Source organism: Variovorax sp. dw_308, assembly GCF_019207085.1.
In the GTDB taxonomy this organism is placed as follows: domain Bacteria; phylum Pseudomonadota; class Gammaproteobacteria; order Burkholderiales; family Burkholderiaceae_C; genus Variovorax.
This window is the reverse complement of record NZ_JAATOM010000004.1, coordinates 337,443-393,215: the sequence shown is the minus strand read 5'-3', so window position 1 is coordinate 393,215 and position 55,773 is coordinate 337,443. Positions and strand designations below refer to the sequence as shown.

Sequence of the window (55,773 nt, the reverse complement as noted above, 5' to 3'; positions counted from 1 at the left end):
CCGAAGCCGCCGACGGCGAGGGTCTGGCCGTCGGCCACGATGCCCTTCAGCGCCGCATCGGCGGAGGGAAAAATCTTGTTCGCCATGGCGTGGAATCCTTGGGTCGAGTGGGTTGAAAAAACACGTTTGGAACTGCGGCAACGATACTACGTAGTCGCATACGTAGTAATTCGTAATGGGCACACCCGATATCGACTACCGCCTGGCCTTCGAGAACGCGCCCGTGGGCATGGTGCTGTCGCGCCACCGGACGATGGTCGACTGCAACGCACGCCTGTGCGAGATGTTCGGGGCCACGCGCGAGGCATTGATCGGCCAGTCGTTTCGCGTGCTGTACCCGAGCGTCGCCGAATTCGAGCGCATCGGCAAGCGCATGGAGCCGATCCTGAACGCCAGCGGGCGCTACGCGGACAACCGGATGATGAAAAGGCTGGACGGCCCGCTGCGCGGCGAGACCTTCTGGTGCCACGTCAGCGGCCATGCACTGAACCGGGCCGCGCCGCACGAAGCCGGCATCTGGACCTTCGAGGACCTCGGCTCGCGCCGCTCCGGCAAGGCGGCGGACCTGACGCCGCGCGAGCGCGAGGTGGCGGCGCATGTGATGCAGGGCATGACTTCGAAGCAGATCGGCAAGGCGCTGGGCATCAGCCACCGCACCGTCGAACTGCACCGCGCGCGGCTGATGCGCAAGTACAGTGCGAGCACCACCGCCGAGTTGGTGCAGAAGTTGTTGGCGGGATAGGAGACGCTGAACAAGTCCGCCACCGAGGGCGGTTGACCCGAGTTTCCCCAACGAATCACACGGAGGCATCCATGTCGAAATTCCCTGCAGCGCGGCGTGGCGCTGCCGCTGCGTTCGCGGCCCTCGCCATCGCGGCCCTCGCCGCCTGCTCGGCCGGCGACCCGGGCATGCAGCGCGTCTCGCGCATGTCGCCGCCGCCCACCGACTGCCGGGCCTGGGTCGGCACCGATCGCGACGCGGAGATCCCTGGCTACCTGCTTCCCCAAGCCAGCGGCGGCACCGTGTGCGTGCCCTTCCTCCAGACCGCGAACAAGCCGCCCGCGAACTACACCGGCAACGACTACAACGTCGACGAATTCACCGACGCCAGGCTCAAGGCCCGCTGGGCTGCCTGCAAGGCCGACGCCGCCTGCTTCAAGCGCATCGATGCGCAGATGCAGCGCTGGCTGCCACCCAACAAGGAGCGCGCGACGCGCTCCACCGGCGTGCTCGACCCTTCCGGCAAGATCGACCCGGATGGCCTGGTCGACCTGAAGCAGATCCGCCGGCCCGCCTTCTTCGCCAAGGCCCCCTACAACGAGGCCATCGCCGCGGACGAGGCCCGCACCTACACCGTCGAGTTCACCGCGCCGCGCGACGCCTTCGAGCGCATCGACCTGAACATGCGCGACCTGATCAAGCTGCGCGGCTGGTACATCGAAGGCGCGGGCGTCGACGATGGCAAGGGTGGCAAGCTGCACGCGCTGGTCGTGATGGCGCCCGGCGGCGGCGGGCAGCTCACGGCAATCCAGCACCCGGACGAGAAGTCCTACCGCATCGACCCGGCGACGGGCAAGACGGTCGCCATCCGCTTCCCCAACGCGACCACCGAGACCATGGGCCAGCGCTGGTGGCGCGACCAGTTGCACGCGCTCAACCAGGCCGGCTTCGACGTGCTGGCCTACGACCGGCGCGGCGAGGGCTTGTCCGGCGGCTTCAGCGACACCAACACGCTCGAACAGGGCGAGGACGTGTTCCGCGTGCTGGCACAGCTCGAGAGCGGCGATGGCATGCGCATGCTGACGCCGACCGGCCAGTTGCTCGAAGGCCCGGCCGCGCGCGGCAGGCTGCTGGCCGGCATGAAGGCCGACACCCTTCCGATCCTGCTCGGCGGCTATTCGCGCGGCTCCATGTCGACGGCATGGGCGATGACCAGGAACTTCTCCGAATCGTGCAGCTACGACATGCAGACGCCCACCTGCACGCCGGCCAAGGGATGGAAGAACATCAAGGGCGCGATCCTGCTGTCGTCCTTCGCGAGCGGCGCAGGTTATGTGGGCGTGTCGCCCGACCTGGCCGATCGCAACCTGTTCCTGGGCGGCATGGCGGCCGATCACCACATCGTCTTCTATCCCAACTCCGCGCCGCTCGCAGGCATGGACAAATGGCCGGCGGCCTTCTTCGGCAAGGGGCTGTGGGACCGCGCCGAAACGGTGGAAGGCACGATCGCGGCCTATGACCGCATCGGCGGGCTGAAGGAGATCGTCGTGGCGCGCGGACCGCATTCGATCGAGACCTGGCCGGTGCAGGATTTGCGCTACCTGCAAGAGCGCATGGTCGCGTTTGCGAAGGGCGCGGTGACGGGCGCCACGCGCATTCCGGGCGCGAAGCCGTGGAACGACCTGAAGCAACTCGTTGCAACCACGCCGGACTCATGGGAACCGTCTTCCGCGCCGCGACCCAAGGGCAGATGATGGAGGATGCAACAGGGCAAATGACCTACAGAAAAGCCCCTTGCACAAGACCAACATCGCTGCCATGACACACACCAAACTCGTTGTTCGGGAGCCTGTCGCAGGCTCGTATTTCTGGGCCTTGATCGAGTCCGACGCCAATGGCGACGCGGTACGCGATGTCGAGACCGCCGAGAAGGATTTCGACTCGTACGAAGCCGCGCTCGCAGCCGGCACGCGCGCGTTGAAACGCCTTGTCGAGCGCGAACACGCGCACTGACTAGGCAGGCGCGGGAATCAACCGGCCTTGCGGAAGGTCAGGTTGATGCGGCAGCGTCCGGTCAAGGGATGCTCGCCCTCCTTGAGCGGCAGGATGCCGTGGTGGTTGAGCCTTGCGGGGCCGCCCCAGACGACCACGTCGCCGTGCGCGAGCGGCAGGCGGCTGGACTTGTCGGCGCGCTGAAGGCCGCCGAAGAGGAACACGGCCGGCAAGCCCAGCGACACCGAGACGATTGGATGGGCGTGGTCGCGCTCGTCGCGGTCCTGGTGCAAGGACAGGCGGGCGCCCGGTTCGTAGCGGTTGACCAGGCAGGCGTCAGGCTCGAAATCCTCGAAACCGGCCGCTGCGCTCGCGCCGCGGGCCAGTGCGCGAAACGATTCGGGCATCGCAGGCCATGGCTTGCCGTTGGCCGGGTCGATGCGGTCATAGCGGTAGCCGGTGCGGTCGCTGACCCAACCGAGCGCGCCGCAGTTGGTCATGGCCACCGACATGAGGAAGCCGCCCGGCGTCGTCATGTGCCGCCATGGCGAGGACGCGAGCACGGCTTCCAGGTCGCCCAGCAGTTGCGGCGCGCGGTCACATGCGAAGGCACGCAGCAGCACGGCGCCCGGCACGATCGGCAGCGACAGGCCCTCCTCGGCTTCGAACAGGTCACGCATCGTCAAGCCGCGTCGTGAAAGATGATGCCCGCCGTGTGCCGGTGGCCCGAGCGCACGCGACTCACGCCATGCCGCAGGTTCACGCGATAAGGTCCGCGCGTGCCCTGCACCGGCCGATGGTGCACCGCGATGATGGCCGCGTCGCCCTGGCGCAAGGGCAGGACGATGGGGCGCGACTGCATGCGCGGGCGTTGCTCGGTCATGACGAATTCTCCACCCGTGAAATCGCGGCCGGGTTCCGAGAGCAGCACCGCCACCTGCAACGGAAACACATGCTCGCCGTACAGGTCCTGGTGCAGGCAGTTGTAGTCGCCCTCCCCGTATTGCAGCAGCAGCGGCGTCGGCCTGACCTGGCCCGCCGCGTGGCAGCGCGCGATGAACTCTTCGTGCGTCGGCGGAAAGCGCACGTCGATGCCCATGGCCTGGTGCCATCGGTTGGCGATCGGCATGAGCCTGGGATAGAAGGCCTCGCGCAGCCGCGCCACCAGCGGCGGCAAGGGATACGCGAGGTACTTGTATTCGCCGCGGCCGAAGCCGTGGCGCGCCATCACGACACGACTTCTGAACAGCTCGTCCCTGGCATAGAGGGCTGCCAGCGAATCGCATTTCGCGGGCGTCAGCAGCCCCTCGATGATGGCGTGGCCTTCCGCGTCGAGCGACTGCCCGACGGCCTCCCAGTCCACCTTCATGCGACGGCCTCGTGCTCGCGGTCCAGCAACGCGCGCTTGCGCTCGACGCCCCAGCGGTAGCCGGACAGCGCGCCGTCACTGCGCACCACGCGGTGGCACGGTATCGCGATCGCCAGCGTGTTGGCTCCGCAGGCCTGCGCCACGGCGCGGTGGGCATTCGGCGCGCCGATGCGGTCGGCGATCTCCGAGTAGCTCACCGTCTCGCCAACGGGCACGGCGCGCAAGGCTTGCCACACGCGTTGCTGGAACGCCGTGCCGCGCACGTCGAGCGGCAGGTCCAGGCCATGGCCGGGCGCTTCGACCAGGCCGACCACCTCCGCCACCAGCCGATCGAATTCCGGGTCATCGCCGGTCAGCCTCGCCTGCGGAAAGCGGTCCTGCAAGGCACGAGCCAGTGCTTCGGGGTCATCACCCAGTTCGATCGCGCACACGCCGCGCCCGCTGCGCGCCACGAGGATCGCGCCGAGCGAACACTGGCCGATGGCGAAGCGGATGTCGGTGTCGGCGCCACCCGCCTTGAAGGCGCTTGGCGTCATGCCCAGCAGGTGGTCCGATTCCTCGTAGAAACGGCTGTTGGCGTTGTAGCCGGCATCGTAGATCGCATCGGTCACGGTGTCGTTGCGGCCCAGGGCCTCGCGCACGCGGCTGGCGCGGTGCGCCATGGCGTAGGCCCTGGGTGTGACACCCGTCGACGACTTGAACACCCTGTGCAAGTGATAGGGGCTCATGCCGGCGCGCTGGGCCAGTTCGTCGAGGGACGGCGCCTGCTCGGCGGTTTCGATGAAGCGGCACAGGTCGGCAATCATCCCGGCCTGCCGTTGCGCACGCGGCGGCTGGTCGGGCTTGCAGCGCTTGCAGGGCCGGAAGCCCGCGCGTTCTGCATCGGCCGTGGACTCGTGGAAGGTGACGTTCTCTGGCCGCGCCAGGCGTGCGCCGCACGAGGGCCGGCAGTACACGCCGGTGGATTTCACCGAATAGAAGAACTGCCCGTCGAAGCGGCCGTCGCGCGCCTGCACCGCGGCCCAGCGTGGGTCGTTGATTGTGGCGGCAGCCTGCAGCTCGGCGGGGGTCATCATCATGTTCATCTTGCCCATCCTTTCGTTCCTGAGTGGGTGGGATTGACTTTAGGCAATGACCTGCGCAGCGCCACTCCGGCGCTTGCTTTTGAATTCAGGCGCCAGTCCGCGCCCTACATCCGCCCCTTCCACGGCACCACGGTCCGCTCCACCCAGCGCATCAGCAGGTCGAACAGGTAGGCCACCACGCCGATCACGATGATGCCCATGATCACGATGTCGGTGCGCAGGAAGTTGGAAGCGTTCAGCACCATCTGGCCCAGCCCCATGTTGGCCGCGACCATCTCGGCGGCCACCAGCGTGGTCCAGCCGAAGCCGATGGCAATGCGCATGCCGATCAGGATGTCGGGCATGGCGGAGGGCAGGATCACGTGGCGGATCACCTGCATGTAGCTCGCGCCCATCGAGTAGGCCGCGTTGATCTGCTCCTGCGAGGCGCTGCGCATGCCAGCACGGGCGGCGAGCGCGAGCGGCGCGAAGCAGCTCAGGAAGATCAGCAGGATCTTGGGCGTCTCGTCGATGCCGAACCAGATGATGATGAGCGGCAGGTAGGCCAGCGGCGGCAGCGGGCGGTAGAACTCCAGCGGCGGGTCGAAGATGCCGCGCACGACACGGCTCATGCCCATCGCGATGCCGACCGGGATGGCCGTCACGCAGGCCAGGATGAAGGCCGAGAACACGCGGAACATGCTGGCCAGGAAGTGCTGCCACAGCGGCTTGTCGTTGGCCTGGCCGGTCAGGTATTCGTAGAACTGCTGGAACACGGCCTGCGGCGTGGGCAGGAACAGCGGCTTGATCCAGCCAATGTTGGTGGCGATGGCCCACAGCGCCACCAGAACGACCACCGTGACCACGCTGATGACCACGCTGGAGCCCTCGCCCGGCACCTTGAAGGCGCTGGTCTTGAGCTTGCCGCCGGCGGTCGCGACGACCGGTGCGGCCGGCGGTGCGGAGGAAGAAGGCGACACCACGACGGGCGAAGCAATGGTCACGTCAGGCATGCGCCACCTCCCGGTGATGGATGATGGCCAGCACCTCCTCGCGCATGCGGATGAATTCCGGCTCCGACTTGACCTTGCGTGCATCACCGTGCGCGAGGAACTGGCGCGAGAACGGCACGTCTTCATACACATGCGAGATGCGCCCAGGACTCGGGCTCATCACGATCAGCCGCGTGCCGAGGAACAGCGCTTCCTCCACCGAGTGCGTGATGAAGAAGACCATCTTCTGCGCCTTGGCCCAGGCCTGCAGCAAGATCTCCTGCACCGTCTCGCGGGTGAAGGCATCGAGTGCGCCCATCGGCTCGTCCATGAGCAGCACGGCCGGGTCGCTGGCCAGCGCGCGGGCGATGCCGACGCGCTGCTGCATGCCGCCCGACAGCTCGTACACCGCACGGTCGGCGTACTTCTCCAGGCTGACAAGGCGCAGCTTGGCCAGCGCGACGGCATCGCGCTCGGCCTTGCCCATGCCGTTGAGGCGCAGGCCCAGCGCCACGTTGTCGCGCACGTTGAGCCAGGGCATCAAGGCATGCTTCTGGAACACCACGCCGCGGTCGGCGCCCGGGCCGGTGACGGGCTGGCCGTCGAGCAGGATCTCGCCGCTCGACGGCGGCAGGAAGCCGGCGATGCAATTCAGCAGCGTGCTCTTGCCGCAGCCCGACGCGCCGAGCGCGACCGTGAAGTCGCCGCCATGCATCGTCAGGTTGACGGGAGCCAGCGCCTGCAGCGTGCCGCCCTTGATGGCGTAGTTGACCGTGAGGTCGCGGATGTCGAGGGTCGGCATGCGGGCTCCTTGCTGTGTGCGAAGGGCTACTTGGACGCCGCCGCCTTCTGCACGTAGGTCGTGGTCACGAAGGCGTTGTAGTCGGGCTTGACTTCCTGCACCCGGCCCTGCTCCTTGAGGAAAGCCGCCGTGCCGGCCATGGCCTTGGCTGCGCCGCCGCCGAGCCACGTCGGCGAGAGTTGCTCGGCATAGGTCGGGAAGGTGTAGAGCGCCATCGCCGGGCCGACGTCGGCCGGGTTGGCCTTGGTCCACTTGGCCATGGCCTTGGTCTGCGCGGAGTCGGCCGTCCAGGTCTTGCCGGTGGCCTTGTACTCCTCGTTCGCGCGGTTGAGCGCCTTCACGAAGGCGACCATGAAGGCCTCGTTGGCCTCGGCCCACTTGGCATTGACGACGATGCCCTCGAAGGTGGGCGCGCCGCGCTTGCCGATGCTGCCCGAGGTGGCGATGACCTTGCCGTTGCTCTTGATCTTCGACAGCACCGGGTCCCAGATGAAGGTGGCGTCGATGTCGCCGCGCTCCCAGGCGGCGGCGATCTCGGGCGGGCGCATGTTCATGACGTTGACGCTCTTGCCGTCGACGCCGTCCATCTTCATGCCGGCCATGAGCTGGTAGTGCGCGGTCGACACGAAGGGCGTGGCCACCTTCTTGCCGGCCAGGTCCTTCATGCTGTTGATGTTGGAGCCGTTGCGGGCGACCAGCGCCTCGGCGTCGGCGATGTCGGCGGAAATCCAGAACAGCTTGATGTCCTGGCCCTGGCTGGCCGCGGCGGTCAGCGGGCTGGAGCCGGTCTCGCCCATCTGCACGTCGCCCGAGGCCATCGCGCGGATCACGTCGCCGCCGCCGTTGAACATCCGCCAGTTGATCTTGTAGCCGGTGGCCTTCTCGACCTCGCCGGATTCCATCACGAGGCGCAGCGGCACCAGCATGTCCTGGTGGGCGAAGGTGACTTCCTTGGCCTGTGCGAAGGCGCCGCCGCTCACGATGCAGGCGGCCGCCAGCGTCGTGAGTTGCAGGGTGAGGCGACGTGACATGTTCATCTGAAACTCCTGTGAATGGATCGAAGCACTTTGCACCCATCGAGTGCCGCCACAAAGTGCCAGCACCGTTTCGGCCATGGAGCCAGCCGATGGGGACTTACCCTTGCGCTTGGTGCAATTCGCACGCAATAGGTGCGAGCCGCACCGCGGGCTGCGCGGGGCGCGTGGAAGCATGACACGTTTTGGCGGTTGCGTTGTCTGGCGTTGCACCGAGGCATGCCTCACGACACCACCTGGTAATAGAGGTTCTGCGGATGTCTCGCCTGCGCAAAGAAGAACCACCTGTCCGCAAGAAGCCCCGGGATCTGCACCAGCAACGCGAGCACGAAGGCGGCCCTTGAGCCTGCCGCGACGCCCCACAGCATGAGCACAGTGGGCACCGCGAACCCCAGCACGATCAAGGCTAGCCTGACCTTCCCCAGCGCGGCTTGCCCGGCCTTGTGGAAAAACTCGCGAGTATTGAAAGAACCCGCCGACATGCCCATCGACTTCTGCACCAGCTTCGCCGCGCGGATGCCGGTGGCGGATTGCAGCGTGGACTTGTGCTTGAGCGCGGCATTGCGGCGCAGCGCCAGCGTGCGGGTGAGCCACGCGGCCAAAGTCACCGTCAGCGCCGCGGGGCCAGTGGCAGCGAGCAAGTGCTGCTGCCCGAGCAAGGCCGCAAGCGCGCTGATGAGGATCAAGCCCGACGACAAGCCCGTGAGCGTGAAGTTGACGAGCGTCAGCGGCTGCGCCCATTCCTGGATGAAGCGCAGGCAGGCGTAGATCATCGCCGTGCAATACCAGAGCAATGCGGCCAGAGCGATGGCGACGAGCGGCAGGAGTAGGCCATCCACGCCCGCGCGCAGCGCCAGCCACCAGAGCGCGACCACGCCGATGAATGCCGGCAGCACGATCACCTCGCGCGACAGCCAGGACGTGCGCCACATCAGCACGGCGCGCCAGGCACGTTCGGGTCGGCCGAGGTGCGCGAAGGAAGCGCCGAGGCCGATCAGCAGCATCGCCTCTGCGACCGTCAGAGCGACGCTCATGAACGATGGCGCCATTGCCAAGCCGGCCGACCTTGCCAGAGCCAGCGCCACCACCAGGCCCTGCGCCGCGCCGGCGATGGTCGTGAAGATGACGACCGAGAACGCCGGGTTCATGGCTGGCCTCCAACGCGCGGCTGAACCCTGGACGCCTCGCCGACCACTTCTGTCACGCGCCGCGGCAGGTACTGGTTGGCCGGACTGGTTTCCCATTCGGGCATCAGCGCGTAGCCGCCGCGTTCGCGGATGGCCTTCGACGCCTCCGAGTTCGGGTCCTTCACATCGCCGAAGATCCGTGCGCCGGTCGGACAGGCCTTCACACACGCCGGCTTGCGGTCCTCCTTGGGCAGCTTCTCGTCGTAGATGCGATCGACGCACAGCGTGCACTTGGTCATCACCTGCCGCTCCTCGTCCAGCTCACGCGCGCCGTAGGGACAGGCCCATGCGCAGTACTTGCAGCCGATGCACTTGTCGTAGTCGACCAGCACGATGCCGTCTTCCTTCCGCTTGTAGCTGGCGCCTGTCGGGCAGACCGGCACGCAGGGCGGGTCTTCGCAGTGCAGGCAGCTCTTGGGGAAGTGGATGGTCTCGGTGAGCGGGTACTCGCCGGCCTCGTAGGTCTGCACGCGATTGAAGAAGGTGCCCGTGGGATCGGCGCCGTAGGGGTTCTGGTCCACGAGCGCGCCCGCGCTGCCCGAGGTGTTCCACTGCTTGCAGGAAGTGACGCAGGCGTGGCAGCCGACGCAGACGTTGAGGTCGATGACCAGCGCCAATTGCTTCGCCAGCGTGTCCCCCGGCTCCCACCTGACTTCACTCCCTCTCCCGCTGGCGGGAGAGGGCTGGGGTGAGGGTGCACCCTCCCTCATCGCCACCGCGCCCGCCCCGCCACCACCCTCACCCCTGCCCTCTCCCGCCAGCGGGAGAGGGGGAGGAGACAGCAAGTCCTTCAGCCACTGGATCATTTGCGCCTCCCGGCAAAGTAGGTCAACACGCTCACGGCCTTGCCGATCACGCCCGGTGTGGCGGGCATCGTTCTCATCTGCGGAAAGCTCTCCTTTGGTTCCTCAGGGTGCGCCGGCCGTATGCGTACGCGCACGTCGTACCAGCCCGCCTGCCCGGTGACCGGATCGGAATTGCTGATGGTCTTCCCGCCATGCGCATTGGCAAACGGCAACTCCTCCGTGATCAGGTGGTTCAGCAGGAAGCCCTTGCGCGCTTCGTCCGCACCGGGTGCCAGTTGCCAGGCGCCGTCCGCCTTGCCGATCGCATTCCAGGTCCACACGGTGCCGGGCTCCACGGTCTCGCTGTAGCGCAGCATGCAGCGCACCTTGCCCCATTGGCTTTCCACCCAGCACCAGCCGCCATCCTCGATGCCGGCCGCCTTCGCGGTCACCGGATTCACATGCAGGTAGTTGTGGCTGTGGATCTGCCGCAGCCAGGCATTCTGCGAATCCCAGGAGTGGTACATCGCCATCGGCCGCTGCGTGATGGCGTTGAGCGGGAAGGCCTCGCGGTCGGTCACCGCGTCCTCGAGCGGCGGGTACCAGAAGGGCAATGGATCGAAGTACCTGGCGATGCGCTCGCGCAACTCGTCGGGCGGCTGGCGGCCTGGGGTCTTGCCCTGCGCAGCCAGGCGGAAGGATTGCAGCGTGTCCGAATACAGGGCGAGCTGCACCGGATCGTTGCGCTGGCGCCAACCCTTGTCCTTGGCGAAGTCGAGGTACTCGCGGTTCCAGTTGCGCATGTAGTGCATGGACTCGGGCATGTGGTACTGGAACACGCAGTTGTTCTGCGCGTAGGCTTCCCATTGCTTCGGATTGGGCTCGCCCTTCAGGTGCTCGCTGCCGTCCTTGCCGCGCCATCCCATCAGGAAGCCGATGCCCGGCTGCGGCTGGAAGTTGACGACGAAATCGGGGTAGCCGGTGAACTTGCGCCCACCTTCCGGCGTGGTGAACGCCGGGAACTTGAGGCGCGACGCCAGCTCGATCAGCACCTCCTGGAAGGGCCTGCATTCCCCCGTCGGAGGCACGACGGGAACGCGCACCGAATCCACCGGCCCGTCGAACTCGCTGATGGGCCGGTCGAGCATGCCCATCACGTCGTGCCGCTCGAGATAGGTGGTGTCGGGCAGCACCAGGTCGGCAAAGGCCACCGTCTCGCTCTGGAAGGCATCGCACACCACCAGGAAGGGGATCATGTGCTCGCCCTTCTCGTCCTTTCGGTTGAGCATCTCTCGCACGCCCATCGTGTTCATGCTCGAGTTCCATGCCATGTTGGCCATGAAGATCATGAGCGTGTCGATGCGGTACGGGTCGCCCCGCACCGCGTTGGTGATGACGTTGTGCATGAGCCCGTGGGCCGACAGCGGATGCTCCCATGAGAAGGCATGGTCGATGCGGATCGGCGAACCGTCGGCATTGATCGCCAGCTCGTCCGGACTCGCCGGAAACCCGAGCGGCGCCGCGTTGAGCGGCGTGTTCGGCTGGATCATCTCGGGCGAGTTGAACGCACGGTAGTTCGGCACGATGTGCCGTGGATACGGCGCCTTGTGGCGGAAGCCGCCCGGCGCATCGATCGTGCCGAGCACGCTCATCAGCACCGCCAGCGCACGCACGGTCTGGAAGCCATTCGAATGCGCCGCCAGCCCGCGCATCGCATGGAAGGCGACCGGCCGCGCCTGCGTGGTCGGATGCACCTTGCCCCAGGCGTCGGTCCACGGTATCGGAAGCTCGAAGGCCTGCTGCAGCGCGGTCTCGCCCATCTCGCGCGCCAGCTTGCGGATGCGGTCGGCATCGATTCCGGTGATGAGGGACGCCCACTCCGGCGTGCAGCTCGCCACGCGGTCGCGCAGCAGCTGGAACGATGGCGCGACGTGCGTGCCGTCGGCCAGGGTGTAGCGGCCTTCGAGGGCCGGGTCGCAGCCCTCGCCGATGCCTTCGGGGTAGGCGGGCTTCACCGTGTTGTCGGCGCGGTCCCAGATCAGCTTGTTGTGCGGATTGCGGCCATCGCCGGGCGGGCCGCGATCGGGGTCGAAGGCGAACAGGCCTTCGCGCTCACCGTCGTCCAGCACCGCGAGTTGCGGCGCGTTGGTGAAGCGCTTGAGGAAGGCATGGTCGATGAGGTTGCTGGCGATCAGTTCGTGCAGCAGCGCCATGAACAGGGCGCCGTCGGTGCCGGGCTTGATCGGAATCCACTCGTCGGCGATGGCCGAGTAGCCGGTGCGCACCGGATTGATCGAGATGAAGCGACCACCCTCGCGCTTGAACTTTGACAACGCGATCTTCATCGGGTTGCTGTGATGGTCCTCCGCGGTGCCGATCATCACGAACAGCTTGGCGCGGTCGAGGTCCGGCCCGCCGAATTCCCAGAAGCTGCCGCCCACGGTGTAGATCATCCCGGCGGCCATGTTGACCGAGCAGAAGCCGCCATGCGCCGCATAGTTGGGCGTGCCGAACTGGCGCGCGAACAGGCCGGTGAGCGCCTGCATCTGGTCACGGCCGGTGAAGAGCGCGAACTTCTTCGGGTCGGTCGCGCGGATCCTGCCGAGGCGCTCGGTGAGGATCTCGTAGGCGCGCTCCCAGCTGATCGGCTCGAACTCCCCTGCCCCGCGCTCGCTGCCGGGCTTGCGCAGCAGCGGCCGGGTGAGCCGCGCCGGGGACACCTGCTTCATGATCCCCGACGAGCCCTTGGCGCAGATCACGCCCTTGTTGAGCGGATGCGCCGGGTTGCCGTCGATGTAGCGAACCTCCGGGCCGTGCTCGCCTTCGCGCAGGTGCACGCGGATGCCGCAGCGGCAGGCGCACATGTAGCAGGTGGTGGTCTTGACCTCGCATTCCGCGGCGGGGGTTGGGGAGGCAAGCGGATCGTGAAGCGGTTCGCGCGAGAGAAAGTTGAACACCGTGGGCCTTTTGTCGTGTGCATGTGTGGACACGTGTGCGCACGATCGTAGGCAAAGGCGCTCAAGGGAAAAAGCGGAGAATATTGTTCAGAATGATCGAAAAATCGAATCAGCAGGATTTCCGCCGGCTGCGGCTGAACCTGCGGCAGGTCGAGGTGTTCGTCGCCACGGCGCGTGGCGGCAGCACGCGCGCGGCGGCCGACCGCGTGTCACGCTCGCAATCCGCCGCGAGCACCGCGCTGGCAGAGCTGGAAGCCGCCTTGGGCGCCGAGTTGTTCGACCGCATCGGCCGCCGCCTGGTGCTCAACGAGAACGGCCGCGCCCTGCTCCCCAAGGCCCAAGCGCTGGTCGAACAGGCGGCCGAACTGCAATCGCTTTTCAGCGCCGAACACGCGGCGCCGTTGCGCGTCGCGGCGAGCTTCACCATCGGCGAATACCTGCTGCCCGATCTGGTCGCGCAATGGACGCGCCTGCATCCCAGGAGCCACGTGCACCTGCGCATCATGAATACTTTCCAGGTCTCGGAGGCGGTGGCCGGCTTCGATGTGGACGTGGGTTTCATCGAGGGTCCGCAGACGCATTCCGACCTGGTGGTGCACCCCTGGCTCAACGACGAACTGGTGATCTTCGCGGCGCCCAACCATCCGCTGGCACGCCGCATTGCCACGCCGGCGCAACTGTCGCAGGCCACCTGGGCAGTGCGCGAGCACGGCTCCGGCACGCGGCTGGCCACCGACCACTGGCTGATGCAGAACCTCGAGCAGGTGCGCGTGGGCTTCGAACTCGGCAGCAGCGAGGCGATCAAGCGCGTGGTCGCAGCGGGCGACGGCCTAGGCTGCCTGTCGCGCTTCGCGGTGGCGCAGAGCCTGGGCGATGGACGGCTGGTCGAGCTGCGCACCAGGCTGCCCAAGGCGGCGCGCAAGCTGTCGATCGTGCTGCATCGGGAGAAGCGGCTCGGGCGCGCGACGACGGAGTTCCTGGCGCATTGCAGCGCGACAGCGCCGCGCGGGGCACAGGTGAAAACTCGACGCTGACCTGCCCGTTCCGTGGGCGCCCACAAACGCTTGCCAGCTACACCGCGCAGTACCGCTCCTGGATCGCGGCGTCCGCGAGCATGGCTTGCGCTGTGCCGGTGAACACGATCTCGCCCTGGTCGAGGATGTAGGCCCTGTCGGCGATGCCCAGCGCCAGCTCGACGTTCTGCTCGATCAGCAGGATCGTGACGCCGCGCTTCTTGAGCGTATTGAAGTACTCGAACATCTCGTCCACCAGCAGCGGCATGATGCCCTCGGACGGTTCATCAAGAAGCACGAACTTCGGCTGGGATGCCACGGCACGGGCGATGGCAAGCATCTGCTGCTCGCCCCCGGACATGGTGATGGCCTGCTGGTCGAGCCGCTCCTTGAGGCGCGGAAAGGTTTCCGCGATCTCCTCGATGACATCCGATTCGCGCCTGCGCAACGGCGACGCGAGCAGGCCCAGCCGGATGTTCTCCCGAACCGAGAGGCCGGGCACGATGCGCCGCTCTTCGGGCACGTAGGCCAGGCCGCGTGCAAAGCGGGCATGCGCCGGCAGGCCGAGGATCTCCTCGCCTTCGAAGCGTACCGAGCCGCGCGTCCTGGCGATCAGCCCGGCCACGCTTTTCACGGTCGTCGTCTTGCCCGCGCCGTTGCGTCCGATGAGGCAGACCAGTTCGCCCTTGTTCACCTTCAGGCTGATGGATTGCAGCACGTGGCTGGTGCCGTACCAGGCGTGCAGGTCGTTGATTTCGAGCATGGTGTTGTTCTTCCGATTTCAATGTTCGCGTTGACCAAGGTACACGCGCTTGACCATGTCGTTGGCGCGGATGTCGTCTGGCGTGCCTTCGGCGATCAACTCGCCGTGATGCAGCACGACGATTCGCTCGCTGATGCCCATCACCATCTTCATCTTGTGCTCGACCAGCACCACGGTGCGTTCCCCCACCAGCTTGCGGATCAGGGTCATCATGGTCTTCGTTTCCTCGGGGCTCATGCCGGCCGTGGGCTCATCCATCAGCAGCAGTTTCGGATGCGCTGCCAGCGCGACGGCGATCTCCAGCGCGCGCTGCTGCCCGTGTGCCAATTCACGCGCCAGGCGGCCTGCACGATCGGCCAGGCCGACGGTGTCGAGCAAGGTCGCGGCTTCGTCAGCCAGCGCGGTCAATGCCGAACGCCGGCGCCACAGGCCGTAGCGCGACACCTGTGCCTGCAACGCGATGCGCACGTTCTGCAGCGCCGTGAAGTTCGGGAACAGGTTGGTGATCTGGAACGACTTGGCGATGCCGATGTGCGCAAACTCGTGCGGCTTCAGGCCGGTGATGTCGCGGCCTTCGAAGAAGAGGCGGCCATGGCTTGGCGAGAACGCACCCGACAGCAGGTTGAAGTAAGTGCTCTTGCCGGCGCCGTTGGGTCCGATGATGGATGTCAGTACGCGCGGCCGGATGGCGACGCTGACGTCCTTCAGTGCGGTGAAGCCACCGAACTGCTTGGAGACGCCGCGCGTCTCGATGATGGCTTCAGCGTGCGTCATGTTGAATCCTTTGCAGCAGCGTGCCCCACACACCCTTGGGGAAGAACAGCACGAACAGCACGAACACCGCCCCCACATAGAGCTGCCAGTGCTCGGTCCATGCCGAGGCGACGTCCTGGATCGCCAGGAACAGCGCTGCACCGACGAATGGGCCAAAGTAGGTGCCCATGCCGCCGAGCAGGCACAGCATCACGACCATGCCGGAGGTCGCGTAGTCGAGCGTCTCGATCGGCACGCTCGAAAGGTGGATCGCGTTCAGCGCGCCGGCCAGCCCGCAGAAGCCCGCCGACAACACGAACGCGAGCAGCTTGGTGCGATCGATGTCGAAGCCGCAGGCGCGAGCACGGGCTTCGTTTTCGCGCACCGCCTCGACCGCGCCTCCGAAAGGCGATGCGAGGATTCGTGACAGCAGCACCATCGCGAGCGCCACGAAGGCCAGGATGAAGTAGTACTTCGGCATCGGATCGAGCAGATTCAGGTGCAGGCCGAATGCGCTGATCTCGCCGACGTTCACGCCGCGCAGGCCGTTCTCGCCGCCTGAAGCCGGCAACTGGTAGACCAGGAAGTAGACGCACTGCGAAAGCGCCAGCGTCACCATCGCGAAGTAGATGCCACGCGTCCGGATGGCCAGCAAGCCCATCGCCAGCGCCACCACGCACGCCATCGCAACGGCGGCCGGAATGGCCCACCACCAGGCGGCACCGTGTTGCGCGATCAGGATGCCGGCCGTGTAGGCGCCCACGCCGAGGAAGGCGGCATGGCCAAAGGACAACAGGCCGGTGTAGCCGAACAGCAGGTTGAAGCCGACGGCATACAACCCATAGATGAGGATGTTGATGGCCAGCGACTGGTAGGGCATCAGCCACGGGAAGACTGCGAAGAAAGTGAGGGTGGCCAGCACGCGATGGCGAGCGATGAGGGCCGATGCCGACCGCACTCGCGTGGCGGCGTCGGAAGCTGCACTGGCCTTGAGGGCAAGCGCCGGCTCAGCGGTCGCGGCAAGGATGTCTTTCATGTCGGTACCTCTCAAGCCATCAAGCCCGCGCGACCGAACAGGCCCTGCGGACGCACCAGCAACACGCCGGCCATGATCACGAACATCGACACCTTGGCCGCTTCCGGAACGAACAGCACCGCCAGGCTCTCGACGACGCCGACCAGCAGGCCGGCGACCACTGCCCCCATCAACGAGCCCATGCCTCCGACAACCGTGACGACGAACGCCACCGTGAGCACGGACGACCCCATCTCGGGCGATACACCCTGCAGCGGTGCGGCCAGCACGCCGGCCAGCGCCGCAATGCCGGTGCCTGCGCCGAACACGATCAGCCAGACGCGCGACACGTCCACCCCCAGCACCCGCACGATCACCGGGTCGCGTGCTCCGGCCCGCACGATCAATCCGAACGAGGTTCGCTCGATGAGCAGCCACAGCGCGAAAAGCAGGACGGCAACCACCCCGATGACGAACAGGCGGTAGGTCGGGAAGTCCGCAAAGCCCAGGCTGGTCGCGCCCTGCAGGATGTCGGGCGTATCGAATGGCACGCCAGACTTGCCGAACACGATACGAACGCCCTCGACCATGATGTAGGCCAGGCCGAAGGTCAGCAGCAGCGGGTAATCGATCCCGCGACCGTACAGCGGTCGGATCAGCCAGCGTTCGCACAGCATGCCGATGGCGGCCACGACCAGCGGCGCGATCACCAGCGCCGCCCAGAAGCTGCCGGTCTGCTCGGCGGCGAACAGGCCGACGTAGGCGCCCAGCATGAAGAAGGCGCCGTGCGCGAAGTTGACGACCGTCAGCATGCCGAAGATCAGCGACAGGCCGACGGCCAGCAGCACGTAGATCGCGCCCAGTGCCAGCCCGGTGAAGAGCTGCAGCGCCAGCAGTTGGGGAGTGATGCCATCCATGGCGCGCACCTAGCCCTTCAGGCCCAGTTCGGCGCAGGAGCGCAGCAGCTTCTCGCTGGCGGGCTCGGTGTGCACCAGCCTGAAGACATTGTCCGGGTCGCTCGCGTCCTTCGGGTTCGACTCGATCACCAGCACCGATTGCACCGATTGCTGGTCACAGGCGCGGTAGTACTGCGGGCCTTTGTAGGTGTCGTACTTCAGCGAGCGCAGCGCGCTGGCCACCTTCTCGGTATCGCTGCTGCCGGCTGCCTGCACGGCGAGCAGCAATGACTTGACGGCCGAGTACGCCATCGCGCCATAGTCCGACGGCAGCCGGCCCGCATTGGCCGCCTTGAAGGCCGCGTTGAAGCTGCGTGCGGAGGGCGTGGCGTCCTGGATCGTCCACAGGTATTGGGTGCCTCCGACCACGCCGTCATAGGTTGCTGCGCCGCCCGCCACGCGCGAGGTGTAGGTCATGATGGGCGTGGCGAACTTGATCGATTTCTTCATGCCGAAGTCGGCGGCTTGCTTGATCGAGATCTGGTTGTCGCGTCCGAAATTGTTGAAGACCAGGATGTCGGGCTTCATCGCCTGGATCCGGGGCAGGAAGGTGGAGTAGTCCTGTTGTCCGAGCGGGTGCTTCACTTCGCCGACCACCTCCGCACCCATTTCCTTCGCGACCCGCGTGAAGCCGCGTGTCATCTCCTGGCCGTAGGCGTAGTCGGCCGTCAGGAACGCGATCCGGCTGCCCTTCCTGAACAGGTAGCGGCCCACCGCCTGCGAGGTCATGTGTGGATTGAGTGCTTCGTGGAAGGTGTACGGACCGGCGTCGCTCGCCTCGTTGATCACGTCCGACTGGCTTATCGAGATGTAGATCACCTTCCGCTGCCGCGTCACATTGTTGATCGACAGCTGCGTTGCAGCCGACAGGCCACCGACGATGAAGTTGGCGTGGTCCTTCTCGAGCAGTTCGAGCGTGCGCGTTGCGGCCTCACCGGGATTGAGCTTGTCGTCGCGCACCAGCAGTTCAGCCTTGCGCCCGGCAAGGCCACCGGCATCGTTGAATTCCTTCACCGCGAGCTCGGCATTGCGTGCCTGGTCCTTGGCCTCGGCGCCGTAGGGGCCGGTCAGTGGAACGGGCAGGCCGATGCGGATCGGCGGTTGTTGCTGTGCGTACGCGACGCCGCCGGCCAGCGCAAGGGCCATGGGGAAGAGGCGGCGGGCGATCGAAAGCGAGGTCCTGGTCATGAAAGCTCCTGTCTTGTTTATCGTTCGATAACTTTGATGCGTCGAATATAATTTGTCAATCGATAAACAAACCGGGAAAACCCTGAAGGAACCTCACATGGCGCTGGCTCGCATCCCTGGCTCGACCTCCAAAAAGCAGCGCGCGCCGAACTCGTCGGACGCCCCGACGGCGCCGCGGCGCCGGCTGGCACCGGAAGACCGGGAACACCAGATCCTGCAGGCAGCCATCGCCTTCTTCTCGCGCCACGGCTTCGATGCCAGCACCCGTGACCTGGCACGCGAACTGGGCGTGACGCAACCGCTGCTCTATCGCTATTTCCCGACCAAGGAGGCGCTGATCGACCGGGTGTACGAAGAGGTCTTCGTGCGGCGCTGGAACCCGGAGTGGGAAGAGTGGCTGGCCGATCGCTCGGTGCCACTGGCCGACCGGCTGAAGCGTTACCTCGAGGACTACGCCCGCTTCATACTTCGAGGGGAATGGGTACGCATCTTCATCTATGCGGGGCTCAGCCGCGGCGGCATCAACCAGCGGTACATGGCGCGCTTGCGCGAGCGGCATTTCCTGCTGATCGCGCGCGAGCTTCGCCACGACTACGACATCCCCGAGCCCGGCGATGCCGAGGCCGAGGACGACGAGGTCGAACTGGTCTGGGCCATGCATTCGAGCGTTTTCTACATCGGCGTGCGCAAGTGGGTCTACGAGATGCCGACCCCGAAGGACCTGAACCGCGTCATCGGCCTCCGGGTCGATGCCTTCCTGTCGGGCGTGCCGCAGGTGCTGAAGTCCCGGCGCGATTGAGCCCGTTCGTCTAGCAACGACAAGAGGCGGTGGAAAAAGCGCTTGCAGCCGACTCTGGAACGTCTTACTATTTATCTATTGATTACTTAATAGCAAAGGATGCACATGTCGATCGCCAAGCTCGCCCACTATTCGATCCGCAGCACCCGGCTCGAAGCCTCGCGCAAGTTCTATGTCGAGGTCCTCGGACTGCGCGAAGGTTTCCGGCCACCCTTCGACTTTCCCGGCCACTGGCTCTACCGCGGAGGCGACGAGGCCGAGTTCGGCGTCGTTCACCTGATCGGGATCGACAAGGACGATCCGCAGGGACTGGACGACTACCTGGGTGCCAAAGGCGAAGAAACCCTTTACGGCAGCGCCGCAGTCGACCACCTGGCTTTCCTCGCGACGAACCTGCCCGACATGCATCGCCGCCTCGACCAGGCCGGTTGCGTCTTCCGCGAACGCACCGTGCCGAGCCTGGGCCTGCACCAGGTGTTCGTGGAAGACCCGTCGGGAGTCACCATCGAGCTCAACTATCCCTCCCATGAAGCGACTCGCGCCTGAGGGCGCAGAACAGCAAGGAGACAAGATGATTTCTTCCAGAAAAGCCATCGTGATCGGGGGCTCCCTCGGCGGCCTGTTCGCCGCCAACATGCTGCTGCGCGCCGGCTGGGATGTGCACGTCTACGAGCGCGTCGCCGACGAACTGCAGGGTCGCGGCGCCGGCATCGTGACGCATCCCGAACTCATGGCGGCCCTCGCGACCGCCGGCATCGCGGTCGACGACGATTTCGGCGTCGAGGTCAGGCAGCGCATCACACTGGCGCAGGACGGCAGCGTGCGTGGCGCGCGCGACATGCCGCAGAAGCTGACGGCGTGGGGCCACATGTACCACGTGCTGCGCTCGGGCATCCCGGACGCCCGCTATCACAACGGCAAGCAATTCGTGTCGTTCACGCAGGACGAGACGTCGATCACCGCCACCTTCAAGGACGGCGAGCAGGTGCGCGGCGACCTGCTGCTGGCGGCGGACGGCCTGCGTTCCGCGGTCCGACAGTCATTGCTGCCTGGTGCGACGCCGGCCTACGCGGGCTACATTGCATGGCGCGGGCTGGTGGAGGAGTCGAGCCTGTCGCCACGCGCGCGCCAGGAACTCTTTCCGTACTTCGCGTTCGGCCTGCCACCGCGCGAGCAGATGATTGCCTATCCGGTGGCCGGCAAGGGCAACGCGGTCGAACCCGGAAAGCGCCGCTACAACTTCGTCTGGTACCGGCCTGCGGACGAAGCAACGACCCTGCGGGACATGATGACCGACGCGTCCGGCAAGACCTGGCCGGACGGCATCCCGCCGCCGCTGATCCGGCCGGAGGTGCTGGCCGAGGCACGCCGATCCGCCGACGAGGTACTGGCGCCCCAGTTCGCCGAGGTGGTGCACAAGACCGAGAGCCTTTTCTTCCAGCCGATCTTCGACCTGGAGAGTCCGCGACTCGCGTTCGATCGAGTCGCGTTGCTCGGCGACGCGGCGTTCGTCGCGCGTCCCCATTGCGGCATGGGCGTGACCAAGGCCGCTGGCGACGCCGTCGCGCTGGTAGACGCGCTTCAGGGCAACGACGACATCGCCACCGCCCTGCGCGTCTACGAGAAGGGCCGGCTCGCGTTCGGCCGTTTCATCGTGAGCCATGCGCGCGCGCTCGGCGCCTACATGCAGGCGCAGATCCGCACGCCCGAAGAGCAAGCCATGGCCGAGCGCTATCGAACGCACGACGCCGTGATGGACGAAACAGCGGTTGCACCTGCGATGCACCTGGTGACCGAAGGCGCGTGAGTCATGCACGCGGACATGCCGAATGCCACAAACGATGATCGGGAGCCAGGGCTGCGCACGGCAACCCTGAAGGATGTCGCGGCGCGGCCCCTGCCGCGAGGCGAGAGCATCACTGCCGTGATCAGGCACAGCTTGCGTCCGGACGCGATCCCGGCCTATGAGGCGTGGTTGAAGCAGATCGTGCCAATCGCGAAGCGATTCCCGGGCCACCGCGGCGTGCATGTGATCCATCCCGCACCTGGCAGCATGCTCTACACGATCACCATCCGCTTCGATTCGCTATTCCATGCGCAGGACTGGCTCGTTTCGGCCGCGCGCCAGGAACTGCTGCAGGAGGTGCTGCCGCTGCTGGAGAGCGAAGAAGAGATCGAGACGCGGAGCGGGCTCGAGTTCTGGTTCCACCCGGCGGCGGGACAGAAGCAGGCCCGGCGCTACAAGCAGTTCCTGGTCACGCTGGCCGTCATCTTCCCGCTGACGATGATCGTCCCGCGGCTCGTGAGAATCGTTTCGGACGCAATGCCTTTCCTGCGCAATACCTGGTCAGAGCACCTGGCGTCGGCGGCGATCGTGGTGGCGCTCATGACCTACGTCCTGATGCCCCGGATCACCAGCCTCCTCGCAGGCTGGCTCTACCGTCGATGACAGGCCAAGCTCTGCGAACAATCGTCGACGGCAGGCCAGGGCAAGCTCAGACGTAGTCCTTGTACTTGTCCAGGAACCGCACCGGCTTCGACAACGCATCGCGCCGGAACGGATCGCCCAGTTCCCGCGTGCACATGATCTCGATCACGCAGGTCTTGCCTTCGTTCATCTGCATGTCGATGGCCTTCTTCAGCGCCGGGCCGACGTCTTCCAGCTTGTCCACGACGATGCCTTCCGCACCCATCGCCTTGGCGATGCCGGCGAAGCTCTCGCTCTCAAGTTCGCCCGCGACGAAGCGGCGGTTGTAGAAGTCGACCTGGTTCTTCTTTTCCGCGCCCCACTGGCGGTTGTGGAAGACCACCGCCGTCACCGGGATGTCGTGGCGCACGGCGGTCATGATCTCGACCATGCTCATCCCCCAGGCGCCGTCGCCGGCATAGGCCACGGCCGGGCGATCCGGTGCCGCGCATTTGGCGCCGATCATGGTCGGCAGCGAGTAGCCGCAGTTGCCGAAACTCATCGGCGCGAAGAAGCTGCGCGGCTCGTCGAAGCGCAGGTAGCTGTTGGCAATGGCGTTGATGTTGCCGATGTCGGTCGAGACCATCACGCGCGGCGGCATGGCCTTCTCCAACTCGCGCAGCACCTGGCGCGGGTGCAGGTAGGTGCCGCCGGTCGGGGTCTTCTCACCCTTGGCTTCCTCGATGGCGTCGAGACTGAATTGGTCGCGCTCATGGGTCCACTCGTCGAGTTCCTTCTCCCATGCGGCTTTTTCGGCCTTGATGGTTTCGGCACGCGCGGCCTTGCTGGCATCGCAGGCGAGCGTCTTGCCGTCGAGGCGCTTGAGCAGTTCCTTGGCCGTGGCCTTGGCATCGCCGTGGATGCCGACGGTGATCTTCTTCACCAGCCCGAGGTTGGTGTGGTCGGCTTCGACCTGGATGATCTTCGCGTCCTTCGGCCAGTAGTCCATGCCGTGCTGCGGCAGCGTGCCGAAGGGGCCCATGCGCGAGCCGAGCGCGATCACCACGTCGGCCTGCGCGATCAGCTTCATCGCGGCCTTGGAGCCCTGGTAGCCCAGCGGGCCAGCCCACAGCGGATGGCTGGCGGGGAAGGAATCATTGCGCAGGTAGCCGTTGCATACGGGTGCGCCGAGGCGTTCGGCCAGTGCCTTGCACTCTTCCACCGCGTCGCCCATCACCACGCCGCCACCCGAGAGGATCACCGGGAACCTGGCCGTGGCCAGCAGTTCGGTGGCAGCGGCCAGGCTGTTCTCGCCGCCGGCGCTGCGCTCCACGCGCATGGGCTTCGGGATCTCGCAGGTGACTTCGCCGTAGAAGTAGTCGCGCGGGATGTTGAGTTGCGTCGGGCCCATCTCGGAGATGGCGCGGTCGAAGCAACGCGCGGTGAACTCGGCCATGCGCTTGGGATTGACCACGTGGCCCTGGTACTTGGTGAACTCCTGGAACATCGGCAACTGGTTGGCTTCCTGGAAGCCGCCGAGGCCCATGCCCATGGTGCCGGTCTCGGGCGTGATCATCACGACCGGGCTGTGCGCCCAGTAGGCGGCGGCGATGGCGGTCACGCAGTTGCTGATGCCGGGGCCGTTCTGGCCGATCACCACGCCATGCCGGCCCGACACGCGCGCATAGCCATCGGCCATGTGGGCGCCGCCCTGTTCGTGAACCACCGGGATCAGGCGGATGCCGGCCGGCGCAAAGATGTCCATCGCGTCCATGAAAGCGGAGCCCATGATGCCGAACATCTCGGTCACGCCGTTGGCCACCATGGTCTCGACGAAGGCTTCCGAGGGGGTCATCTTCTGCACGCCGGTGACGGCGGTGCGCGTATTCGCGGGGGGCTGTTGGGTCATGGAAAGTCTCCTGGTGGATCGGGGAAGGCGGCGGGACGGTGCCACGAAAGATGGAACGCGCTGTTCCGGATTCGCATGGCGCCGAATATAGGTGCGGACCGGGTCGGCGTCAAACCAATTTCAATTTTCGGAACGTTATGTACTATTTTTTGCAAAAGACTATGATCGCGCCCCATGAAGATCGTCAAGGGCCGGAAGGCCGAGCCAGTGGCGCAAGCAGTGCCGGAAAGCAGTGCCGACACGCCGGCGATGCGCCTCTTCGCGCTGCTCGAAACCATCGCGGCCAAGGACCAGCGCTACTCGCTGCAGGGCCTCGTCGAGGAGATGGGACTGCCCAAGCCTACGCTTCACCGCATGCTCCAACAACTGGAAGGCGCAGGACTGCTTCAGCGGGAGGGTGATGGCCGGCACTACGGCATGGGCACCCGCCTGCGCCGCCTGGCCGAGAACCTGCTCATGAACGACAGCCTGCACGGCGCGCGCCATGCGGTGCTGCGCCGCCTGGTGGAGGAAGTCGGCGAAAGCTGCAACCTCACCGCGCTCTCCGGCGGCGAGGTGGTCTACCTCGATCGCGTGGAGACGGCCGCGCCGCTGCGTTTCTACCTGCACCCCGGCTCGCGCGTGCCGGTGCATTGCTCGGCCAGCGGCAAGGTGTTCCTGGCGCAGATGAATCCGGCGCAACGCCGCCGCCTGCTGGCCAACGTGCCGCTGGAGGCCTACACCCCCAGCACGCTGACCGACCTGGCGCAGATCGAGGCCGAGATCGAGCGCGTGCAGAAGGACGGCCATGCCTTCGACAACGAGGAGTTCCTGCCCGGCCTGCTGTGCATTGCCGCGCTGGTGCCCAACCCCTACGGTCCTTCGAACCTCTGCCTGGCGGTGCAGGCGCCCGTGATGCGGCTCGACATGGCCAAGGCCAGGAAGCTGCTGCCCGCACTGCGGCGCGCCGCGCTGGCGCTGAGCCGACTCGGCATGGACGTCGACCCCGACACCCGCGCCCGCGCATGACGCCCCCACAGAGAACACGAGACCGCACGCCGTGACCGACACCGCCGCCCTCCTCCCCGACCGCCTGCTGAGCGTGCGCGACACCTTCGGCATCGACACCGACCTCAAGGTGCCCGCCTTCAGCGAACGCGACGAGCACGTGCCCGAGATCGACGCCGTCTACCGCTTCAACCCCGACGTGACGCTGGCCATCCTCGCCGGCTTCATGCGCGACCGCCGCGTGATGGTGCAGGGGCTGCACGGCACCGGCAAGTCGACGCATATCGAGCAGGTCGCCGCGCGCCTCAACTGGCCCTGCGTGCGCCTGAACCTCGACGGCCACATCAGCCGGCTCGACCTGGTCGGCAAGGACGCGGTGGTGCTGCGCGACGGCCAGCAGGTGACCGAGTTCCAGGAGGGCATCGTGCCGTGGTCGCTGCAGCGGCCGGTGGCGTTGATCTTCGACGAGTACGACGCGGGCCGGCCCGACGTGATGTTCGTGATCCAGCGCATCCTGGAGCGCGACGGCCAGTTCACGCTGATGGACCAGAACCGTGTGCTGCGGCCGCATCCCTTCTTCCGCCTGTTCGCCACGGCCAACACGGTGGGGCTGGGCAACCTCAATGGGCTCTACCACGGGGCGCAGCGGCTGAACCATGCGCAGATCGACCGGTGGAACATCGTCGCCTCGCTGGATTACCTGCCGCGCGAGGAAGAGATCGCCATCGTGCAGGCGCGCGTGCCATCGCTGGCCAATGACGAAGGGCATGCAATGGTTGCCAGGATGGTCGCGGTGGCCGACCTCACGCGCAAGGGCTTCGCGGCGGGCGACCTGTCGACACTGATGTCGCCGCGCACGGTGATCACGTGGGCCGAGAACGTGGAGATCTTCCGCGACGCTGAACTGGCCTTCAGGCTCTCGTTCGTCAACAAGTGCGACGAGGCGGAGCGGCCCCTGGTCGCGGAGTATTTCCAGCGATGCTTTCCGTGACTTGACCCTGACAGCGGGCACTGGAAATGAAACGCTTGCGACCTTCTCAGCCAGGCGAGTTCGTCGGCGGTGGGCGGGATCACGCCGACGGCGTACTCTGCTCCGCGAATGTCCCCCGCCGTCAGCCTTCGGCTGCCGACTCCTCCTTTATTTCGCTGCGCAGAGCACACCATCGACGTGATCCAACCGGACACGCAGTGTTTGATCGGCCGGCACGACGCTGCTTGTCCAGGGGCGAGGGCATCGGGTGTTCCCCGCAGCGAAATAAAGGAGGAGGCCGAAGGCCGGGGGACATTCGCGGAGGGGAATACCCGGTGTCCTCGGCCCGCGCTCTCGCCGTGGTTCGAGTCGCATGCGACGCGTGTTGCGCTCAGCGCAATGGAGCGCTGACATGAGCGACCTGCAGCAGCGCATCCGGCAAGAGCAGCGTATCGCAGAACTCTGCGCCGCTGCGATCCGTGCGGTGAGCGGCGAGCGCGACCTGCACTTTCGCGGGCGACGACTGCATCGCGGAAACGCGCCGCTGCCCTGGTTCGCACCACACCTGCATCCCTCCCCGGACACCGACGACTTCGATTCGTTCCGCGGTGCGGCCGATGGCATCGCCTTGCGCCTCAGCGCATCCGATTCCGAGTTGCATGCGCGGCTGAAGCCGGAGCCGGCGGTCGAGCGCTTCATCTTCGATATGCTGGAACAGTTCCGCTGCGAATCAATGGCGCCCCCATCGATGCCCGGCATGGTTCGCAACCTGCGGCACCGGCACGCGCAATGGTCGCTGGCCTTCCACCATTCGGGCATGACCGACACGGCCAAGGGACTGCTGCTCTACACCGTCGCGCAGATCTGCCGCGCCCGCGTGCATGGCGAGCAAGTGCTGGAAGAAACCGAGGACATGCTGGAGGCCACCCGCTTCGCGCTCTCGCCGCTCATCGGCCACGCGCTGGCGGGCCTGCGTCGAGACCGCACCGACCAAGCCGCATTCGCGGTACATGCACTGTCGATTGCTGGCACCGTCGCCGGCATGCTCGACGATGCGGGCGACGACCCACGCGACGCCTCCAGCAGCGAAACCGAATCCGACAACCAGCGCCAGCTCTTCAGCCTCATCGCCGAGATGGACCGCGAGTTCGAGGAGGCTTTCGCAGTGGCCGACGCGGGCCGCAGCAAGGTGCTCGACGATGCGGCTGGCGGCTACCGCGTGTTCACCACCACCTACGACCGGGAGCACGAGGCCGCCACGCTCGCGCGCAAGGCCGTGCTCGTGGGATACCGCGAGCAGCTCGACCGCCGCATCGCCGCCCAGGGCGTCAACGTGGCCCGCCTCGCGCGCGAACTGCGCGCGCTGCTCGCCGAGCCGGCGCGCGACGGCTGGGACGGTGGCCAGGAGGAAGGCAGCATCGACGGCCGCCGCCTTGCGCAGTTGATCGCCTCCCCGACCGAGCGGCGCCTGTTCCGCCGCGAGCGGCACGAGCCCGTGGCCGACTGCTGCGTCACCTTCCTCATCGACTGTTCGGGCTCGATGAAGGCTCATGCCGAGTCGGTCGCGATGCTGGTCGACGTGTTCGCGCGCGCACTGGAGCAAGCCAGCGTGACCAGCGAAGTGCTCGGCTTCACCACCGGCGCGTGGAACGGCGGCCGTGCGATGCGCGACTGGCAGCGCGCCGGCAAGCCCCCGCACCCGGGCCGGCTGAGCGAGCGCTGCCACCTGGTCTTCAAGAGCGGCGAGACGCCGTGGCGCCGCGCGCGCCCTTCCATCTCGGCATTGCTCAAGGCCGACCTGTTCCGCGAAGGCATCGATGGCGAGGCCGTCGACTGGGCCTGCGCCCGCCTGCTGTCACGCGCGGAAGAACGCAAGCTGCTGCTGGTGATCTCCGACGGCTCGCCGATGGACAGCGCCACCCAGCTCGCCAACGACACGCACTACCTCGACCACCATCTGCGCGAGGTGGTGTCGCGACACGAGCAGGCGGGCCAGGTCGAGATCGGCGCGATCGGCGTCGGGCTGGACCTGAGCCCGTACTACCTGCACAGCCAGGTGATCGACCAGGCGGCATCGACGGGCAACCAGGTGTTCCGGGAAATCGTGGGGCTAATGGCCAGGCTCGGGCGCTGATATGAGTCCTGCGCCATGGGGTTCGGCCGATTGCGCCGGAAGCGCTCACATTGGCCCTCCGGATCGCGTGGTCGGCAATCCGCGTCTGCACCCGCGCGACACGTGGCATACCCGAACTGGCGCGCGCGCCCGCCCACGGCTATGCTGCCCGCGAGCCATCACACCGGCTCGATGCGCCATGCTGCGCGCTCACCCAACTATTGCGAACAGACGGAGCAACGAAGAATGAACTGCCTTGCACGCTTGCTCAGGTTCAGCCTGCTCGCCGCCATGGCGCTCGGCGCCGGCCTGGGCGCCCAGGCCCAGCCCGCCAACGACTACCCCACCAGGCCGATCCGACTCGTCGTCCCCTACCCGCCCGGCGGCGGCACCGACGTCATCGCGCGCATCGTGCAGGAGCGCATGCAGGCGCTGCTCGGGCAGCCGCTGGTGATCGACAACCGCGGCGGCGCGGCCGGCTCCATCGGCACCGACATGGTGGCCAAGGCGGCGCCCGACGGCTATACCGTGCTGTTTACGCTGTCGTCGCACACGATCAACCCCGCCATCTACCCCAAGCTGCCCTTCGACACGGCCAGGGACTTCGAGCCGGTCGGCATGGTGGCGTCTCTGCCGCAGATCCTCGTGGCCTATCCGCAGTTCAGGCCCAACACGATCGCCGAACTGGTGACGCTGGGCAAGGAGAAGCCGGGCACGCTGTCGTTCGCGTCGGTCGGCAACGGCTCGCCCGGGCACCTGGCTGGCGAGTTGTTCAAGCTGCGCACCGACGTGGCGATGACGCACATCCCCTATCGCGGCGGCGGCCCCGCCGTGACCGACGTGATGGGCGGGCAGGTGCCGCTGCTGTGGGTGTCGATTCCCGCGGCGGCGCAGTTCGTGAAGGCCGGCAAGCTCAAGGCGCTCGCCGTGTCGACGACCAAGCGCAGCGCCGCCTTCCCCGACGTGCCGACCATGCAGGAGGCCGGCATTGCCGATTTCGACGTCGACTCCTGGTACGCGGTGTTCGTGCCGGCCAAGACGCCGAGGCCGATCATCGACAAGCTCAGCAAGGCCATCGACACCGTCGTGCACGAACCCGACATCCGCGACAAGCTGCTGGCCCAGGGCAGCGAAGGCGTCGGCGGCACGCCGGAGGCCTTGGGCATGGTGGTCAACGCCGAGCTCGCGCGCTGGAGCAAGCTGGTCAAGGAAGCCCACATCTCGGTGGATTGAACGAATGGCACAACCGACATCTCCCCTGCCCGATGGCCCCATCGCCGAACTCGTGGCCCGCGCCCGCGCCGCGCAACGCATCTACGAAACATGGTCGCAGGAACAGGTCGACATGGCCGTGGTCGCGGCGGGCTGGGCCATCATCGAGCCCACCCGCAATCGGGAACTCGCAGAGCTGGCCGTTGCCGACACCGGCGTCGGCAATGTCGAGGACAAGGTCCGCAAGAACCACCGCAAGACCTTCGGCCTGCTGCGCGACCTCAAGGGCGCGCGTTCGGTGGGCGTGATCGCCGAAGACCCGGCAACGGGCATCGTCGAGATCGCGCGGCCGGTGGGCGTGGTGTGCGCCATCACGCCCTCCACCAACCCCGGCGCGACGCCGGCCAACAAGATCATCAATGCGCTCAAGGGGCGCAATGCGGTGATCGTCGCGCCTTCGCCCAAGGGCTGGTCCACGGCGGCGCGGCTCATCGAATTCATCCACCAGCAGTTCGACCGCATCGGCGCGCCGCACGACCTGGTGCAACTGTTGCCGGCCCCGGTCAACAAGCAATCGACGGCGGAGCTGATGCGCCTGTGCGACCTGGTGGTGGCGACCGGTTCGCAAGCCAACGTGCGCGCCGCCTATGCGAGCGGAACGCCGGCCTTCGGCGTGGGCGCGGGCAACGTGGCCGGCATCGTGGACGAGACGGCGGACGTGAGCGCGGCGGCGGACCGCATCGTGCGCTCGAAGACCTTCGACAACGCGACCAGTTGCTCGTCGGAGAACAGCCTGGTGATCGTCGACGCGGTGCGCCCGCGGATGCTGGCTGCCCTCAAGGACCGCGGCGCCGTCATGCTCGCCGCCGCGCAGAAGGCCACGCTGCAGGCGTTGATGTGGCCGCAGGGCAAGCTCTCGCCCGCCGTCATCGGCCAGTCGGCGCGCGCCATCTGCGAGCGCGCGGCCGCCCTCGACGGCGCCAACCGCGAGGGGTGGCTGGCCATTGCCTCGACCGACCCGCGCATCCTCATGGTCGCCGAGGATGGCGTCGGCCATGACCATCCGTTCTCCGGCGAAAAGCTGAGCCCCGTGCTTGCCATCTATGCGGCGCGCGATTTCGAAGAGGCCGCGGCGACGGTCGCGCGCATCTACGCCTACGAAGGCGCGGGCCATTCGGTCGGCCTGCACAGCGCCGTGCCAGAGCGCGCGCTCCAGCTCGGCCTCCATCTGCCGGTCTCGCGCGTGATCGTCGACCAGGCGCACTGCATCGCCACCGGCGGCAGCTTCGACAACGGCCTGCCCTTCTCGCTCTCGATGGGCTGCGGCACCTGGGGCAGGAACAATTTCTCCGACAACATGAACTACCGGCACTACCTCAACATCACGCGCATCTCGCGGCCGATACCGGAGCGCGTGCCGAGCGAGGAAGAAATCTTCGGCGCGTACTTTGCGCAGCACGGTGCGGACTGAACATGGGGTTGGCGCGCACCGTTCATGAACTGATCGAGCATCGAGCGGCGACGCAGCCTTCCGCGACCTATGCAGTGTCCGCCGAGGACGGCCGCCGCATCGACTACGCCGAACTGGCCCGAGGCTGCCGCACCGTCGCGGCCGTGCTGCAACGCAATGGCGCGCGACAGGGCGACACTGTCTCGATCGTGATGCCCAACGGCCTGCAGACGCTGCGCCTGCTGCTGGGCGCGATGCATGCCGGCTTGTGCGTCAACCCGGTCAACCTGGTCTCGCAGCCCGAGCAGATGCGCTATGTGCTGATGCACTCCGACTGCCGCACCGTGTGCGTGGCGCCCGAATGGGAGGCCCGCGTGCGCGCCATGCTGGAGGACATCGGGCGCGAGGTGGCGGTGCTCGTCGTGGACCCGGATGCCGCGACCCTGCCCGGCGAAACCGATGAATCCGATCAGGCAATCCAGGCACCGGCACCCGCTCCCGACGCCATCGCCCTGCTGATGTACACCTCCGGCACCACCGGCCAACCCAAGGGCGTGATGCTGACCCAGGCCAATCTCTCGGCCAATGCGCATGCCATCAGCCATGAACACGCGCTGGCCACCAGCGACCGCGTGCTGGCCGTGCTGCCGCTCTATCACATCAACGCCTTCGCCGTGACCATGCTCGCGCCGCTCGCGCATGGCGGCAGCCTGGCGATGCCGGCGCGCTTCTCCGCCGGCCGCTTCTGGACGCAGGCGACGACGACGCAATGCACCTGGATCAACGTCGTGCCGACGATGATTTCCTACCTGCTCGAGGGCGACGCACCGCCGCGCGATGAGACGGCCGCGATCCGCTTCTGCCGTTCCGCGTCCGCCGCCCTGCCGCCCGAGCATCACCGCGCCTTCGAAGCCATGTTCGGCATCGGCATCGTCGAGACCATGGGCCTCACCGAGACCGCGGCGCCCTCCTTCTCCAACCCGATGGCGCCGCAGCAGCGCAAGCTCGGCTCGGTCGGCCGCGCGTCAGGCTGCGAGGCGCGCGTGATCGACGCGGCACTGCTTGAAGTGCCCGACGGCGTCACCGGCGAACTGGCGATTCGCGGCCCCAACGTCATGCTCGGCTACTACAAGAACGAGCAGGCCACCCGCGACAGTTTCACGCCCGATGGCTGGCTGCGCACCGGCGACCTGGGTCACCGCGATGCGGACGGCTTCTTCTTCGTCACCGGCCGCATCAAGGAACTCATCATCAAGGGCGGCGAGAACATCGCGCCGCGCGAGATCGACGAGGCCCTGCTCCGGCACCCCGCGGTGCGCGAAGCCGCCGCGGTGGGTGTGCCCGACAAGCACTACGGCCAGCAGATCGGCGCATGCATCGTGCTGCGCGAAGGCATCGCCGTCGATGAAGCCGCGCTGCGCAGCTTCTGCGAGACAACGCTGGGCCGCTTCAAGACGCCGGCCTACTTCCGCATCGTCGACGACCTGCCGCGCGGACCGTCCGGTAAGGTGCAGCGCCTCAAGCTCGCTCCCCTGTTCGACATGCAGGAAGCGGTTGCGCAAGGCGATGCGTCCAATGCGGCGCGAAAGGCGTGAAGATTTCGATTCACATCCTTTCGATCAGCGTTGCGGCAATGGAAACCACGGCCCCGACGCAAACAACCACGGCCGTCCACTTGAGCAGGTGGCCGGCCGGCGCGACGCGCACGCCCGTGCTCACAAGATCAACCCGCCGCCGCATCGCGATCAGCACCAGCCCGAGCGCGCCGAACAGCATCACCGCACCGCCCACGCCCAGCAGCACGCTGTGGGCGGCGAGCGCCAATTTCAGGTAGACCACGGCGCAGACCAGGGCCGAGATGGCCGTGCGCGTCCACGCCATCGCCGTGCGCTCCGGCTGCAGGCCCGGGTCCCTCACACCAGCCCCGCAAGCGCCAGCGTCACCAGGACTGCGGAGGCGAACAGCAGCAAGGCCAGCACAGCGAGCGACTTCGAGCCCGGCAGCGGCCGGTCATGGCGCATCGCGATCTCGTTGCCCCTCCAGCGCCAATACGCCGCGGCGGCCAGCAGCGCGGCAATGCCGCTGCCCACCACCGCGAGCACCGACACATACGGATGCCCGGGCGAGCGCGTGGCCAGCTGGTCGAACAGCACGGCGCCCGCCAGCAACGCGAGCGCCGTGCGGACCCAGGCGAGGAAGGTGCGCTCGTTCGCCAGCGAGAAGCGGTAGTCAGGTTCGTGGCCTTCCCGCTGCCACGCGGGCCGGCGATCTGGTGGTGGGTTCATGGCAAGCCTCATCGATCGGATGGCACAAGTATCGACTCGCTCGCAGCGAGCGCGATACGGTGCACGGACCCACGATACAAACGCGCACGCCGCCTGTCTTGATACGGCCTTGATCCAAAGGCACACTTACGCTCCTTCAGCGGGCGCCAGCCAGGCGCCGTGCCCGGACTTCCTCCAGTCAATCGCACTTCGCGCAGGGGCGCTGCGCCAACCATCCACAAGGCAGGTCACCATGGACAGACCCCACGACAAATACAACCGCCTCATCGAGCGCTGCCAGGCGCTCACCCCCACGCCGACCGCGGTCGCGCATCCCTGCGACCAGAGTTCGCTGGAAGGCGCCCTCCAGGCGGCGCGGCTGGGTCTCATCGCACCGATCCTCGTGGGGCCGACCGCCCGCATCCTGGCCGTGGCCGAGGCATGCGGCCTGGACCTCACGGGCATACCCATCGTGGACGCCCCCTTCAGCGTCGCCTCCGCGGAGATGGCCGTGCAACTGGTGCGCGAGGGCAAGGCCGAGGCGCTGATGAAGGGCAGCCTGCACACCGACGAACTGATGGGCGCGGTGGTCAAGAGCGGGACGGGCCTGCGCACCGCGCGGCGCGTGAGCCATTGCTTCGTGATGGACGTGCCCGGCCATGACGACGCACTCATCATCACCGACGCGGCCGTGAACATTGCGCCCACGCTCGAGGTCAAGGCCGACATCCTGCAGAACGCGATCGACCTCGCCCACGCGCTGCAGATCGACGAGGTGCGCGTGGCCGTTCTCTCGGCGATGGAAACCGTCAATCCCAAGGTGCCGTCCACGCTCGACGCCGCCGCCCTGTGCAAGATGATGGACCGGGGCCAGGTCACCGGCGCGCTCATCGACGGCCCGCTGGCGCTGGACAACGCCATCGACCCGGAGGCCGCACGCGTCAAGGGCATCAAGTCGCCGGTGGCCGGTCGCGCCAACGTGCTGCTGGTGCCCGACCTGGAAGCGGGCAACATGCTGGCCAAGAGCCTGTCCTTCCTGGCCGGCGCGGACACGGCGGGCATCGTGCTCGGCGCGCGGGTGCCGATCATCCTGACCAGCCGGGCCGACTCGCTCATCGCCAGGCTCGCATCGTGCGCGGTGGCGGCGCTGGTCGCGCAAGCCCGCCGCGAAAGCGCCAAGCTGCTAGGCTGACCGCATGTCCGATGTCGTCCTCGTCCTCAATGCCGGCTCCTCGAGCATCAAGTTCAGTGTCTTCGAAGCGGAGGGAGAAAACATCCCGTTGTTCAACGGCCAGGTCGAAGGCCTGTACACCGCGCCCCGCTTCACCGCCAAGTCGGCCATCGGAACGCGCATCGGCGATCGCGAATGGGGCGATGGCATCGCGCTGGGTCATGAGGGGGCCATCGCCTTCCTGATCGAGTTCTTCCGTGAGCAACTCGCCGGTCACAGCCTCGTTGCAGTCGGCCATCGCGTGGTGCACGGGGGGCTGGCTTTCGCGCAGCCAGTGCGCATCGATGCCGACGTGATCGCGGCGCTGCGCAAGCTGAGTCCGCTGGCACCGCTGCATCAGCCGCACAACCTCGGGCCGATCGAGATCATCGCGAAGCTCCAGCCCAAGCTGCTCCAGGTCGCCTGCTTCGACACGGCCTTCCATCGCCGCCAACCGGAGGTCGCGCAAGCCTTCGCACTGCCGCCGTCCATCACTGACCGCGGCGTGCGGCGCTATGGGTTCCACGGGCTCTCGTACGAGTACATCGCCAGCGTGCTGGGCGGGTTCGATGCGAAGGCGGCGTCAGGGCGCACCATCGTTGCGCACCTGGGCAACGGAAGCAGCATGTGCGCGATGGTCGACGGCCGAAGCGTCGCCAGCACGATGGGTTTCACCGCGCTCGACGGCCTGCCGATGGGCACGCGTTGCGGCAGCCTCGACCCGGGCGTGCTGCTCTACCTGATGGACGAGATGGCAATGGACGTGCGTGCCATCGAAGACCTGATCTACAAGCAGTCGGGGCTGCTCGGCGTGTCGGGCGTGTCCAGCGACATGCGGGTGCTGCAGGCGAGCGAGGACCCGCGCGCCAGGCAGGCGGTCGACTTGTTCGTCTACCGGCTGGGGCGCGAACTGGGATCGCTGGCCGCGGCGGCCGGCGGGGTCGATGCGCTGGTTTTCACCGCCGGCATCGGCGAGCACTCAGCGTCGATTCGCGAGCGCGCCTGCCGCGACGCAGCCTGGCTGGGCATCGCGCTGGACCCGGTGGCCAACCAATCGGGCGGGCCGCGCATCAGCACGGCTGCGAGCAAGGTGTCGGTGTGGGTCATACCCACCAACGAGGAGCTGATGATCGCGCGCCACGCGATGAAGATCTCGCAGGCCGGCGGGTGATCGTCCGGCCGCCGCTCCATTGGCTGCGCATGGTGTTCGTGTGGCGCGGCTCGGTGCTGCGCGACATCGCGCCGCAGTTGCTGCTGGTCACCGGCTTCGCGATCCTCGTCACCGTGATGCACGGGCGGCTGTTCGAGTGGAAGGTTCCGCTCAACTTCGTGCCCTTCTCCCTCATCGGCCTGACGCTGGCCATCTTCCTGGGCTTTCGCAACAACACCAGCTACGCGCGCTACTGGGAGGCGCGCATGCTCTGGGGCAGTGTGCTCAACGAGACGCGCACGATGCTGCGCCAGGCGCTCACCCTGGTGGACCCGCCCGGCGAAGTGCCATTGCTCGCGGGACGGTTGATCGCGTTCGTGCATGCGCTGCGCCACCAACTGCGCAAGACCGAGCCCTCGGCCGATCTCGAACGGCTGCTCTCTCCGGAAGACCGCGCGCGCCTGCAGACGACGCTGTTCAAGCCCGCGATGCTGTTGCTCCTGGCCGGCGAATGGGTGCGCGACCGCCGGCAGGCCGGCCAGCTTGCGCCTACGCTGGTTCCCGCGGTCGAACATCCGCTGGGCCGGTTGACCGAAGCGCTGGGTGGTTGCGAGCGCATCGCCAGCACGCCGATCCCGTTCACCTACGCGGTCATCATCCACCGCACGATCTTCCTGTACAGCGTGCTGCTGCCGTTCGGCCTCATCGACTCCATCGGCCCGATGACGCCGGTGATCGTGGCCTTCATCGGCTACACCTTCTTCGCGCTCGAAGCCCTGGCCGCTGAGATCGAGGAGCCCTTTGGGACGGAGCAGAACGACCTGGCGCTGGACACGATGTCGCGAATGATCGAGTCGACGCTGCGCGAGATGCTGGGAGAGCCACAGCGGCCGATCGCCATGGAGCCCGACATCTACATCCACACCTGATCGCTTGAAGCTTTCTACTGCGGCCACCGATCTCGCGACGAAATCTTCAAGCCTTCATATATCAGAGTCCGTGCGAAAGCCGAGGCCTGTTATCAGCTACTTCCGCTTCAGGAACGCCGCCATGAAGCGCTGCGGCTCGCCCGTCGCATAGGCGCTCGCGAACTCCTCCACGCCGTTGCGGATGGAGGATTCCAGCGGCTCCTGCTGCCATTCGCGCAGAAGGCGCTTCTGCTGTCGCATCACGGAAGGTCCGTAGCCCGCGAACTTCCGCGCCATGCGCTCGACTTCGTCGTCAAGCCGCTCCTGCGGCACGACGATGTCCACCAGGCCCCAGGCCAGGGCCTGGGCGGCATCGATGTTGTCGCCGGTCATCAACAGCCAGTTCGCGCGCGCCTGCCCGATCAGGCGCGGCAACAGCGCCGCATGAATGATCGATGGAATGCCGACCTTCACCTCCGGCATGCCCAACTGCGCACGATTGGAGGCGATGCGCAAGTCGCAAGCCGCCGCGAGTTCCAGCCCACCGCCCAGCGCCCAGCCGGACAGGCGCGCGATCACCGGGCTCGGGAACAGCCGCACCGCCTCGCAAAGGCCGCGCAGCTTGTCGATGAACACGCGCGCGCTGTCGACGTCGAGCGCGCCCATCTCCCGGATGTCGGCGCCACCCACGAAGGCCCTGTCGCCAGCGCCGCGCAGCACCAGCACGCGCACTTCGCTCTCCGCGGCAAGTTGCGAGATGGCTTGACGCACGTCGTCGATGACCGGGGTGCCGATGATGTTCAGCGCGTTGGCCGAGCGGATCGTGACGGTGGCGATGCCGTCGGCTTGCATGGCGAGGGTTGCGTGTTCGTATTCAGGCATGTTGTTCATGGTCGCAGGAGGGCGTCAGAGCAAGGGTGTCATCCGCGCGGCGGCGGCCTTCAACGCGTCGATGCGTTTCAGCGCGTCCTTCAGCGTCATGCGCGCCGTCGGCGCATGCAAGGCGATGGCTGCGCGCACTTCGCCGGCCGCGTTGCGCACCGGCACCGCCACGGCGATCAGCCCGGCGATGAACTCCTCCGCATCGCAGGAATGGCCGCGCACGGCGATCGCATCGCATTCGGCGCGCAGTTTCGCCGTCGACACGATGGTGTTGCGCGTCATGCGCGTGAGCGTGAGGCCGGCGATGAGCCGGTCGCGCTCCTTGCCCAGCATCTGCGACAGGAACAGCTTGCCGCTGGCCGTGCAATGCAGCGGCACATGCGAGCCGACATCGAGCGTCAGCCGCAGCGGCCAATGGGCCTCGACACGGTCGAGGTACAGCACCTGCGCGCCATCGAGGGTGGTGAAGTTGCAGGTCTCGTCCACCTGCCGCACCAGGTCCGCCAGGACGTCATGACGCAGCCCGCGCACCACGCCATGATTGAGCGTGTCGAAAGCCAGCTGCCGCAGCGCCGGGCCGACGTTGTAGAAGCGCTCCTCCACATCCCGCGCCAGGAAGCCGGCGGCCAGCAACTGCGTGCAGATGCGGTGCGCGGTGCCCTTGGGCAAGGCCAGCTGGGCGGCCAGTTCGGCGAGCGACAAGGCGCGCCCCTCGCTCGCCAGCAGCGACAGCAGGCGAAGGCTGCGCTCGGCCGATGAGCCGCTGCCGGCGACATCGGCAGTCACGGACTCCGACTCGGCAGCCTGTGAACTCGCTGCGGCTCTCTTTGGCCGGGCTGATGTCATCCGGGTAAACCTCTAAATTAAATGGAACCTTTCGTTCCGAAAATTTACGACACAATCCGGGCCGCAACGAAGCGATTGTTCCACTGCCGGACGCACCTCCATCCATGACCGAGAAAGAGTTCGACTACATCGTCGTCGGCGCCGGCTCCGCGGGCTGCGTGCTGGCCGCGCGGTTGAGCGAAGACCCGGCCACGCGCGTGCTCCTGCTCGAAGCCGGGCCGCCCGACAACTCGCCGTGGATCCACCTGCCCATCGGCTACGGCAAGACCATGTGGAGCCCGGTCTACAACTGGCGCTTCGAGACCGACCCCGACCCGGGCATGAACGGCCGCCGCATCTACTGGCCGCGCGGCAAGACGCTCGGCGGCAGCAGCTCGATCAACGGCCTCATCTACATCCGCGGCCAGCGCGAGGACTACGACCACTGGGCCGAGCTCGGCAACACCGGGTGGGGCTACGACGACGTGCTGCCCTACTTCATCAAGTCCGAAGGCAACCAGCGCGGCGGCATGCCGCTGCACGGAAGCGATGGGCCCCTGAAGGTCTCGGACATCGGCGCGAAGCATGAACTCATCGAGGCTTTCATCCAGGGCGCTGGACAGATCGGCGTGCCGCGCACCGACGACTTCAACGGCGCACAGCAGGAAGGCGCGGGCTACTACCAACTCAACACATTCAACGGCCTGCGCTGCAGCACGGCCAAGGCCTACCTCGCGCCCGCGAAGCACCGCGCCAACCTGTGCATCGAGACCGAAGCCTTCGCGGCCAGCCTCGTGATGGAGGGCCGGCGCGCCATCGGCGTGCGCTACCGCCAGGGCGGAGAGCTGAAGACGGCGCGCTGCAAGGCCGAAGTGCTGTTGTCGGCCGGCGCGATCCAGTCGCCGCAACTGCTGCAGTTGTCGGGCATCGGGCCGCGCGCGCTGCTCGACCGGCTCGGCGTACCCGTGGTGCACGACGCGCGCGGCGTCGGCGAGAACCTGCAGGACCACCTGCAGATCCGCCTCGGCTACGAATGCACGAAGGCGATCACCACCAACGACCAGCTCAACTCCTGGTTCGGCAAAGCCAGCCTCGGCATCGAATGGCTGCTGCACCGTACCGGCGCGCTCGCCATCGGCATCAACCAAGGCGGCTGCTTCATGCGGGCGCTGAAGGACGCTGGCGGCAAGCCCGTGGCCGCCACGCCCGACATCCAGTTCCACGTGGCCACGCTGTCGGCCGACATGGCGGGTGGCAAGGTGCATCCCTATTCGGGTTTCACGATGTCGGTGTGCCAGTTGCGGCCCGAGTCGCGCGGCCACGTGCGCGCCCGCACACGCGACCCGTTCGAGGCGCCGGAGATGCAGCCCAACTACCTCTCCAAGGACCTCGACCGCCGCACCGCCGTCGCGGCCGTGCGCGCCGCACGCGCCATCGCGCACTCGCCCGCCATGCGCCCCTACGTGAAGCGCGAGGTCAAGCCGGGCCCCGAGGCCGCGAGCGATGCCGACCTGCTCGAGTTCTGCCGCAACAACGGCGCGACCATCTTCCACCCGAGCGGCACCTGCAAGATGGGCAACGACACGCTGGCCGTGGTCGATGCGCGCCTGCGTGTGCACGACATCGGCGGCCTGCGCGTGGTCGACTGCTCCATCATGCCCACGCTCGTCTCCGGCAACACCAACGGACCCGTCGTGATGATGGCCGAGAAGGCCGCCGACATGATCCGCGAGGACGCCAGGCACCCCATCCGCTTTCCGTAGCCGCCGCCCGCAAGGGCATCCACAAAGACACTTCATCTGGAGACAAACCCATGAGTGCGACAACAACAGACGAAAAAGCGATACGCAAGGTGGTCATCTCGGCCCTGGTGGGCGCCACGATCGAGTGGTACGACTTCTTCCTCTACGGCGTGGTGGCCGGCATCGTGTTCAACAAGCTCTACTTCCCCGGCAGCGATCCGGTGGTGTCGACGCTGCTCGCGTATGCGACCTTCGCGGTCGGCTTCGTCACGCGACCGCTCGGCGGCGTGATCTTCGGGCACTTCGGCGACCGCATCGGGCGCAAGGCCATGCTGATCATCACGCTCATGATCATGGGCGTGGCCACCTTCCTCATCGGCCTGGTGCCGACCTATGCGCAGATCGGCATCGCGGCGCCGCTCCTCCTGTTGCTGCTTCGCGTCGCGCAGGGCATCGGCCTCGGTGGCGAATGGGGTGGCGCGGTGTTGATGGCGTACGAATACGCGCCGAAGGAAAAGCGCGGCTTCTACGCCTCCCTGCCGCAGATCGGCCTGGCCATCGGCCTGTGCATGGCTTCGGGCGTGGTGGCGCTGCTGTCGTCGGTGCTCACCGACGAGCAGTTCATGTCCTGGGGCTGGCGCATCGCCTTCCTGCTCTCCGGCGCAATGGTGGTGGTCGGCATGTACATCCGCCTGCACGTCCAGGAGACGCCCGAGTTCACCGCCATCAAGGCACGCAACGCCGAGGCGCGCATCCCCTTCATGGACATGATCCGCCGCTACCCGGGCAACGTGTTGAAGGGCATGGGCGCGCGCTACATCGACGGCGTGTTCTTCAACATCTTCGGCGTGTTCTCGATCAACTACCTGACCAGCACCCTGAAGATCAGCCGCACGGACGCGCTGTTGGGCGTGATGGCCGCCGCGGTGGTGATGTGCTTCACCATCCCGATCTTCGGCCGCCTGTCGGACAAGATCGGCCGCAGCAAGGTCTACCTGTGGGGCTCGCTGGTCACGGCCATCGCCGCCTTCCCCGGCTTCTGGCTCATGACGCACAGCGACGGCAACGTGTTCCTGATCTGGCTGGCGATCATCGTGCCCTTCGGCATCTTCTACGCGTCGGTGTACGGCCCGGAGGCCGCGCTGTTTTGCGACCTGTTCGACGCCAAGGTGCGCTACACCGGCATCTCCTTCGTCTACCAGTTCTCGGGCATCTTCGCCTCGGGCATCACGCCGATCATCGCCACCGCGCTGCTCAAGTCCGGCGGCGGCCAGCCTTGGCAGATCTGCATGTACGTGCTGTTCGCGGGCGTGGTGTCGGCGATCTGCGCCTGGATGATAGGGCGGGCCGGGGACAACACGGATACGGTGCAGCAGGCGGACCTACGAGCGCGGGCCTGAAGAAGCCGATCATGAATATGCCGTGACAGAGGGTGGACCCGAGCGCGCTCGAACGACGTCCTTCAAGAGCGAGTTGCCATCAGTGCCCGCACTTGCGCACTTGCGTTCAATCCACCGTGAAACGAGTGGCTGTCACCGTGCCGCCGATGTGTTCGATCAGGGTGACCTCGTCCGCCGCATACTGGTCGATCGTAAAAGTGCCTGTGTAGCTGTCACGCGAGTGGCTCAGGGTGACCGTCTCACGGATGATTGCGGGTCCCAAAAAGACAGAGGGCGAGGAAGGCGGCACTGAATCGGTGCTGCTGTAGCTGAGCCCGACGTGCTTGAGCTTATAGGTCGAATTCCCGATCTGCTCCCACACGCCCATGCAAACGTCCCCGGTACTGGGCGCACGGCCGCCGGAGACCAGGACTTCCGTTCCGTCACTGTGCCACTGTGCCGTGCCGAAATCGATCGGAGCTCCGTTCGGAATCGGGATCGGGTACGCCGTGCCGTCGGAGACGAGCGTGACTTTCCACATTCCGACGATCCCGGTGGCGTTGGACGCAGGTCTTCCCGTGTTGTCTTCATGCATCCGGCCCGCTGCGCCGGATATGCCCCAATTCGGCGGTTTCCCGGAAGCTCCGGTATACATGCCACAGCCGGCCAGGGCCTCGCCGGTTGCCGCTGCGCCCGCGATGCCCATACCGAGCACAAAAAGGTGCCTGCCTATGTAACGCCGCAGTGTCGATCTTGCATTCATGACGAACTCCTTCAGATGGGGGAACGAGTGCCGCTGGCTTTCTCACATGCCTGCGGAGGGATCAGGCCGCGCTGCATCAGATGCGGCGGAGCAGCCAGACGAATGCGACAGCGCCAGCCATGCTTGCGGCCAGCGTCGTCGTCAAACCGGGTTCGCCTTCGTTCGGAGCACGAGGGGAGGAAATGGCAGCGCGAGCACCAAGGGTCGGTTCCTGCGACGCGAACAGGTCCGGCGAAAACGGGCTGTAGATGGCCGAGCCCAGCGAGGGTGGTTCGGCTTGCAACACTTGCTGCGTGGTGGCCAGGACCGGGCTATGGTTCTGAGCACTGGCCGAGGCCCACACGGCGACGCTTCCGATCGATACGAGGACGGCGGCCGTCCGTCGGGAGAGAAATTTCATGCTGGATCCATGGAGATTCGACTCGATGAGACGATGCACCACGATAGGTTCCACGCCCTGAAGCCGACACGAACGCGAGACGATCGTCTGCCGACCGACCCGATCGATTCCCGATCGCTCTACGAAATGCCGGCGTGGCGAGGCCTTCAAGACCTTGGGAAGGAGGAACAAAATCCGCTTGCTTGGTCGCCGCACAAGATGCAGCATGCAAATCCGAGAGGGGTCGATCCATGAACGACGAGCCATCGACGATCAAAGAGCGAATCCCGCAGACGATTGCTTCATTGCGGGCGCGGGCGGAGGTTGTCGCGTCCGTCCGGTTCGCGGATTTTGAGTTCGATTTCCAACGCGATGAGCTTCGGCGCGATGGCGTCCTGATTCCGCTCCGACCAAAGCCCGGCGCCCTCCTGCGCTATCTGCTCGCCAATCCCCGGAGGCTTGTCAGCAAATCCGAACTGATGGAGCACCTATGGGGCGACGTGGTCGTGACCGACGACTCGCTGGTCCAATGCGTTGGCGAGTTGCGCAGCAGGATGGGCGACCAGGGCCCGAAGCTGATCACGACCCACCCGCGGCGCGGCTACAGGTTTGAGGCAGAGGTTCGTTCTTGCAGCCCCGAAGAGCCCGGCCTCGCTCCTGACACTGCCGATCCGGGCGCAGCGGCAAACACTTCGCCGGCAACGATCACGCGAGTACCACCACGCCGAACCTGGCGCGGCGCTGGACTGACGCTCGCGCTGGGGGTGTTCGCCATCGCTGGCGGTGCGGTCTACCTTCGGCCTGCAACCGCGCCGACGACCTATCGCATTGACGACGAGATCGCAAGGCGATATTCGCTTGTCGTGATGCCCTTCCGGGACGGGACCGCTTCCGCGCCGAAGGCGGTCAGAGAGGGGATGGTGGATGAGATTGCCTCGCTGATGACGCAACGGCAAAACGCAATCGTCATTCGCTCGGCATCGCCCGTCGGCGCGCGCTACGCAATGAGCGGCACCGTCTCGGCAAACGGTGCGGGTATCGTCGTATCAGTCCAGGTCAAGTCGGTGGCCGATGGCACTATTGTCTGGTCAGAGCATTACGACTACCCCGATCGAAATGATCCCCGGATCAACCTCGACGTCGCAATGCGCACGGCCGGCGGCCTCAGGCTTCGCCAACTTGAGCTTCACAAGGCCAGGGTAAGTGCTCCCGGATATCGCTTTGACCCCGCCGACCTCACCTTGTCCGGTTGGGAAGACATCGACCGCCGACAGACTGCACAAGACGTCAGCAGGGGGAAGGCCCGATTCGAGGAAGCCCTGAAGGCCGACCCCGAGTCAGTGCTGGCACTCACGGGGCTTGGAGCAGCGTTGATGTCCGAGCGCTTTGGAGCCTCAGGTGAGCCGGCACCCCGCGACGTGGCCGAATCCGAACGCGTCGCAGCAAAGGCCATCAACATCGCACCGAACGACACCGTCGCCCTCATCAACTGGGCAAACGTGCTGCTCTTTCGAGGGCAGCCGACGCTAGCTCTTCCCTTCTACGAAAAGGCTGTACTGCGCGCGCCGTCCAATCCCAATGCGCATTTGAGGTACGCCACCATCCTGCTGATCGTTGGACGTTCGGGCGAGACCCAGTCTCAAATAGAAGACGCCATGCGCATCGGGCATCGCGATCCGCGAAACATGGCCAATGCCTACTTTGTGGCCTCGAACGTTGCCTTTGTCGCCGGAGACGATGAGAAAGCCTACGCGCTGGCACTGCGCTCGCTTGCGGAAAGACCCACCTTCGGCAGTTCGTACGCCATCCTCGCATCGATCGATGCGCTGCATGGCCGCTCGGCCCAAGCGGCGAAGAACATGGCCGAGCATCGCAGGGTGATGCCCTACAGCACCATCGAGCGTTACGTCATCAACAATCCATCCGGCTCGGACAGCTATCTGGCGAGTCGAAATCGCATGGTGGAAGGCTTGCGAGCGGCGGGCTTGCCGGAGCACCTTTCAATGAATTGAGGGCTTTCTGCCATCACCACGTCCAATTACTTTGTGGGAGCAAAGTTGAAGTGTCGTCCTTGGCCGGTGGTGCGATGAACCTGCCGAGAGAGCGTCCATCGAGGCCTCAACGAATCACTCCGCGCACCGGTTTCATTGCGTCCAGACCTCAGCCTTGCGCCTGCGGTGCCAGCACCGAGCGCAGCATCTCGCGCCGCTGGTTGCTCTCGCTCCACAGCCGCCCGCAGGAGATGCCGCCATCGACGACCAGCGCATGGCCGTTGACGAAGCTCGAATCGTCGCTGGCCAGCCAGAGCGCGGCATTGGCAATGTCGTCGGGCACGCCGGCGCGTTGCAGCGGCTGCACGTTGGCCAGCGCCATCAGCATGATGCCGGCCGAACGCTCGGCTTCTTCCGCGTCAAGGCCCATGCCGCGCCCGAAGATCGGCGTGGCGACGCCGCCCGGGCAGATGCAATTGACACGCACCCCGCTCTCGCCGAGCTCGGTCGCCACGCTGCGGGTCAGGTTGATCACCGCGGCTTTCGCGGCCGCATAGGCGTGGCCGGAAAATCCGGCTTGCAGGCCGGCGACGCTGGCCGTGCTTACGATGCTGCCCGAGCCCTGTCGCTTCATGATCGGCGCTGCGTGCTTCATGCCGAGGTACGCGCTGCGCACCAGCACGGCCATCGCGTGGTCCCAGCCCTCCGCGGCAAGGTTCTCGATGGGACCGCCGGGACCGGGAATGCCGGCGTTGTTGAACAGGCAATCCAGCCGCCCGAACATGGAAAGCGCCACGTCGATGGCCTCCTGCACATCGGCCTCCCGGCTCACGTCGGTGTGCTGGAAGACCACCTGCGGACCCAGCTCATCGGCCAGCCGCCTGCCGCGCTCGTCCTGCAGATCGGCGATCACGACCTTCGCGCCCTCGCGCGCAAACAGCCGCACGCTCGCCTCTCCGATGCCGCTTGCGCCGCCGGTGATGACCGCTACCTTGGAATCCAGACGTCCCATGATCGAAACCTTCCCATGTTGTGTGAATGGAGCGATCCGCACTGTGCCATGGCGCGCGGCGCGTATCCACGAGAGCGGCCTGGGAGACTCCCTTACTCCTCGCTGGTCCACTCCACCTGCACGCCAAGGCTGCGCAGGTTCTCGACGAAGTTCGGATGGGCGCGCCGGATGGGCGTGGCGTTGCGGATCTCGGAGCGCCCTTCGATGCTGGCCGCCACCATGAACAGCGCGATCGCGACGCGAATGATGTACGGGCTCTCGACCACGGCCGGCGTCAGCGGATTGCCGCCGAAGGTGATGAGCCGGTGCGGGTCCGACGAGAACACATGCGCGCCGAACTTGGACAACTCGCCGGTCCAGCCCAGCGCGCCGTCATACACCTTGTTCCAGAACATCGCGTTGCCCTGCGCCCGCACGCCCAGCGCGATGAAGATGGGCAACAGGTCGACCGGGAAGTAAGGCCACGGCGCCGCCTCGACCTTGGTCAGCACGTTGCTCGTGAAAGGCGTCTGCACCTTCAGCGGACCGGTGCAGGTGGCGCGCGACCAGCCATCCTCATGGGTGATCTTCACGCCGAATTTCTCGAAGGTGCGGTCGAGCAGCGGGAAGGTCTCGGGCGCGCTGTTGCGCACGATGACGTCGCCGCCGGTGATGGCGCCCAGCGCCAGGAAGGTGGTGATCTCGTGGAAGTCCTCGTCGAAGCGAAACTCGCCGCCGCTCAGCTTGCTGCCGCCGTGCACCGTCAGGCGCGAGGTACCCATGCCCTCGATGCGCACGCCCATCATGGCCATGAAGCGGCAGAACTCCTGCACGTGCGGCTCGGAGGCGGCATTGGTCAGCGTCGACGTGCCATGCGCGGCAGCGGCGCACAGCACGAAGTTCTCGGTGGTCGTGACCGACGCGTAGTCGAGCCAGTGATCGTTGGGAAGCAGCGCGCCGTTGGCCCGGCGCACGATCAGCGATCCCTCGGCGCGTTCGACCTCGCTGCCGAAGCGGCGGAACACGTCGACGTGCGGGTCGATCTCGCGCACGCCGAGCGTGCAGCCCTTGACGTTGTCTTCCAGCCGCGCCACGCCGAAGCGCGCCAGCAGCGGCGGCACCAGCATGATCGACGAACGCATCTCCTCGGGCAGGCGGTGGTTCTTGCAGTCGAACACCGTGGCGTGGTGGTGCAGTTCGAGCGTACCGGTGGCATGGTCCATCTTCACGTCGCTGCCGAGCGTGCGGAAGATCTCGAGGATCTTGCGGACATCGGTGATGTCCGGCACGCCGAGCAGGCGCAACGGTTCGCAGGTGAGCAAGGTGGCGCAAAGCACCGGCAGCACGGCGTTCTTGTTGGCCGAAGGGATGATGCGGCCACGCAGGGGCGTGCCGCCGTGAACGACGAGATTGGTCATGGGAACGGGGGTGGAATGTTGCGAAGCAGGCGCCTCGGCGCGGTGCGATGGCATGAACTGTAGCCTCCGAAAAGCCGTTCACCGGGTGCAAACGTGACAAAGCGGAAATTGCGCATCGCCAGGGAGACGCTTCTCACGCAAGGGCCCTCACCGCCCCGGTTTCACCGCACGCGCGGACCCTCGAAGCGCCGCTGCGCATGTCCGATGAGGCCGATCGAAGGATCGACGCCGACCGCCTGGGGCCGCCCAGGTGTGCCCGCGATCGGCCATGAATTGGCGTGGTCGCTCAGCGTCCCTTGATCGAAATCAGCTCGACTTCGAAATTGAGCGTGGCATTGGGCGGAATCGTGCCGCCTGCGCCCTTCGAGCCGTAGGCGATGGCGGGCGGGCAAGTCAGCTTGGCCTTGCCGCCGGGCTTCATCTTCTGCACGCCTTCGGTCCAGCACGGGATCACGCGGTTGAGCGGGAACTCGGCGGGCTCGCCGCGCGAATAGGAGCTGTCGAACTCCTTGCCGGTATCGGGGAAGGTGCCGCGATAGTTCACCTTGACGGTGTCGGTGGCGGACGGCGATGCGCCCGTGCCGTCCTTGATCGACTCGTAGACCAGGCCGCTGGGCGTGGTCTCGGGCTTGCTTTGGGCCCACGTGGCGGCCGGGACGATGCAGAGAGAAAGAAGAACGGCACTGAGGGTAAGACGCACGGTATTTCCTTGATGAGCAGAAAGCGGCCATTATTGCCAAGCAACACGGGTGGCATTCCTCTTGCTCGCCACTTCCATCGCCACTTGTGTAACAGGAACCACCATGTCCTCCGGCCTCAGGAAAGTGCTCGGTCCCGTCCAGTTGTGGGGCATTGCCGTGGGCCTGGTGATCTCGGGCGAGTATTTCGGCTGGAGCTACGGCTGGAACACCGCCGGCACGCTGGGCTTCCTGGTGGCCACGGTGCTGGTGGCCACCATGTACACCACCTTCATCTTCAGCTTCACCGAGTTGTCGACCGCCATACCGCACGCGGGCGGGCCGTTCGCCTATGCGCGCCGCGCATTCGGGCCGACCGGCGGCTTCATCGCCGGCTTTGCCACGCTGGTGGAATTCGTGTTCGCGCCGCCAGCGATCTCGCTGGCCATCGGTGCCTATCTCAACGTGCAGTTCCCGGGCATCAATCCGAAGTGGTTCGCGCTGGGGGCCTACGTGATCTTCATCGCGCTGAACTGGGTCGGCGTCGGCATCGCGGCCGCGTTCGAGCTGTTCGTGACGGTGCTGGCCATCGTCGAACTGCTGGTGTTCATGGGCGTGGTCACGCCGGGCTGGACCTGGGCCAACTTCACCGCCAATGGCTGGGCCGGCGGCGAGGTGCTGAACGGCGCGGCCATCTCCGGCATCTTCGCGTCGATCCCCTTCGCGATCTGGTTCTTCCTCGCCATCGAGGGCGCGGCCATGGCGGCCGAGGAAGCGCGCGACCCGCACCGCACCATCCCCATCGCCTACACCACCGGCATCCTGACGCTGGTGCTGCTGGCCTTCGGCGTGATGGTCTTCGCGGGTGGCGTCGGCGACTGGCGCAAGCTGGCCAACATCAACGACCCGCTGCCTCAGGCGATGAAGGCGGTCGTCGGCGACAACAGCGGCTGGCTGCATATGCTGGTGTGGATCGGGCTGTTCGGGCTGATCGCCTCGTTCCACGGGATCATCATGGGCTACTCGCGCCAGATCTTCGCGCTGGCCCGCGCCGGCTACCTGCCGGCCTTCCTCGCGGCGCTCAGCCCGCGTTTCAACACGCCGCACCGCGCACTGCTGGCGGGCGGCGCGATCGGCATCGCGGCCATCTTCAGCGACGAGTGGGTGCAGTTCGGCGGTCAGACGCTCACGGCCAACATCGTCACGATGTCGGTGCTGGGCGCGATCGTGATGTACCTGGTCTCGATGGCGGCGTTGTTCAAGTTGCGCGCCGCCGAGCCGGGCCTGGAGCGCACGTACCGGGCGCCCTTCTACCCGGTGTTCCCGGCCATCGCGCTACTGCTCGGGCTGGTTTGCCTTGGCGCGATGATCTGGTTCAACGGCTTGCTGACACTGCTGTTCTGCGGTCTCATGGCGCTCGCCTATGCATACTTCCGCGCCACGGCCGCCCAACGCCACGCGGCCGCGCCCGACGCCATGCTCTCGACCTGATCCAACGCCCTGAAACATGCGCTACAGCACGACCATCGACTCGCAGGTTTTTGTGTTCGACGACCTGAGGCAGGTGATGGCCTTCGCCAGCCCGGCCCGCTCCGGCGACTATCTGGCCGGCATCGGCGCCGCCACGGCGCAGCAGCGCATGGCCGCCCGCCACGTGCTGGCCGACACGCCGCTGAAGCAGTTCCTCACCGAGGCGCTGGTGCCCTATGAAGACGACAACATCACGCGGCTCATCATCGATAGTCATGACGGCGAGGCCTTCGCGCCGGTGGCGCATCTCACGGTCGGCGACTTCCGCAACTGGCTGCTGTCCGGATTGGCCACCACCGAAGCACTCCGCGAACTCGCGCCCGGCCTCACGCCCGAGATGGTGGCCGCAGTGTCGAAGCTCATGCGCAACCAGGACCTGATCGCCGTGGCCCGCAAGTGCAGCGTGGTCACGCGCTTTCGCAACACGCTCGGCCTGCCGGGCCACCTGGCGGTGCGACTGCAGCCCAACCATCCGACGGACAACCTGCGCGGCGTGGCCGCCTCCACGCTGGACGGCTTGCTGATGGGGGCGGGCGACGCGGTGATCGGCATCAACCCGGTCTCCGACAGCCTGCCGGTGCTGGGCTCGCTGCTGCGCATGCTGGACGAGGTGATCCGGCGCTTCGAGATACCCACGCAAAGCTGCATCCTCACGCATGTGACCAACGCGATCCGGCTGGCCGAGGCGGGGGCGCCAGTGGACCTGGTGTTCCAGTCGATCGGCGGCACCGAGAAGACCAACCTCTCGTTCGGTGTGACGCCGGCATTGCTGGACGAGGCCTACGCGGCGGCGCTGTCGCTCGGGCGCGGCACCGTGGGCCACAACGTCATGTACTTCGAGACCGGCCAGGGCAGCGCGCTGTCGGCCAACGCCAACTCCGGCGTCGACCAGCAGACCTGCGAAGCGCGCGCCTATGCGCTCGCGCGGCGCTACAAGCCGCTGCTCATCAACACCGTGGTCGGCTTCATCGGGCCGGAGTACCTCTACGACGGCAAGCAGATCATCCGCGCGGGCCTGGAAGACCACTTCTGCGGCAAGCTGCTCGGCCTGCCGATCGGCTGCGACGTCTGCTACACCAATCATGCCGAGGCCGACCAGGACGACATGGACACGCTGCTGGTGCTGCTCGGCGCAGCCGGCATCAACTTCATCATGGGCGTGCCGGGCGCCGACGACGTGATGCTCAACTACCAGAGCACCTCCTTCCACGACGCGCTCTTCCTGCGCGAGACCCTGGGCCTGAAGCGCGCGCCGGAGTTCGAGGACTGGCTGCAGCGCATGCGCATCACCTCGCCCGACGGCGGCCTCGAAGCGCCCTCGGCCAACCGCCTGCTGCACGGGATGGGCCAGCTTGCCGCGCTGGGCGCGTCATGACCGGGGCCATTCCCACACACAAGGATCCCCGATGACCGCCGTCACGCCCAGCCCCTGGACCTCCTGGCGCGCCGCCACGCCGGCGCGCCTCGCGCTGGGCCGCGCCGGCAACGGCATGCCGACCGACGAAACCCTGCGCTTCGGCTGGGCCCATGCGATGGCCCGCGACGCGATCCATGCCCCGCTCGATGCCGATGCCCTTGAACGCGAACTCGATGCCGGCGGCTGGACCACCACGCGGGCCCGCAGCCGCGCCGGCGATCGCACCACCTACCTGCGCCGGCCGGACCTCGGTCGCCGCCTCGATGCGGACGACGCGGACCGCTTGCGCGCGGCCCTGGGCGAGCGGCCGAGCGAAGGCTGCGACGTCTGCCTCGTCATCGGCGACGGGCTGTCCTCGCTCGCAGTCGCGCGTCATGCCGCACCGCTGCTCGCGGCCTTGCGCCCGCACCTGCCGCCGGCGCTTCGCCTCTCGCCCGTGGTCATCGCGACGCAGGCTCGCGTCGCGCTTGCCGACGACATCGGCGAACTGTTCGGCGCCAGGCTCTCGGTCATGCTGATCGGCGAGCGCCCCGGCCTCAGCTCACCCGACAGCCTGGGCATCTACCTCACGCACGCGCCGCGCCATGGCCGCCACGACGCCGAGCGCAATTGCATCTCGAACGTGCGACCCGAGGGGCTTGCCTATGACACCGCCGCTTTCAAGCTGTCGTGGCTCATGCGCGAGGCGCTGCACCGCGGCTTGAGCGGTATCGCGCTCAAGGACGAGAGCGATCACGCGGTGCTGCCGGACGACCAAGGGCCGGCGCTGCCCTGACACGGCTCCGCCATCGAACGTACGACTGCATTGGATCGCCTTGCCGTCTGCGGCACTGTCTGCGGCGCTGCGCCTCGTTCCGCGCTTGATTGCAAAGCCGCATGAGGCGCCAGGCGCAGGCGTGCGTCCTATCATGCCCACCCGACAACAAGACGAGACACCCATGCCCGCCCGTTACCCCCTTGCCGAACTGGCTGACCTGCCCGAAGACATCCGCACCGCCATCCTCGCCGTGCAGGAGAAGGCCGGGTTCGTGCCGAACGTATTCCTCGGCCTCGCGCGGCGCCCCGCCGAATGGCGCGCCTTCTTCGCCTATCACGATGCGCTCATGCTGAAAGAGGAAGGCTCGCTGACCAAGGGCGACCGCGAGATGATCGTCACCACCACCAGCGCGCGCAACCAGTGCCTCTATTGCGTGGTGGCCCATGGCGCGCTGCTGCGCATCTACGAGAAGAAGCCCCTGGTCGCCGACCAGGTCGCGGTGAACTATCGCAAGGCCGACATCACGCCGCGCCAGCGCGCCATGCTCGACTTCGCCATGAAAGTCTGCGATCGCTCGCACGAGATCGACGAAGCCGACTTCCCTCCCCTGCACGCGCACGGCTTCGACGACGAGGACATCTGGGACATCGCCGCCATCACAGCCTTCTTCGGTCTCTCCAACCGCCTGGCCAGCTTCAGCGGCATGCAGCCGAACCCGGAGTTCTTCCTGATGGGGCGCGTGCCCCGGGAAAAAAAGCAAGCGCAATAGTCCCGTCTCCTTTCCAGGAACACCGCGAAACCGGCTTCGCCGGGCCGCTGGTGTTGCCCCCGGTCGGGGGGGAGAGCCGCAACGCGGCGACCTGGGGGCGAGCCTAGTCCCCCCGGCACTTGCCGAACATATCCAGCGCCGGCTTGAAGGTCGGCGTCTGCACATCCATCATTGCCAGCGTGGTGTGGTACAGGTTGTCATGCGTGTACGGCGAATCGAGGTCGCCCTTCAGGCAGCTCGCCGACAGCCGCGCACGCTGGCGCAAGCCTTCACTGAACCAGGCCACCAGCGGCACGTGCTTCTGCTCCTCCGGCGCAATGCTGTAGGGCAGGCCGTGCAGGAACAGGCCATACTCGCCCAGCGATTCGCCATGGTCGCTGACGTAGAACATGCCTGCGTCGTAGTTCTTCGACTGGGCCTTGAGCCAGTCGATGGTGCGGCCGAGCACGCGGTCGGTGTAGCGGATCGAGTTGTCGTAGCCGTTGATCAACTGCTCATGGCCGCACTCGGCCAGCGCGTTGGTCCTGCACTCGGGCACGAACGCCTTCGCATCGGGCGGCGAGCGCTTGTAGTAGGCCGGTCCGTGGCTGCCCATCATGTGCATCACCAGCACCACGCCCTTGGCCCGCCGCTCCTTCGGCAGGCCGGCCAGGCGCGCGTCCAGGTCGAGCAGCAGCGCGTCGTCCAGGCACTCGCCGGCTTCGCACAGGGCGGCCTTCGCCGCGGGCTGCAGGCCGTCGATCGCTGACGCATTCGGCACGCGCACGCAGACATCCTTGCAGCCGGCCTGGTTGTCGACCCACAGCACCGCGAGCCCGGCCGCTTGCAGCACGTCGAGCAGGTTCTCGTGGTCGTCCTTGCTGCTTTCAAAGGCCTCCTTGCCGAGCGGCGAGAACATGCAGGGCACCGAGGCCAGTGTGTTGGTGCCGCAGGAGTGAACATTGCGATAGCTCAGCACATCGCGCCGGGCCAGTTCGGGGTTGGTGTCGCGCGCGTAGCCGTTCAACGAGAAATGGTCGGACCGTGCCGTCTCGCCCACGACGATCACGTAGAGCGGCGGCTTGCCCTGGTTCGCATAGCTGGGCCCCAGCGCCGCGCCGGCGGTCATCGGCACCAGCTTGCGCGTGTAGACGAACAGCGGCCGTGCGACAACGGTGGCGGCCGAGTAGACCGCGGCCAGCGGGTTGAGCATGTAGCGCAAGTGGACGTTGTTGCGCATCAACGGCGCCAGTTGCTGGTTCATGGCCATGATGCCGCCAGCCGCGACGGCGGCACAGCCCAACAGCAGCGCCCCGTTGCGCCAGGCGTTGGCCCACAAGCCCATGCGCACGACAGGCACGCGCCAGAGCCACCACACCGGCAGCACCGAAACCAGCAGCACGTTCGCCAGCATGCGCCAACCCAGCAGGTCACGTGCTTCGTGCACGTCGGTCTGCAGGACATTGGCCGCCATCGACGGGTCCATGACCATGCCGTAGGCCAGCATGTAGTGCTGCACCGCCGCCGCCAGCAGCACCAGCACGATCCACACCGGCTTGAACCAGCGCGACCAGGCCGTCAACGACAGCAGCGCGACGGTGCCCGTCATCAACAACAGCACCATCACGGCGATGGTGCGCAGGTACACGCCCGGCGTCTGGCCCAGGTGAACCAGCTCCCGCCACAGCGCCCAGTTGGCCGCCAGCGCCAGGTACAAGCTGAGCCAGAGGATGATGCTGCGCGGCGAGCGCGGGCGCGCCAGCCAGGCGCCGATGCGCGCGAACGGCCCGTCGGAGTTGCCCGATCGCCCGGAGGAAGAAGGCCATCCGGCCGATGCGGCGTCACGCCCCGTGCCGCCTGACACCGGCGCCGTGCCGCGCCCGCGCGTTACGAGGAAGTCGATCGCGAAGGCAATGCTCCAGCAGATCCAGGCGGTCCACATCGTGTGGCTCATGTAGTGGGCGCCGCGCATCTGCTGCGCGATGCCGAGCACCAGGCCAATCACCACCACGGCCGCCAGCCAGCGCCATGCAATGGCCGGGTCCCGACGGCGGAAAACGAACCAGCCGCCAAGGTAGGCAAATGCGGCCGACGCGTGGCCCGCGGGAAAGCACTTGCCCGGCCCGCCGTCGCGCACGCCCCAGGCCCAGTGCGACACGTGGGTCGCGACACCGCCGAAGACCTGCATGTCCCACGGGCAACTGGTGCGGCTGCCGGTCTTGATCAGCGACACCGCCAGCACCCCGGCCAGCACCGAGATCGCGAGTTGGACCCGATCGCGCGGATCGAGCCGGCGCAGCACCCAGAACGGCCGGCGAATCGCGAGGAACAGCCCCAGGACCATCGCCCAGCTTGCAAAGCGAGGCACCTCGTGCAGCCAGAGGATCAGCCGATGGTTGTCGCGCCATGGAAAGCCGGTGGGCGTGCCGAACAGGCGTGCGGCGGCCATGTCCAGGCCGGAGGCGTCCCAGAGGAGGATGAGGACAAGCGAAAGGAGGGTGGCGGCGAGAGGGCCGCGGAGCGATACGCGATTCATGGGCTAACCTTCCAGCATAGGTTGCCCACCTGAACGCATTCTGAAGGACCCCCGCCCCACTCCGCAGCGCCGGCCACGACGTCGACCGGCCCTTTAGACTCCCGCATTTCACTTATCCAGGAGCCTCGTGTGCGCGTACTGTTGGTCGAAGACGACGTGGCGCTGTCCGATGCAGTGTGCGGCTATCTCCACGCCAAGGCCTTCGTGGTCGATGCGGTGCAGAGCCTGGCCGAGGCGCGCGTGGCATTGGTCTCCGCGCAATACGCCGCCGTGCTGCTCGACCTCCACCTTGGCGACGGCGACGGCCTTTCGCTGCTCCCCGCGATTCGCGTCCTGAAGGATCGCCCCATCGTGATCGTGCTCACCGCGCGAGACCAGGTCACCGACCGCATCCGCGGCCTGGACGCCGGCGCCGACGACTACCTCATCAAGCCCTACGACCCGGGCGAACTGCTTGCGAGGCTGCGCGCCGCGGAGCGTCGCCGGAGCGTCGGCAATGCGCCCGTCTTGCAGCTTGGGGCCATCGAGATCGACCTGGCGCGCGACCTGGTCCGCAAGAAAGGCGTGCCGGTGACACTGACCCAGAAGGAGTGGGCCCTCCTGCGCGTGATGGCGACCCGCCCGGATCGCATTCATACGCGCGAAGTGCTGCAGGACGCGCTCTACGGCTACGACGACGGCACCGACAGCAACACGCTCGAAGTCTTCATCAGCCGCCTGCGCCGCAAGCTGGGCCGCGCGCATATCCAGACGCTGCGCGGCCTCGGCTACCGGCTCGCCTTCTCCAACGCCGAGGAATGATCAAAGCCCCGGACACGCTGGCCGGCCGGCTCACCCGGGCACTCACGCTGTGGGTGGGCAGCGTGTGGATCCTGTGCGTGCTGGCGGTGGTCTGGTATGTGGACCGCGAGATCAACTACAACTTCGACAATGAACTGGTCGAGGTGTCCCACCGCATGTTCGATATCGCCGTGGAGGAACTCGACCGGCGCCAGCCCGACTTGCAGCCCGGTGCGCCCCTGATCGCGCCCACACCGCTGTTCCCCGATGCCGCCGTGGTCTACCAACTGGTCGACCGCGACGACCGCGCACTGTTGCGCTCGGCCGAGACGCCGCCCAATACCTTCGACGTATCCAACGCACCCGGCTTCGCCAACCTCGAGGCCTGGCGCATCTACACCGTGCGGCATCCGACGCGCGAGTTGTTCCTGCAGGTGGCCGACCCGCTGCGCGACCGGCGCAAGGCCTTGAACCACACGCTGTTCGGGCTGCTGGTGCCGCTGATCGCGGTGATACCGCTGCTCGCCCTCTTGCTGCGCCACATCGCGCGGGGCGAGCTGAAGGTGCTGCGCGCCCTGGCCGGCGAGATCGCGCGGCGCAGTGGCGCCGACCTCCGCCCGATCGCCCTGCCCGGCCTCCCGCGCGAACTGAAAGTGGTGGGCGACGACGTCAACCGCCTGCTGGAGCGGCTCTCGCAAGCGCTCGACGTGGAGCGCGCACTGGCGGCCAATGCGGCGCATGAACTGCGCACGCCGCTGGCGGCCGCCCGCCTGCGACTGCAGACCGCGCTGGACCACGACCTGCGCCGCAGCGACGTGCAGGCCGCGCTGAATGCGCTGCACACGCTGGCCCATCGGGCCGAGAAGCTGCTGCAGCTTTCGCGCGCAGAGTCCGGCGCTTCGCTCGCGCGCGGCAGGGTCGACCTGGTGCGGCTCGGCGCCACCGTGGCACAGGAGTTCTGGCAGGACCTGCATGCACGCGACCGGAT

Annotated in this window: 52 protein-coding genes and 1 pseudogene (2 of these 53 running past the window's edge); 26 read left to right on the top strand and 27 right to left on the bottom strand. The window is 66.8% G+C overall.

The window, feature by feature from the left end:
* Positions 1–86: the 5' end (the start) of a CoA transferase subunit A gene (locus HCU76_RS11165; protein WP_218509277.1), read on the bottom strand. 724 nt of this gene lie to the left of the window's left edge; only the first 86 of its 810 coding nucleotides appear in the window; the start codon lies at positions 84–86; its stop codon lies off the left edge, out of view.
* Between the two features lie 89 nt (positions 87–175).
* On the opposite strand from HCU76_RS11165, the gene HCU76_RS11160 reads away from it, so the two are divergent.
* The 3 genes from HCU76_RS11160 to HCU76_RS11150 all read left to right on the top strand — a co-directional run bounded on the left by HCU76_RS11160 (position 176) and on the right by HCU76_RS11150 (position 2,734).
* The gene (locus HCU76_RS11160; protein ID WP_213953650.1) at positions 176–742 is read left to right on the top strand and encodes a LuxR C-terminal-related transcriptional regulator; all 567 of its coding nucleotides are present in this window, start codon (positions 176–178) and stop codon (positions 740–742) included.
* 71 nt (positions 743–813) lie between these two features.
* The gene (locus tag HCU76_RS11155) at positions 814–2,475 is read left to right on the top strand and encodes a lysophospholipase (RefSeq protein ID WP_218509276.1); all 1,662 of its coding nucleotides are present in this window, start codon (positions 814–816) and stop codon (positions 2,473–2,475) included.
* 64 nt (positions 2,476–2,539) lie between these two features.
* A complete protein-coding gene (locus tag HCU76_RS11150) occupies positions 2,540–2,734 on the top strand; it encodes a hypothetical protein (RefSeq protein ID WP_218509275.1) in 195 nt (64 codons plus the stop codon).
* A gap of 17 nt (positions 2,735–2,751) precedes the next feature.
* Here HCU76_RS11150 and alkB read toward each other — a convergent pair whose 3' ends face one another.
* From alkB to HCU76_RS11105, 9 genes are all read right to left on the bottom strand, one after another.
* The gene (alkB, locus tag HCU76_RS11145; protein WP_218509274.1) at positions 2,752–3,393 is read right to left on the bottom strand and encodes a DNA oxidative demethylase AlkB; all 642 of its coding nucleotides are present in this window, start codon (positions 3,391–3,393) and stop codon (positions 2,752–2,754) included.
* Positions 3,394–3,395: 2 nt separating this feature from the next.
* Positions 3,396–4,082 (bottom strand): 2OG-Fe(II) oxygenase, encoded by a 687-nt coding sequence (locus HCU76_RS11140; protein WP_218509273.1) that lies wholly within the window; start codon positions 4,080–4,082, stop codon positions 3,396–3,398.
* Positions 4,079–5,161, bottom strand: coding sequence for a bifunctional DNA-binding transcriptional regulator/O6-methylguanine-DNA methyltransferase Ada (ada, locus tag HCU76_RS11135; protein ID WP_371319800.1), 1,083 nt, complete (start codon positions 5,159–5,161; stop codon positions 4,079–4,081). The genes HCU76_RS11140 and ada overlap by 4 nt, the downstream gene beginning before the upstream one ends.
* A 110-nt stretch (positions 5,162–5,271) precedes the next feature.
* On the bottom strand, positions 5,272–6,159 hold the full coding sequence (locus HCU76_RS11130; RefSeq protein WP_218509271.1) for an ABC transporter permease subunit: 888 nt from the start codon (positions 6,157–6,159) through the stop codon (positions 5,272–5,274).
* On the bottom strand, positions 6,152–6,940 hold the full coding sequence (locus HCU76_RS11125; protein ID WP_218509270.1) for a taurine ABC transporter ATP-binding protein: 789 nt from the start codon (positions 6,938–6,940) through the stop codon (positions 6,152–6,154). The genes HCU76_RS11130 and HCU76_RS11125 overlap by 8 nt, the downstream gene beginning before the upstream one ends.
* A 26-nt stretch (positions 6,941–6,966) precedes the next feature.
* Positions 6,967–7,977, bottom strand: coding sequence for a taurine ABC transporter substrate-binding protein (gene tauA / locus HCU76_RS11120; RefSeq protein WP_218509269.1), 1,011 nt, complete (start codon positions 7,975–7,977; stop codon positions 6,967–6,969).
* A gap of 221 nt (positions 7,978–8,198) precedes the next feature.
* Complete coding sequence (locus HCU76_RS11115; protein ID WP_218509268.1) at positions 8,199–9,122, bottom strand: DmsC/YnfH family molybdoenzyme membrane anchor subunit; 924 nt, start codon at positions 9,120–9,122, stop codon at positions 8,199–8,201.
* Entirely contained in the window at positions 9,119–9,967 is an 849-nt protein-coding gene (locus tag HCU76_RS11110; protein WP_371319791.1) for a 4Fe-4S dicluster domain-containing protein, read from the bottom strand. The genes HCU76_RS11115 and HCU76_RS11110 overlap by 4 nt, the downstream gene beginning before the upstream one ends.
* Positions 9,964–12,903, bottom strand: coding sequence for a molybdopterin oxidoreductase family protein (locus tag HCU76_RS11105; protein WP_218509267.1), 2,940 nt, complete (start codon positions 12,901–12,903; stop codon positions 9,964–9,966). The genes HCU76_RS11110 and HCU76_RS11105 overlap by 4 nt, the downstream gene beginning before the upstream one ends.
* A 92-nt stretch (positions 12,904–12,995) precedes the next feature.
* On the opposite strand from HCU76_RS11105, the gene HCU76_RS11100 reads away from it, so the two are divergent.
* Positions 12,996–13,937 carry a LysR family transcriptional regulator gene (locus HCU76_RS11100; RefSeq protein WP_218509266.1) on the top strand — a complete coding sequence of 314 codons (942 nt, stop codon included), beginning with the start codon at positions 12,996–12,998 and terminating at the stop codon, positions 13,935–13,937.
* Positions 13,938–13,974: 37 nt separating this feature from the next.
* On the opposite strand, the gene HCU76_RS11095 is transcribed toward HCU76_RS11100, so the two are convergent.
* From HCU76_RS11095 to HCU76_RS11075, 5 genes are read right to left on the bottom strand one after another with little or no spacing between them, the layout of a single operon-like run.
* Positions 13,975–14,679 (bottom strand): ABC transporter ATP-binding protein, encoded by a 705-nt coding sequence (locus HCU76_RS11095; protein WP_218509265.1) that lies wholly within the window; start codon positions 14,677–14,679, stop codon positions 13,975–13,977.
* Positions 14,680–14,697: 18 nt separating this feature from the next.
* Positions 14,698–15,453: an ABC transporter ATP-binding protein gene (locus HCU76_RS11090; protein ID WP_218509264.1), complete on the bottom strand. Its 756-nt coding sequence runs from the start codon at positions 15,451–15,453 to the stop codon at positions 14,698–14,700.
* Positions 15,440–16,468 (bottom strand): branched-chain amino acid ABC transporter permease, encoded by a 1,029-nt coding sequence (locus tag HCU76_RS11085; RefSeq protein WP_218509263.1) that lies wholly within the window; start codon positions 16,466–16,468, stop codon positions 15,440–15,442. The genes HCU76_RS11090 and HCU76_RS11085 overlap by 14 nt, the downstream gene beginning before the upstream one ends.
* A gap of 11 nt (positions 16,469–16,479) precedes the next feature.
* The gene (locus HCU76_RS11080; RefSeq protein WP_218509262.1) at positions 16,480–17,364 is read right to left on the bottom strand and encodes a branched-chain amino acid ABC transporter permease; all 885 of its coding nucleotides are present in this window, start codon (positions 17,362–17,364) and stop codon (positions 16,480–16,482) included.
* Between the two features lie 9 nt (positions 17,365–17,373).
* On the bottom strand, positions 17,374–18,591 hold the full coding sequence (locus HCU76_RS11075) for an ABC transporter substrate-binding protein (protein ID WP_256354121.1): 1,218 nt from the start codon (positions 18,589–18,591) through the stop codon (positions 17,374–17,376).
* 97 nt (positions 18,592–18,688) lie between these two features.
* On the opposite strand from HCU76_RS11075, the gene HCU76_RS11070 reads away from it, so the two are divergent.
* The 4 genes from HCU76_RS11070 to HCU76_RS11055 all read left to right on the top strand — a co-directional run bounded on the left by HCU76_RS11070 (position 18,689) and on the right by HCU76_RS11055 (position 21,839).
* Complete coding sequence (locus HCU76_RS11070; RefSeq protein ID WP_218509261.1) at positions 18,689–19,390, top strand: TetR/AcrR family transcriptional regulator; 702 nt, start codon at positions 18,689–18,691, stop codon at positions 19,388–19,390.
* Positions 19,391–19,495: 105 nt separating this feature from the next.
* Positions 19,496–19,936 (top strand): VOC family protein, encoded by a 441-nt coding sequence (locus tag HCU76_RS11065; protein ID WP_218509260.1) that lies wholly within the window; start codon positions 19,496–19,498, stop codon positions 19,934–19,936.
* Positions 19,937–19,961: 25 nt separating this feature from the next.
* Complete coding sequence (locus HCU76_RS11060; RefSeq protein WP_218509259.1) at positions 19,962–21,197, top strand: FAD binding domain-containing protein; 1,236 nt, start codon at positions 19,962–19,964, stop codon at positions 21,195–21,197.
* A gap of 15 nt (positions 21,198–21,212) precedes the next feature.
* Positions 21,213–21,839 carry an antibiotic biosynthesis monooxygenase gene (locus HCU76_RS11055; RefSeq protein ID WP_218509258.1) on the top strand — a complete coding sequence of 209 codons (627 nt, stop codon included), beginning with the start codon at positions 21,213–21,215 and terminating at the stop codon, positions 21,837–21,839.
* Positions 21,840–21,885: 46 nt separating this feature from the next.
* Here the strand turns inward: HCU76_RS11055 and xsc are convergent, their stop codons facing one another.
* Positions 21,886–23,706 (bottom strand): sulfoacetaldehyde acetyltransferase, encoded by a 1,821-nt coding sequence (gene xsc, locus HCU76_RS11050; RefSeq protein ID WP_218509257.1) that lies wholly within the window; start codon positions 23,704–23,706, stop codon positions 21,886–21,888.
* Positions 23,707–23,880: 174 nt separating this feature from the next.
* Here xsc and HCU76_RS11045 point away from each other — a divergent pair, with 174 nt between their 5' ends.
* The 6 genes from HCU76_RS11045 (at position 23,881) to HCU76_RS11020 (ending at position 32,033) form a co-directional block, all read left to right on the top strand.
* Positions 23,881–24,714, top strand: coding sequence for an IclR family transcriptional regulator (locus tag HCU76_RS11045; protein WP_218509256.1), 834 nt, complete (start codon positions 23,881–23,883; stop codon positions 24,712–24,714).
* Positions 24,715–24,745: 31 nt separating this feature from the next.
* Positions 24,746–25,684 (top strand): AAA family ATPase, encoded by a 939-nt coding sequence (locus HCU76_RS11040; protein ID WP_213953635.1) that lies wholly within the window; start codon positions 24,746–24,748, stop codon positions 25,682–25,684.
* A gap of 391 nt (positions 25,685–26,075) precedes the next feature.
* Positions 26,076–27,797, top strand: coding sequence for a cobalt chelatase (locus tag HCU76_RS11035; RefSeq protein ID WP_218509255.1), 1,722 nt, complete (start codon positions 26,076–26,078; stop codon positions 27,795–27,797).
* A gap of 225 nt (positions 27,798–28,022) precedes the next feature.
* A complete protein-coding gene (locus HCU76_RS11030) occupies positions 28,023–29,009 on the top strand; it encodes a tripartite tricarboxylate transporter substrate binding protein (protein WP_213953633.1) in 987 nt (328 codons plus the stop codon).
* Between the two features lie 4 nt (positions 29,010–29,013).
* Positions 29,014–30,459, top strand: coding sequence for an aldehyde dehydrogenase family protein (locus HCU76_RS11025; protein WP_218509254.1), 1,446 nt, complete (start codon positions 29,014–29,016; stop codon positions 30,457–30,459).
* A gap of 8 nt (positions 30,460–30,467) precedes the next feature.
* Entirely contained in the window at positions 30,468–32,033 is a 1,566-nt protein-coding gene (locus HCU76_RS11020; protein ID WP_256354120.1) for an AMP-binding protein, read from the top strand.
* A gap of 10 nt (positions 32,034–32,043) precedes the next feature.
* Here the strand turns inward: HCU76_RS11020 and HCU76_RS11015 are convergent, their stop codons facing one another.
* Together HCU76_RS11015 and HCU76_RS11010 are read right to left on the bottom strand one after the other, a co-directional pair.
* Positions 32,044–32,355, bottom strand: a complete 312-nt coding sequence (locus HCU76_RS11015; protein WP_371319789.1) for a DUF202 domain-containing protein — start codon at positions 32,353–32,355, stop codon at positions 32,044–32,046.
* The gene (locus tag HCU76_RS11010) at positions 32,352–32,723 is read right to left on the bottom strand and encodes a YidH family protein (RefSeq protein WP_213953629.1); all 372 of its coding nucleotides are present in this window, start codon (positions 32,721–32,723) and stop codon (positions 32,352–32,354) included. The genes HCU76_RS11015 and HCU76_RS11010 overlap by 4 nt, the downstream gene beginning before the upstream one ends.
* Before the next feature lie 202 nt (positions 32,724–32,925).
* Between HCU76_RS11010 and HCU76_RS11005 the strand changes: the two genes are divergently transcribed.
* From HCU76_RS11005 to HCU76_RS10995, 3 genes are read left to right on the top strand one after another with little or no spacing between them, the layout of a single operon-like run.
* Positions 32,926–33,894, top strand: a complete 969-nt coding sequence (locus tag HCU76_RS11005; protein WP_256354142.1) for a phosphate acetyltransferase — start codon at positions 32,926–32,928, stop codon at positions 33,892–33,894.
* 4 nt (positions 33,895–33,898) lie between these two features.
* Positions 33,899–35,083, top strand: a complete 1,185-nt coding sequence (locus tag HCU76_RS11000) for an acetate/propionate family kinase (protein ID WP_213953627.1) — start codon at positions 33,899–33,901, stop codon at positions 35,081–35,083.
* Entirely contained in the window at positions 35,080–35,991 is a 912-nt protein-coding gene (locus HCU76_RS10995) for a bestrophin family ion channel (protein WP_213953626.1), read from the top strand. The genes HCU76_RS11000 and HCU76_RS10995 overlap by 4 nt, the downstream gene beginning before the upstream one ends.
* Before the next feature lie 96 nt (positions 35,992–36,087).
* On the opposite strand, the gene HCU76_RS10990 is transcribed toward HCU76_RS10995, so the two are convergent.
* Both HCU76_RS10990 and HCU76_RS10985 read right to left on the bottom strand, forming a co-directional pair.
* Positions 36,088–36,861: an enoyl-CoA hydratase gene (locus HCU76_RS10990; protein ID WP_213953625.1), complete on the bottom strand. Its 774-nt coding sequence runs from the start codon at positions 36,859–36,861 to the stop codon at positions 36,088–36,090.
* Positions 36,862–36,876: 15 nt separating this feature from the next.
* Complete coding sequence (locus HCU76_RS10985; protein ID WP_345944621.1) at positions 36,877–37,638, bottom strand: IclR family transcriptional regulator; 762 nt, start codon at positions 37,636–37,638, stop codon at positions 36,877–36,879.
* A gap of 164 nt (positions 37,639–37,802) precedes the next feature.
* On the opposite strand from HCU76_RS10985, the gene HCU76_RS10980 reads away from it, so the two are divergent.
* Positions 37,803–39,440 (top strand): GMC family oxidoreductase, encoded by a 1,638-nt coding sequence (locus HCU76_RS10980; protein ID WP_218509251.1) that lies wholly within the window; start codon positions 37,803–37,805, stop codon positions 39,438–39,440.
* A gap of 50 nt (positions 39,441–39,490) precedes the next feature.
* Complete coding sequence (locus HCU76_RS10975; RefSeq protein ID WP_218509250.1) at positions 39,491–40,819, top strand: MFS transporter; 1,329 nt, start codon at positions 39,491–39,493, stop codon at positions 40,817–40,819.
* 106 nt (positions 40,820–40,925) lie between these two features.
* Here HCU76_RS10975 and HCU76_RS10970 read toward each other — a convergent pair whose 3' ends face one another.
* Together HCU76_RS10970 and HCU76_RS10965 are read right to left on the bottom strand one after the other, a co-directional pair.
* Positions 40,926–41,561, bottom strand: coding sequence for a hypothetical protein (locus HCU76_RS10970; RefSeq protein ID WP_218509249.1), 636 nt, complete (start codon positions 41,559–41,561; stop codon positions 40,926–40,928).
* 76 nt (positions 41,562–41,637) lie between these two features.
* Entirely contained in the window at positions 41,638–41,961 is a 324-nt protein-coding gene (locus tag HCU76_RS10965; protein WP_213953620.1) for a hypothetical protein, read from the bottom strand.
* A gap of 230 nt (positions 41,962–42,191) precedes the next feature.
* Between HCU76_RS10965 and HCU76_RS10960 the strand changes: the two genes are divergently transcribed.
* Positions 42,192–43,952: a winged helix-turn-helix domain-containing protein gene (locus HCU76_RS10960; RefSeq protein WP_218509248.1), complete on the top strand. Its 1,761-nt coding sequence runs from the start codon at positions 42,192–42,194 to the stop codon at positions 43,950–43,952.
* A 148-nt stretch (positions 43,953–44,100) separates the two neighbouring features.
* Here HCU76_RS10960 and HCU76_RS10955 read toward each other — a convergent pair whose 3' ends face one another.
* The 3 genes from HCU76_RS10955 to HCU76_RS10945 all read right to left on the bottom strand — a co-directional run bounded on the left by HCU76_RS10955 (position 44,101) and on the right by HCU76_RS10945 (position 47,040).
* Positions 44,101–44,943 carry a glucose 1-dehydrogenase gene (locus tag HCU76_RS10955; RefSeq protein WP_218509247.1) on the bottom strand — a complete coding sequence of 281 codons (843 nt, stop codon included), beginning with the start codon at positions 44,941–44,943 and terminating at the stop codon, positions 44,101–44,103.
* Between the two features lie 92 nt (positions 44,944–45,035).
* Positions 45,036–46,340: a UDP-N-acetylglucosamine 1-carboxyvinyltransferase gene (locus HCU76_RS10950; protein ID WP_218509246.1), complete on the bottom strand. Its 1,305-nt coding sequence runs from the start codon at positions 46,338–46,340 to the stop codon at positions 45,036–45,038.
* Between the two features lie 286 nt (positions 46,341–46,626).
* Complete coding sequence (locus HCU76_RS10945; RefSeq protein ID WP_213953616.1) at positions 46,627–47,040, bottom strand: FKBP-type peptidyl-prolyl cis-trans isomerase; 414 nt, start codon at positions 47,038–47,040, stop codon at positions 46,627–46,629.
* A 103-nt stretch (positions 47,041–47,143) separates the two neighbouring features.
* Here HCU76_RS10945 and eat point away from each other — a divergent pair, with 103 nt between their 5' ends.
* The 4 genes from eat (at position 47,144) to HCU76_RS10925 (ending at position 51,490) form a co-directional block, all read left to right on the top strand.
* The gene (gene eat / locus HCU76_RS10940) at positions 47,144–48,508 is read left to right on the top strand and encodes an ethanolamine permease (RefSeq protein WP_218509245.1); all 1,365 of its coding nucleotides are present in this window, start codon (positions 47,144–47,146) and stop codon (positions 48,506–48,508) included.
* 16 nt (positions 48,509–48,524) lie between these two features.
* On the top strand, positions 48,525–49,922 hold the full coding sequence (locus HCU76_RS10935; RefSeq protein WP_218509244.1) for an ethanolamine ammonia-lyase subunit EutB: 1,398 nt from the start codon (positions 48,525–48,527) through the stop codon (positions 49,920–49,922).
* A gap of 31 nt (positions 49,923–49,953) precedes the next feature.
* Positions 49,954–50,739, top strand: coding sequence for an ethanolamine ammonia-lyase subunit EutC (gene eutC / locus HCU76_RS10930; protein ID WP_218509243.1), 786 nt, complete (start codon positions 49,954–49,956; stop codon positions 50,737–50,739).
* A gap of 163 nt (positions 50,740–50,902) precedes the next feature.
* On the top strand, positions 50,903–51,490 hold the full coding sequence (locus tag HCU76_RS10925) for a peroxidase-related enzyme (RefSeq protein ID WP_218509242.1): 588 nt from the start codon (positions 50,903–50,905) through the stop codon (positions 51,488–51,490).
* Between the two features lie 103 nt (positions 51,491–51,593).
* Here the strand turns inward: HCU76_RS10925 and HCU76_RS10920 are convergent, their stop codons facing one another.
* Positions 51,594–53,243 carry a phosphoethanolamine transferase gene (locus HCU76_RS10920; RefSeq protein ID WP_371319799.1) on the bottom strand — a complete coding sequence of 550 codons (1,650 nt, stop codon included), beginning with the start codon at positions 53,241–53,243 and terminating at the stop codon, positions 51,594–51,596.
* A gap of 138 nt (positions 53,244–53,381) precedes the next feature.
* Positions 53,382–53,813, bottom strand: a pseudogene (locus HCU76_RS36575) (phosphatase PAP2 family protein); the annotation flags it as partial.
* 321 nt (positions 53,814–54,134) lie between these two features.
* On the opposite strand from HCU76_RS36575, the gene HCU76_RS10915 reads away from it, so the two are divergent.
* Positions 54,135–54,806: a response regulator transcription factor gene (locus tag HCU76_RS10915; protein WP_213953611.1), complete on the top strand. Its 672-nt coding sequence runs from the start codon at positions 54,135–54,137 to the stop codon at positions 54,804–54,806.
* A protein-coding gene (locus tag HCU76_RS10910; RefSeq protein ID WP_218509241.1) for an ATP-binding protein crosses the window boundary here: on the top strand, positions 54,803–55,773 show its 5' portion. 367 nt of this gene lie beyond the right edge of the window; 971 of the gene's 1,338 nt are visible here — the first part of the coding sequence; it begins with the start codon at positions 54,803–54,805; the stop codon falls past the right edge of the window. Before HCU76_RS10915 ends, HCU76_RS10910 begins: the two co-directional genes overlap by 4 nt.

What these genes read in the sequence shown, in the direction of transcription:
- HCU76_RS11160 (WP_213953650.1), top strand. Translation starts at nt 176, where the DNA reads ATGGGCACACCCGATATCGACTACCGCCTGGCCTTCGAGAACGCGCCC.
- HCU76_RS11155 (WP_218509276.1), top strand. Translation starts at nt 814, where the DNA reads ATGTCGAAATTCCCTGCAGCGCGGCGTGGCGCTGCCGCTGCGTTCGCG.
- HCU76_RS11150 (WP_218509275.1), top strand. Translation starts at nt 2,540, where the DNA reads ATGACACACACCAAACTCGTTGTTCGGGAGCCTGTCGCAGGCTCGTAT.
- alkB (WP_218509274.1), bottom strand. Translation starts at nt 3,393, where the DNA reads ATGCGTGACCTGTTCGAAGCCGAGGAGGGCCTGTCGCTGCCGATCGTG.
- HCU76_RS11140 (WP_218509273.1), bottom strand. Translation starts at nt 4,082, where the DNA reads ATGAAGGTGGACTGGGAGGCCGTCGGGCAGTCGCTCGACGCGGAAGGC.
- ada (WP_371319800.1), bottom strand. Translation starts at nt 5,161, where the DNA reads ATGATGATGACCCCCGCCGAGCTGCAGGCTGCCGCCACAATCAACGAC.
- HCU76_RS11130 (WP_218509271.1), bottom strand. Translation starts at nt 6,159, where the DNA reads ATGCCTGACGTGACCATTGCTTCGCCCGTCGTGGTGTCGCCTTCTTCC.
- HCU76_RS11125 (WP_218509270.1), bottom strand. Translation starts at nt 6,940, where the DNA reads ATGCCGACCCTCGACATCCGCGACCTCACGGTCAACTACGCCATCAAG.
- tauA (WP_218509269.1), bottom strand. Translation starts at nt 7,977, where the DNA reads ATGAACATGTCACGTCGCCTCACCCTGCAACTCACGACGCTGGCGGCC.
- HCU76_RS11115 (WP_218509268.1), bottom strand. Translation starts at nt 9,122, where the DNA reads ATGAACCCGGCGTTCTCGGTCGTCATCTTCACGACCATCGCCGGCGCG.
- HCU76_RS11110 (WP_371319791.1), bottom strand. Translation starts at nt 9,967, where the DNA reads ATGATCCAGTGGCTGAAGGACTTGCTGTCTCCTCCCCCTCTCCCGCTG.
- HCU76_RS11100 (WP_218509266.1), top strand. Translation starts at nt 12,996, where the DNA reads ATGATCGAAAAATCGAATCAGCAGGATTTCCGCCGGCTGCGGCTGAAC.
- HCU76_RS11095 (WP_218509265.1), bottom strand. Translation starts at nt 14,679, where the DNA reads ATGCTCGAAATCAACGACCTGCACGCCTGGTACGGCACCAGCCACGTG.
- HCU76_RS11090 (WP_218509264.1), bottom strand. Translation starts at nt 15,453, where the DNA reads ATGACGCACGCTGAAGCCATCATCGAGACGCGCGGCGTCTCCAAGCAG.
- HCU76_RS11085 (WP_218509263.1), bottom strand. Translation starts at nt 16,468, where the DNA reads ATGAAAGACATCCTTGCCGCGACCGCTGAGCCGGCGCTTGCCCTCAAG.
- HCU76_RS11080 (WP_218509262.1), bottom strand. Translation starts at nt 17,364, where the DNA reads ATGGATGGCATCACTCCCCAACTGCTGGCGCTGCAGCTCTTCACCGGG.
- HCU76_RS11075 (WP_256354121.1), bottom strand. Translation starts at nt 18,591, where the DNA reads ATGACCAGGACCTCGCTTTCGATCGCCCGCCGCCTCTTCCCCATGGCC.
- HCU76_RS11070 (WP_218509261.1), top strand. Translation starts at nt 18,689, where the DNA reads ATGGCGCTGGCTCGCATCCCTGGCTCGACCTCCAAAAAGCAGCGCGCG.
- HCU76_RS11065 (WP_218509260.1), top strand. Translation starts at nt 19,496, where the DNA reads ATGTCGATCGCCAAGCTCGCCCACTATTCGATCCGCAGCACCCGGCTC.
- HCU76_RS11060 (WP_218509259.1), top strand. Translation starts at nt 19,962, where the DNA reads ATGATTTCTTCCAGAAAAGCCATCGTGATCGGGGGCTCCCTCGGCGGC.
- HCU76_RS11055 (WP_218509258.1), top strand. Translation starts at nt 21,213, where the DNA reads ATGCCGAATGCCACAAACGATGATCGGGAGCCAGGGCTGCGCACGGCA.
- xsc (WP_218509257.1), bottom strand. Translation starts at nt 23,706, where the DNA reads ATGACCCAACAGCCCCCCGCGAATACGCGCACCGCCGTCACCGGCGTG.
- HCU76_RS11045 (WP_218509256.1), top strand. Translation starts at nt 23,881, where the DNA reads ATGAAGATCGTCAAGGGCCGGAAGGCCGAGCCAGTGGCGCAAGCAGTG.
- HCU76_RS11035 (WP_218509255.1), top strand. Translation starts at nt 26,076, where the DNA reads ATGAGCGACCTGCAGCAGCGCATCCGGCAAGAGCAGCGTATCGCAGAA.
- HCU76_RS11030 (WP_213953633.1), top strand. Translation starts at nt 28,023, where the DNA reads ATGAACTGCCTTGCACGCTTGCTCAGGTTCAGCCTGCTCGCCGCCATG.
- HCU76_RS11025 (WP_218509254.1), top strand. Translation starts at nt 29,014, where the DNA reads ATGGCACAACCGACATCTCCCCTGCCCGATGGCCCCATCGCCGAACTC.
- HCU76_RS11010 (WP_213953629.1), bottom strand. Translation starts at nt 32,723, where the DNA reads ATGAACCCACCACCAGATCGCCGGCCCGCGTGGCAGCGGGAAGGCCAC.
- HCU76_RS11000 (WP_213953627.1), top strand. Translation starts at nt 33,899, where the DNA reads ATGTCCGATGTCGTCCTCGTCCTCAATGCCGGCTCCTCGAGCATCAAG.
- HCU76_RS10990 (WP_213953625.1), bottom strand. Translation starts at nt 36,861, where the DNA reads ATGAACAACATGCCTGAATACGAACACGCAACCCTCGCCATGCAAGCC.
- HCU76_RS10980 (WP_218509251.1), top strand. Translation starts at nt 37,803, where the DNA reads ATGACCGAGAAAGAGTTCGACTACATCGTCGTCGGCGCCGGCTCCGCG.
- HCU76_RS10975 (WP_218509250.1), top strand. Translation starts at nt 39,491, where the DNA reads ATGAGTGCGACAACAACAGACGAAAAAGCGATACGCAAGGTGGTCATC.
- HCU76_RS10970 (WP_218509249.1), bottom strand. Translation starts at nt 41,561, where the DNA reads ATGAATGCAAGATCGACACTGCGGCGTTACATAGGCAGGCACCTTTTT.
- HCU76_RS10965 (WP_213953620.1), bottom strand. Translation starts at nt 41,961, where the DNA reads ATGAAATTTCTCTCCCGACGGACGGCCGCCGTCCTCGTATCGATCGGA.
- HCU76_RS10960 (WP_218509248.1), top strand. Translation starts at nt 42,192, where the DNA reads ATGAACGACGAGCCATCGACGATCAAAGAGCGAATCCCGCAGACGATT.
- HCU76_RS10955 (WP_218509247.1), bottom strand. Translation starts at nt 44,943, where the DNA reads ATGGGACGTCTGGATTCCAAGGTAGCGGTCATCACCGGCGGCGCAAGC.
- HCU76_RS10950 (WP_218509246.1), bottom strand. Translation starts at nt 46,340, where the DNA reads ATGACCAATCTCGTCGTTCACGGCGGCACGCCCCTGCGTGGCCGCATC.
- eat (WP_218509245.1), top strand. Translation starts at nt 47,144, where the DNA reads ATGTCCTCCGGCCTCAGGAAAGTGCTCGGTCCCGTCCAGTTGTGGGGC.
- HCU76_RS10935 (WP_218509244.1), top strand. Translation starts at nt 48,525, where the DNA reads ATGCGCTACAGCACGACCATCGACTCGCAGGTTTTTGTGTTCGACGAC.
- eutC (WP_218509243.1), top strand. Translation starts at nt 49,954, where the DNA reads ATGACCGCCGTCACGCCCAGCCCCTGGACCTCCTGGCGCGCCGCCACG.
- HCU76_RS10925 (WP_218509242.1), top strand. Translation starts at nt 50,903, where the DNA reads ATGCCCGCCCGTTACCCCCTTGCCGAACTGGCTGACCTGCCCGAAGAC.